Source organism: Paraburkholderia franconis (genome assembly GCF_009362735.1).
Taxonomy (GTDB): domain Bacteria; phylum Pseudomonadota; class Gammaproteobacteria; order Burkholderiales; family Burkholderiaceae; genus Paraburkholderia; species Paraburkholderia franconis.
Window position 1 is genome coordinate 171,367 of the sequence record NZ_WHNP01000003.1, and the last position, 57,671, is coordinate 229,037.

Genomic DNA, 57,671 nt, shown 5'->3' on the forward strand with positions numbered 1-57,671 from the left:
TCGCGCATGCGCCAGTTGCCGCGCCTGTCGAGCAGCAGCCAGCCGGTGCAATGCGGCACGTTCGGCCATTTGGCGAGAGCCTGCCTGACGATGTCATCCATGGTGCGTGAACGGATCGAAGTAGCCGAAGACGCGGCGCGAAAGCCAGTCGATACGGCCGGGGAATGGGCCCGTCATGAAGCCGACGTGTCCGCCGTGCTCCGGTTGATCGAGTTGCACCGCCGATGATACCTCGCTGCGTGACGGCAGCACGGCGCCGGGCAGGAAAGGGTCGTTGCGGGCATTCAGCACGAGCGTCGGCACTGTGATTTCCGGCAGCAGCGGGCGGGTGGTCGCGCGGGTCCAATAGTCGTCGGCATTGCGGAAGCCGTGCAAGGGCGCCGTCACGACGTCGTCGAACTCATACATCGTGCGGCTCGCGAGTACATCGTCGAGATCGAACAGGCCCGGGTACTGCGCGAGCTTTTGCTGCGCCTTCTGCTTGAGCGTCTTCAGGAAGCTGCGCGTATAGATCATGCCCAAGCCCTGCGACAGCGCGCGGCCTCCGGCGTGCACGTCGAGCGGCGCGGAGATCGCCGCGGCCGCCGCGATGATCGACGCGTCCTCGCGGCGCTCGCCGAGCCAGCGCAGCAGCACGTTGCCGCCCAGCGACACGCCCGCCGCCACGATCGGCCCCGCGTGCATCTCGCGCAGACGGCGCAACACCCAGTCGACTTCGTTGCTGTCGGCGAGATGATAGAAGCGCGGCAACAGGTTCATCGACCCGCTGCAACTGCGAAAGTGCGGCACGACGCCAAGCCAGCCACGCGCGTAGGCGGCCGCCATCAGCGTGCGCGCGTAATGCGAATCCGAGCTGCCTTCGAGTCCGTGAAACAGCACGAAAAGCGGCGCGTCAGGGCACGCGCGATAGCCGGTGAGAGGATCGGGTGCGAGCCAGTCGAGATCGATGAAATCGCCGTCGGGCGTATCCCAGCGCTCGCGCCGGTAGGCCACCACAGGACGGCGGCCAAACAGGGCGGGGACGATCGTCTGGATATGGCTGTTGGGCAGCCAGAGCGGGGCGCGGTAGAGCAGGTCGACGGTCGCCTCGACGGGCGCTCCCATCACAGCCTCCAGGGCCACCGCTGCTGCATCGAGGGCCGGTCTGGAGGAGGCTTTCTTGTCGTGGGTCGTGCTCATGCCAACACCGGTATTCAGGCGAAGCCCCGAGGCGAGGCTTCGGCAAAGCAGGTCTCGCGGGGCGCTTCAGTGCAGAGCGCCCTGACCATGTCTCATTTTGGCAGCAAACTGCGTGGCCGTTTCGTTCGGCATCGCACTCGCGTGGATATGCGCGATCTTCCACTCGCCGCGCTCATGGACCATCACATAGGTCGTGAAGATCATCGACGGAATGGCCGCCGGGTCCGCCGGACGATGCGCTTCGGCAATCGCGTAAACGACCGTGCCCAGGCTGTCGTAGACGCGGATGTCGAGCGGTTCGATCGACACCGGCTGCGCTTCGAGCTGAAGCGTGAGGCCAGCGCGGATCGCGTCGAGGCCGTGCAGATGCGAGCCATCGGCGCAGATGCAACTGACGAATTCCTCGTCGATCCACAGGCCCATCAAGCTGTCGATATTGACCTCCGCGACCGCCTGATAGTAGGCGTTCAACGTGTCCGCAGCGGCTTCGAAGATGTGGGCAAAACGTGGCATGGCTCGTCAGTCTCTTGCGCGCAAGGCGCGCGGTTGCGGGTCAGTGGTCGGCGTCTCGCGCCGTCGGCGGCACAGTTCGCGCAGGCTGGCTCGTGGCACGAATGCACAGGCTTTTTCCACGCCTTTTCCCGAACAGTTCCGGGCCGATTTCAGATCGATTCCAAGTCAACTCTCCGGCCTGTTTTCAGGCGATTTTCAGGGCCCTTCCCAACGCGCCTGCAAGGCCATCCGCCAGCATGCCCGCGCTGCAAGACGCGAGCATGACGCATCGAGCGGACGCGGCGCGCTTCGCGCACGAGACGCGACCGATGGCGGCCGACCTGCCCGCGACGCGTTCCGGCCAACGCACTGCAGGCGATTATCGACAGGCGGCGCGACCCGAATGCTCAGCGTTGCGCGAGCAGCATGCCGCGCAGATCGTCGAACACCTGTTCGGCGCTCAGTTGCCGCAGGCAGTTCAGATGACCCAGCGGGCACTCGCGCTGGAAGCACGGACTGCACTCGAGATGCAGCCATTGTACCTTTGCGAGGTCCGACAAGGGCGGCGTGTGGCGCGGATCGGTCGATCCGTACACGGCGACAAGCGGACGGCGCAGCGCCGCTGCGACGTGCATCAGCCCGGAGTCGTTGGTCACGACGGCGCTCGCCCGCGAGATCAGCGCGCTCGCTTCGCCGAGCGCCGTCTGGCCGCACAGGTTGCGCACGTTCGGCGCGCGGTCGGCGATCGCCTGCGCGATGGGCGCGTCTTTCGGCGAGCCGAGCGCGACGATCTTCGTGTACGGGAACGACTGGCCGACCATCTGCGCGAGCGCCGCGAAATGCTCGGGCGGCCAGCGCTTTGCGGGGCCGTACTCGGCGCCGGGACAGAACACCAGCAGCGGCACACGCGTGTCTAGGTTGAAGCGGGTCGAGGCGCGCGCGGCCTCGTTCAGGTCGGCGTCGAGCCGGGGCTGCGTCAGATCGTCGGGCACCTTCGCGCCGGGCGCGTAGGCGAGCGCAGCGTAATGGCCGACCATCGGCGGACGCTCGTCCTTTCGCGGGTTTCCGTGCCGCACATTCAGCAGACCGTAGCGGCTTTCGCCCGTATAGCCGATGCGCAGCGGAATGCCCGCCATCCACGGAATCAGCGCGGACTTCAGCGAATTCGGCAGCACGTACGCAGCGTCATAGCCGACGTCGCGCAGATCGCTCGCCAGTTGCCAGCGGCGCAGCATCTGCAGCTTGCCGTGCGCGAGATCGGTCGCGTAGACATCGCGAATTTCAGGCATCCGTTCGAGGATGGGCGCGACCCAGCTCGGCGCGACCGCGTCGATTGCGATACGCGGATGCAATTTCACGAGGCGCGCAAGCAGAGGCTGCGCCATCAATGCGTCACCGATCCAGTTCGGTGCGATAACCAACGCGCGACGCATCAGGGGGAGTTTCCGATGTCGAAAATAAAGCGCCGCGCGCACGAAGCGCGCGGGGCCGGGGTTGTCAGGAACAGTGGGCTGCAGCTCAGGCTATCTCGGCGTGCGCTGCGCGAGAAGTTCGACTTCCCGTGCGGTTTGCCGAACGACGCGTGGCGCCGCAGCCCTTGCCGCAGACTATGTGGCGCTCGGATCAGTGACCCTTGATCACTTCGCCGTCGCGCAGCTTGTAGCGCGTGCTGCAGTAAGGGCAGCGCGCTTCGCCGTGCGTCACGTCGATAAAGACGCGCGGATGGTTGCTCCAGCGCGGCATCGACGGATTCGGGCAGTACGCAGGAAGATCCTTCGCCGACAGTTCGACCAGCGGCATTTCCTTGATTTCACTCATAGGGACTTTCTCGTTGTATGCAAAAAGCAGGCGCGGCTGGCGTTTGCCTTCACGTGTGGCCGCCGCCGCGCCCGCGGAATTCAGATCTTCGCGAGCCAGTGCGCGTACTTCTCGCTCTTGCCGTTCACGATGTCGAAGAACGCCGATTGCAGCTTTTCCGTGATCGGGCCGCGCGTGCCCGAGCCGATCGTGCGGTTGTCGAGTTCGCGGATGGGCGTGACTTCGGCGGCCGTGCCGGTGAAGAACGCTTCGTCGGACGTATAGACTTCGTCGCGCGTGATGCGCTTTTCGATCACCTCGATGCCCGCGTCCTTCGCCAGCGTGATGACGGTGTCGCGCGTGATGCCGTCGAGGCACGACGACAGGTCGGGCGTGTACAGCTTGCCGTTGTTCACGAGGAAGAAGTTCTCGCCCGAGCCTTCCGACACATAGCCGTCGACGTCGAGCAGCAGCGCTTCGTCGTAGCCGTCGGCGGTGGCTTCCTGGTTCGCGAGGATGGAGTTGACGTACCAGCCCGACGCTTTCGCGCGGACCATCGACACGTTCACGTGATGGCGCGTGAACGACGACGTCTTCACGCGGATGCCCTTCTTGATGCCGTCTTCACCCAGATACGCGCCCCACGGCCATGCGGCGATCGCGACGTGAATGGTATTGCCTTTCGCCGACACGCCCAGCTTTTCCGAGCCGACCCAGATGATCGGGCGCAGATAGCACGACTCCAGCTTGTTCTCGCGCACGACTTCGCGCTGCGCGGCGGCGAGCGTTTCGTGGTCGAACGGCACGTCCATCTGGAAGATCTTGGCCGAGTTGAGCAGGCGCTTCGTGTGCTCCTTCAGACGGAAGATCGACGTGCCGCCGTCGACCGTCTTGTACGCGCGCACGCCCTCGAAAACGCCCATCCCATAGTGCAGCGTATGGGTGAGGACGTGAATCTTGGCGTCGCGCCATTCGATGAGCTTGCCATCCATCCAGATCTTGCCGTCGCGGTCGGCCATTGACATACGGTTCTCCAGGCAGTGCGGGTTCGGGTTCTAACGTTCCAACGTGTACGGACTTGTTGTGACGCGCGATGCGCGTGGCGCGCCGACTACACAATGCGCCGGGGACACGCGGCAAACGCGATATTTTACCGTCATTTGCACAAGCAACGGGCATTCGCGGGCACCCCGGACGCTATAATCCGGCGGTCGCTGAAAAGAAAACCGCATGCGCCAGCGGCTGCCTCACGATCTGGCGCTGACCTCCAGCCGTCGCGGTATCCCTCGCGCCGCATTGCCTTCGCCTCATGCTCGCTCGCCTGTCCGATCTCGATCGCCGTGCCTTCCGTGATGGCATGCACGCCTACTCGCCGACCTTGATGGCGATCTTCTCCTGGGGCCTCGTGACGGGCATCGCGATGAGCAAATCGGTGATGACGGTGCCGCAATCGCTCGGCATGTCGCTGCTGGTCTATGCGGGCTCGTCGCAACTGGCCGTGCTGCCGCTGATGCTCGCGAAGCTGCCCGTCTGGACCATTCTGCTGACGGCCGCGATGGTCAACACGCGTTTCATTATCTTCAGCGCGGGTCTCGCGCCGCATTTTTCGTATCTGCCACTGCACCGGCGGTTGCTCGTCGGCTATTTCAACGGCGATGTCATCTATCTGCTGTTCCAGAAGAAGGCCTTCCAGACCGGCTATGTGCCCGGCAAGGAAGCGTATTTCTGGGGCATGGCCGTCTCCAGCTGGCTGTCGTGGCAGGTGTCGTCGATCGTCGGCATTCTGCTCGCGAGCCTCTTTCCCGATAACTGGGGCCTTTCGCTCGCGGGCACGCTCGCGCTGATCCCTGTGATGGTGTCGGCGATCTCGTCGCGCTCGACGCTCGCAGCCGTCAGCGTCGCGGGCATAGTCGCGTTGCTCGCGTTCGATCTGCCGTACCGGCTCGCGCTGCCGCTCGCCGTCGTGACGGCGATCGTCGCCGGCAGCGCCGCCGATGCGCTGGTCGAGCGCGCCGACTTGCGCCGCATCCGCAACAGCACGGAGAACACGCGATGACCACGCTGCAGATCTGGCTCGCGATCATCGGCATGACGTTTGTCACAGCGCTGACACGCGCGCTGTTTCTGATCGGGGGTGAGCGCACGGTATTGCCCGAGCGCGCACAACGGATGCTTCGCTACGCGCCCGCGGCGGCGCTCGCGGCCGTCGTCGTGCCGGACGTGCTCGTGACGGACAGCGGCGTCTCCGTCGCGCTGTCGAATCACGAGCTGTACGGCACGCTCGCGGGCCTCGCGTGGTTCCTCTGGCGGCGCACGATGCTGGGTACGATCGTCGTCGGGATGCTGGTGTTCACGGCGTTGCGGCTGATCTTCTGACACGGCGTGCGGATGTTGCGGTGCAATAACCTGTCGGGCCCCACTGGCGCCGCCAAATACCGGGATTCTCGCGCCACGGGTTAGATCGGTCTGTCGATCGGTTAAAATAGCCGTCTCCCGGAACACGCGCGAAGCCGCCGGCACCGTTCGCGAGAGGCCGTTCGCGCAGCGTCCGCACCGCCTTCCAATCAACTCGCATACGAATCATGAAACAGGTATTGCGTCTCTCCGATCTGATCGCCGAAGGCAAGCTATCCGGCAAACGCGTCTTCATCCGCGCCGACCTGAACGTGCCACAGGACGACGCCGGCAACATCACCGAAGACACCCGCATCCGCGCTTCCGTGCCCGCCATCAAGTCCGCGCTGGACGCCGGCGCGGCCGTGATGGTCACGTCGCACCTGGGCCGCCCGACGGAAGGCGACTTCAAGCCCGAAGACTCGCTCGCGCCCGTTGCGAAGCGCCTGTCCGAACTGCTCGGCCGCGATGTGCCGCTCGTGTCGCAGTGGGTCGAGAACGGCGTGAACGTCGCGCCGGGCCAGGTCGTGCTGCTCGAGAACTGCCGCGTGAACAAGGGCGAAAAGAAGGATTCCGACGAGCTCGCGCAGAAAATGGCGAAGCTCTGCGACGTCTACGTGAACGACGCGTTCGGCACCGCGCATCGCGCCGAAGCGACGACGCACGGCATCGCGAAGTACGCGCCCGTCGCATGCGCGGGCCCGCTGCTCGCCGCCGAACTCGAAGCGCTCGGCAAGGCGCTCGGCTCGCCGAAGCGTCCGCTCGTCGCTATCGTCGCCGGCTCGAAGGTGTCGACCAAGCTGACCATCCTGAAATCGCTGGCCGACAAGGTCGACCAGTTGATCGTCGGCGGCGGCATTGCGAACACGTTCATGCTCGCGGCGGGTCTTAAGATCGGCAAGTCGCTCGCCGAAGCGGATCTCGTCGACGAAGCGAAGGCGATCATCGAATCGGCGAAGGCGCGTGGCGCGTCGGTGCCGATTCCGAGCGACGTGGTCACGGCCAAAGAGTTTTCGCCGACGGCCAAGGCCGAAATCAAGAAGGTCGCCGACGTGCAGGACGACGACATGATCCTCGACATCGGGCCGGAAACGGCAAAGGCGCTCGCGTCGCAGCTGGAGAAGGCGGGCACGGTCGTCTGGAACGGCCCTGTCGGCGTGTTCGAGTTCGACCAGTTCGGCAACGGCACGAAGACGCTCGCTGACGCGATCGCGAAGTCGTCGGCGTATTCGATCGCGGGCGGCGGCGACACGCTCGCGGCCATCGCCAGGTACGGCATCCACGACAAGGTCAGCTATATATCGACGGGCGGCGGCGCATTCCTCGAGTTTCTCGAGGGCAAGAAGCTGCCGGCAGTCGCTGTGCTGGAATCGCGGGCCTGATAATGGCGACGCGCTCCCCCAACAAGCCTCAGAAGACGCGCAACGCGTCGCGCACGGCAGCGGCAGGGGAGCGCGCAGCGCGCTCCGCAAAAGCGCTGCAACCCGAGGCCGCCGCGCAGGCGGCTTCGCAACCTTCCGGCAACGCGCCAGCGGCACAGACCGCAGCCGTTGCCGCAGACCGCTCGGATCGCTCGGATCGCTCGGATCGAGCAGAACAGAATACGGAACTGGCCACCGAAGCCGTCGCCGCAAACGCCGCGACAGACGCGCAGGCAGAGGCCGGTTCGAGTGCAACGGTGTCTCCTGCCTCGCACACCGAAGCCGATGATGAGTCTTTGCCCGCGGCCGATCAGCCGTCGCCGCGGATTTATGCGCAGTTTCATGCGCAGCTTCATGATTTCGCAGCAGTCCCCCACGATACGACGCCGGGCCTTCAAGGTTCGAAGGGAACGAACGGCGCACTACCCCATGTAGCACCTGTCGTTGCGCAGCCTCCGCATCCGACTCCTGACGTTCATCCCAGCGATCTCATCCAAACGAGGAGACTCATGCATCGCGCCACCAAGATTGTCGCAACCATCGGGCCGGCTTCCAGCACGCAGGAAATCCTGCAGCAAATGATCGAAGCGGGCGCCGACGTGGTGCGCCTCAACTTTTCTCACGGCACCGCCGACGATCACCGTCAGCGCGCGGAGTTCGTGCGTGCAGCGGCCCGGCAGGCAGGCCATGAAGTCGGCATCATGGCCGACCTGCAAGGTCCGAAAATCCGCGTCGGCAAATTCGAAAACGGCAAGACGACGCTGATTGCCGGCAACACCTTCATCCTCGACGCCGACTGCGAGCTCGGCAACGAAGAGCGCGTTGGCCTCGACTACAAGGACCTGCCGCGCGACCTGAAGGCCGGCGACACGCTGCTGCTGAACGACGGCCTGATCGTGCTGAGCGTTCAGCGCGTGATCGGCAACGAGATTCACACCGTCGTGAAGATCGGCGGCGACCTGTCGAACAACAAGGGCATCAACCGCCAGGGCGGCGGCCTGACGGCGCCCGCGCTGACCGCGAAGGACATGGAGGATATCCGCACGGCGATGTCGCTGGGCGCGGACTACGTCGCCGTGTCGTTCCCGAAGAACGCGACGGACATGGAAATGGCGCGCCAGCTCGCGAACATCGCGGGCGCGCCGTACGGCATCAAGCCGAAGATGATCGCGAAGATCGAGCGCGCCGAGGCGATTCCGGCGCTGCAAGGCATTCTCGAAGCATCGGACGGCATCATGGTCGCGCGTGGCGATCTGGCCGTCGAAGTCGGCAACGCGGCCGTGCCGGCGCTGCAAAAACGCATGATCAAGATGGCGCGCGAGGCGAACAAGTTCGTCATCACGGCCACGCAGATGATGGAATCGATGATCAATGCGCCCGTGCCGACGCGCGCCGAAGTCTCCGACGTCGCGAACGCGGTGCTGGACGGCACGGACGCCGTGATGCTGTCGGCGGAATCGGCGGCGGGCAAGTATCCGGTGCAGACGATCGAAACGATGGCCGCGATCTGCGTCGAAGCCGAAAAGTCCGAGCACGTCGAACTGGACAAAGACTTCCTCGACCGAACCTTCACGCGCATCGACCAGTCGATTGCAATGGGCGCGCTCTTCACCGCGTATCACCTGGGCGCGAAGGCGATCGTCGCGCTGACGGAGTCGGGCTCGACGGCGCTGTGGATGTCGCGTCACTGGACGCACGTTCCCATCTTCGCGCTCACGCCGCGCGAGGGCAGCGAGCGCGCGATGCAGATCTACCGCAACGTGAACCCGCTGCATCTCGACACCAGCAGTGACCGCGACATCGCGCTCCAGCAGGCGCTCGAAGTGGTCGTCGGCAAGGGCTATGCGGCGCGCGGCGACATGGTCGTGCTGACGGTCGGCGAGCCGATGGGCCAGGCGGGCGGCACGAACACGCTGAAGATCGTGCGCGTCGGCGAGCCGGTCTGATTTCTACCGGCGCTCGATCGATCGCCGTAAGAGAGAAGAAACACGAGCCGTAGCGGAACCATAACGGAACCGCTACGGCGAGCCGAACGGCGCGCGTGAAGCAGAGCGCCGTGTCCCCGAAAGAGAGGCGGCGCACGCAGTTTGGGAAGGGTGCGCTCGGGACACAGTCTGCTTCACGATAAAATTGCATGAAATTGCATAACTAGATGCCGTCGGCACAGGATTCGTTTCAATCTAAGGAGTACATCAATGCCTCTCGTATCAATGCGTCAACTGCTGGACCATGCCGCCGAACACGGTTATGGCCTTCCGGCATTCAACGTAAACAACCTGGAGCAGGTGCAGGCGATCATGGCGGCGGCCGATCAGGTCAACGCGCCCGTGATCATGCAGGCATCGGCAGGCGCGCGTAAGTACGCCGGCGAGCCGTTCCTGCGCCATCTGATCGAAGCGGCCATCGAATCGTATCCGCACATTCCCGTCGTGATGCACCAGGACCACGGCCAGTCGCCGGCAGTCTGCATGGCCGCGATCCGCAGCGGCTTCACGAGCGTGATGATGGACGGCTCGCTCGAAGCCGACGGCAAGACGGTGGCGTCGTACGAGTACAACGTCGACGTGTCGCGCAAGGTCGTCGAAGCGGCGCACTCGATCGGCGTGACGGTGGAAGCGGAACTGGGCGTGCTCGGTTCGCTGGAAACAATGAAGGGTGACAAGGAAGACGGCCACGGCGCGGAAGGCACGATGACGCGCGAACAGCTTCTGACCGACGTCGAGCAGGCGGCGGACTTTGTGAAGCTCACGCAGTGCGACGCACTGGCGATCGCGATCGGCACGTCGCACGGCGCGTACAAGTTCTCGAAGAAGCCGACGGGCGATATCCTGTCGATTCAGCGCATCAAGGAAATTCACCAGCGCATTCCGAACACGCACCTGGTGATGCATGGTTCGTCGTCGGTGCCGCAGGAGCTGCTTGCGGAAATCCGCGAATTCGGCGGCGACATGAAGGAAACCTACGGCGTGCCCGTCGAGGAAATCCAGGAAGGCATCAAGAATGGCGTGCGCAAGGTCAACATCGACACCGACCTGCGTCTTGCGATCACGGGCGCGATCCGCCGCTACATGGCGGAAAACCGTTCGAAGTTCGATCCGCGCGATTACCTGAAGCCGGCTCGCGAAGCTGCGAAGAAGGTCTGCGTGGACCGTTATCTGGCGTTCGGCTGCGAAGGCCAGGCGTCGAAGATCAAGCCCATCTCGCTGGACAAGATGGCCGAGAAGTACAAGGCGGGCGAGCTCGCGCAAGTCGTCCGCTAAGCGGCAGACGGGCGGGGTTCGCCCCGCTCGCGCGCTGCACGAGCATCAGGCGCCTGGCCATCTGGCCAGGTTGTCGTCCGATCGCCGTTCCCGCATCATCCGGGGAACGGCGTTTCCCTTTTGTTCCGGGCCGTTTTTTAGCCCCATTTTAGTGAATCACGACGATGTCTACCCTTTACGAATCCACGCTCCGCTCGCTGCAGCTGCTCGGCCGCGGCAAAGTCCGCGACAACTACGCGGTGGGCAACGACCAGTTGCTGATTGTCACGACGGACCGGCTGTCCGCGTTCGACGTGGTCATGGGCGAGCCGATTCCGGGCAAGGGGCGCGTGCTGAACCAGATGGCCAACTTCTGGTTCGACAAGCTCAAGCACGTCGTGCCGAATCACCTGACGGGCGTCGCGCCGGAAACCGTCGTCGCGCCCGACGAAGTCGAGCAGGTGAAGGGCCGTGCGGTTGTCGTGAAGCGCCTCGAGCCGATTCTCGTCGAAGCCGTGGTGCGCGGCTATCTGGCCGGGAGCGGCTGGAAGGACTATCAGGCGACGGGCGCCGTGTGCGGCGTGAAGCTGCCCGACGGCCTGCAAAACGCGCAGAAGCTGCCCGAGCCGATCTTCACGCCGGCCGCGAAGGCCGAGATGGGCCACCACGACGAAAACATCACGTACGAAGAGATGGAGCGCCGCATCGGCACTGAACTGTCGGCGACGATCCGCGACATCTCGATCCGCCTGTACAAGGAAGCCGCCGATTACGCGGCAACGCGCGGCATCATCATCGCGGACACGAAGTTCGAATTCGGTCTCGACGACAAGGGCCAGCTCTATCTGATGGACGAAGCGCTGACGGCCGATTCGTCGCGCTTCTGGCCGGCCGATCAATACCAGGTCGGCACGAACCCGCCGTCGTTCGACAAGCAGTTCGTGCGCGACTGGCTCGAAACGCAGCCGTGGAAAAAGGAGCCGCCCGCGCCGAAGCTGCCGGACGAAGTCGTCGCGAAGACGGCACAGAAGTATCAGGAAGCGCTCGAGCGCCTGACGGGCCAGAAGCTCGCCTGAGCGCCACGCACAGGGAACAAGCAACATCATGAGTGAAGTTCAGACAGCACATACCCATGACGCGCCGCTCGTCGGCGTGCTGATGGGTTCCAGTTCCGACTGGGAAGTCATGAAAAACGCGATCGCCGTCCTGCAGGAATTCGGCGTGCCCTACGAAGCGAAGGTCGTTTCCGCCCACCGCATGCCGGACGAAATGTTCGCCTATGCTGAAAGCGCGCGCGAACGCGGCGTGCGTGCGATCATCGCGGGCGCCGGCGGCGCGGCGCATCTGCCGGGCATGCTGGCCGCGAAGACGACGGTGCCCGTGCTCGGCGTGCCTGTGGCCAGCAAGTATCTGAAGGGCGTCGATTCGCTGCACTCGATCGTGCAGATGCCCAAAGGCGTGCCCGTCGCGACGTTCGCGATCGGCGAAGCAGGCGCGGCGAATGCGGCACTGTTCGCGGTGTCGATGCTGAGCGGCACGTCGCCGGAATATGCGGAGAAGCTCGCCGCCTTCCGCGTGCGCCAGAACGAAGCGGCTCACGCGATGACGCTGCCGCCGCTGTAAGCGCTTCAGATGCGCAGCGGGTAGCACCCGAAGAAGTCCAACGCAGTCCAACGCTTTGACCGGCCGATTCCCACATCGGCCGCGACCGACCACCAAGATGAATCCAGACAACACTCCGGTATCACCGATTATGCCCGGCGCATGGCTCGGCATGGTCGGTGGCGGCCAGCTCGGCCGCATGTTCTGCTTTGCCGCACAGGCGATGGGCTATCGCATCGCGGTCCTTGATCCGGATGAAAACAGTCCGGCGGGCGCCGTCGCGGATCGTCACCTGCGCGCGGCCTATGACGACGAAGCGGCCCTCACCGAACTCGCGCGGCTGTGCGCGGCGGTGTCGACCGAGTTCGAGAACGTGCCGGCGGCGAGTCTCGATTTCCTCGCGCGCACGACGTTCGTGAGCCCGGCAGGGCGCTGCGTCGCCGTCGCGCAGGACCGCATCGCAGAGAAGCGCTTTATCGCGTCGTCGGGCGTGCCCGTCGCGCCGCATGTCGTGATCGAATCGTCGGATGCGCTCGCGGCGCTCGACGATGCCGCGCTCGAAGCGGTGCTGCCAGGCATCCTGAAGACGGCAAGGCTCGGCTATGACGGCAAAGGCCAGGTGCGAGTCGGCAACGCAGCGGAAGTGCGCGCGGCGCATGCGTCGCTGGGCGGCGTCGCTTGCGTGCTCGAAAAGCGCTTGCCGTTGAAGTTCGAAGTGTCGGCGCTGATCTCGCGCGGCACGAACGGCTCGTCGGCCGTCTATCCGCTCGCGCAGAACACGCATCGCCATGGCGTGCTGTCGCATACCATCGTGCCCGCGCCCGACGCCAACGCGACGCTCGTCGAACAGGCGCAGCTGGCCGCGCTGCAGATCGCTGACAAGCTCGGTTATGTCGGTGTGCTGTGCGTCGAGTTCTTCATTCTCGAAGACGGCACGCTGGTCGCGAACGAAATGGCGCCGCGTCCGCACAACTCCGGCCACTACACGGTGGACGCCTGCGCGACAAGCCAGTTCGAACAGCAGGTGCGCGCGATGACGGGCATGCCGCTCGGCGACACGCGCCAGCATTCGCCCGCCGTCATGTTGAACATCCTTGGTGACGTGTGGTTCCCCGTCAACGCGAAGGGCGAAAGGCCGAGCGCCGCCGTCACGCCGCCGTGGCACGAAGTCGCCGCGATGCCGGAAGCGCGTCTGCATCTGTACGGCAAGGAAGAGGCGCGTCCCGGCCGCAAGATGGGGCACGTGAACTTCACGGCCGCGACGCTCGAACATGCACGCACGGCGGCCCGCGACTGCGCGCGCCTGCTGCATATTCCGACTAGCTGAGCGGTAGCCGTCATGCCGGATCAAACGAAACCTGCCGATGTAGCGTCGCACGTCGGCGCCGATGAGATCGCGTACTCAGCGGCGCTGCTCGATGCGGGACAACTCGTAGCGTTTCCTACGGAGACGGTCTATGGGCTGGGCGGCGATGCGGAAAGTCCCGAGGCCATCGCGCGCATCTACGCGGCGAAGGGCAGGCCCGCGAATCATCCCGTCATCGTGCATCTCGCGCCGAACGGTGATCCGAATTATTGGGTCGAGCAACTGCCGTCCGAAGCGCAACGTCTGATCGACGCGTTCTGGCCGGGTCCGCTTACGCTGATTCTCAAGCGCGCCGCACATATTCCGGCTGCTGTGAGCGGCGGTCAGGATTCGGTCGGGCTGCGCTGTCCGTCGCATCCTGTCGCACAGGCGTTGCTCGAAGCATTCAGCGCGTTGCGCGACGGGCATGGCGGCGTGGCCGCGCCGTCTGCGAACCGTTTCGGGCATGTCAGCCCGACCACGGCGCAGCATGTGCGCGACGAGTTCGGCGATACCATTCACGTGCTTGATGGCGGGTCGTCGGATGTGGGTATCGAATCGACGATCATCGATCTGTCGCGCGGTTTTCCCGCGCTGCTGCGCCCGGGTCACGTGACGCCGCAAGACATCGCCGATGTGCTCGGCGAAATGCCGCGTTTGCCGGATGGAACGGATGTGAGCGCGCCGCGCGCGTCCGGCACGCTGAAGGCGCACTATGCGCCGCGTACGCCGCTCGCATTGCTGCCGTTCGACGTGCTTGAACCGATGCTCGCCGCGCGCGCGCCCGACGAGCGCGTCGCGCTGGTCGCGCGTGTCTCGCGCGCGGGACGCTGGGCGGAGGCCGATGGTGTGCATTTCGTCGCCGCGCCGGAAGATCCGCATCTCTATGCGCGCGATCTGTACGGCTTGCTGCGTGCGCTGGATCGCGCGAACGTGTCGCGCATCCTGATCGAGAAGTTGCCCGATACGATCGAGTGGATCGCCGTCAACGACCGGCTCGGCAGAGCGGCGGCCGCGTTCGAGGCGCACGAGTCCTGACGGCTCGACGCTTCGTTTCCGACGCTTTGCGCGCAATGTCCGGAGCGAACGCGCAAACAAAATCAACGCGCAAAAACAAAAAGCCCGACTCGCAAAGAGCCGGGCTTTTTTCGTATCGAACTAAACGGGAGGAGGTCAGCGCGAGGCGTGCTCCCGCCAGGCGTCGGATGTCCGCTTACTTGCCCAGACCCGTCGCGGCGATCTGTTGTTCGACAAACGTGGCGAACGCAGCATACGCGTGCGTCGTCGGATGGAGCGTGTCCGCGAAGACGTACGACTGGTCCGCGCCCGCGACGGTCAGCGTCTGCGGCGAGCAGAACAGCGACGAGCCGAATTGCTGGCCGTACTGCTGCGCCGTCATGCCGCCGACCAGTACCGATGGGTTCGCCGTCGCATAAGCCGTTGCGTTCTGTTCCATCTGCGTGATGTTGCAGGCCGTGCCTGTCGCGTTGGTGAATCCTTGCGACTGGTAGCTGCCGAGCAACTGATGCAGCCAGGTGAACGAACTGACCTTGATCACCTTCGTGTCGATCCCGGCCGTCGTCAGGCCATTTGCAACCAGCGCGTTGTATGCGGACACGATGCCCGTGATCAGCGCCGGCAGTTGCGGCGCGTTGTTCGCTGCGGCTTCGCCCGTCGCAAGCGGCGTCAGGCCGATGTCCGGCACATCGATCACGACGACGTGCGTCGCACCGTTCGACAGCGTGGTGCCGACGAGGCCCACGAAGCTCGCGATCGCCGTCTGAAGCTGCGTTCCAACCGCCGTCGCGATGATCAGTTGCTGTTGCTGTACGGTGGTGGCCGTCGCGAGCTGGGTCTGGAGGTTGGTCATGAACTGCGTGTTCTGCAGCAGCTGCAAGATGTCGTTTGCGCCGCCGTTGATCAGCACGAGCTGATTCGAGTTGAAGCTGCCGTGATCCGTCAGGTACTGCTTGACCTGCGACGTGACGGGCACGGTCGTGGCCGCCATGTTGTTGGGTGCGAAACCGATGCCGACCGGGTTCGCCACATCGGAGCCCCCTTGCGCGTAACCGAAGCCGCCGTTGGCCTTCAGCGGCACGCCGAAGCCGCCGACGTAGGCGGGCGTCAACGTATCGCCGTAATACTCGGCGACCTTTTGCGTCCACACTTCACCGGGGTTCGTCGTGAAGCGCCCGCCGCCGAAGTTTGCGGCGATCACGGGCGTGTACGTACCGGCGTCCGACAGACTGTCCCCGAACGACACCACCTGCAGCTTGACCCCGCCCGCCGGCGTGCTGCTCGCGTTGTTATTGTTGTTGTCACTGCCGCCGCACGCGACGAGCGTCGCGAATGCTGCGCACGCGACCGCGATCCGTGCCAGGCGCACGATGCCGGCGTTGTTCGATGCTTGCTTCATAAGGTCTTTATCTCCTCGTATGTATTTGGCCTCGAGCGATCCGTCTCTTGAGCCATCTGATGCAGGCAGTGACCACGTCGTGTGGACGCGGCGACGCTTTGCAAAAACTTTCCCTTGTTATTCGATTCGCGGCGGCTAGACGGCCGCGTTGTTGTTCCGCTGCGTGTGTGCGGCCGATTCAAAAGCGTTCTTTGCGTCGCGAAGACTCGCGTGATACTGCGCGGCCCACGCAGGCGGCGCGAACAGCGCGTTCAACCGGTTGCGCCAGCCGCTCACGCGCACGACATCGCGCGCCATCGACGCCCATTCATGAAACGTCGCCTTCAACGGGTTATAGGTGTGCAGCGGCTCGACGATACCGTACACGGGCGCCTCATTCGCGTCTTCGTCGACGTAGCTGCCGAACAGACGGTCCCAGGTCACGAGGACGCCCGCGTAGTTGCGATCGATGTAGCGATCGTTGCGCGCGTGATGGACGCGATGGATCGACGGCGTATTGAGCACGTATTCGAGCCAGCCGAGCTTGACGATGGCCTGCGTATGCACGAAGAACTGAAACGCCAGATTGATCAGCACGATGCCGACGATCTGCTGCGGCGGAAAGCCGAGCAACGCGAGCGGAATCCAGAAGGCCCACATGCCCGCGACGGGATACATGAGGCTCTGCCGGAACGCCGTCGAGAAGTTCATCCGTTCCGACGAGTGATGCACGACATGCGCGGCCCATAGCCAGCGCACGCGATGACTGCAGCGATGGAACACGTAGTAGAGCAGGTCCTGCGCGACGAACAGCACGGCGAACGACAACCAGCCCGCGCGCCAGTCGAAGAGACGGTAATGCTCGTAGCACCACGCGTACACGGGAATGACCAACAGCCAGGCGAGCTTGTCGGCGCCTTGGTGCATCAGCGCGAGCGCCGTGTTGCACAGCGTGTCGCGCCAGCTGTAGATGCGCGCTTCGGGATGCGTGCGCCGCACGTGCCACGCTTCCCAGCCGATGCAGGCGAGAAAGACCGGCGCCATGGCGAGCAGGAGCAATTCGGCATCGAATTGCATTGACGTCTCCCTCCGAGGGTCCCTGCGGCCTCCTTCAGGAGGCCGGCATTGTCTTTATTGTTTGAATGCGGCGTCGTTCGAACGAGCGGCGCGCATCGTGTGCGGCTTGCTCGATGATGCCTGCTTGTGCCTGTTTGCCGACGCCATTTTCATACTGCCCGACAGCGTACAACGCCTCGCGACGCGTCGCGCAGCGCTTCGCTAGAAGGAATCCTCAGTGCGCGCCGCGCCGCTGAGGGTTTGTCCTGGTCTTGCGGTGCGGCGCTGCGCTGCGTTCGGCAGGGGCCGGCGCGGCCGTCTCCGCCAGCATCGCCGAAGGCCCCTGGTACACCCATTCGAGCAGTTCGTCATGCACGGCGCGCGCCGCTTCCGCATGCGGATCGTTGATCAGGCTGACGACCACGTAGCTCTCACCATCGGCGGATGCAACGTAGCCCGCGATCGCGCGCACGTCGCGCAGCGTGCCCGTCTTGATGTGCGCATTGCCGTTGACGGGCTTCGACGTCAGACGGTTGCGCATCGTGCCGTCCACGCCGACCACGGGCAGCGAATCGACGAATACCTGAGCGACGGGACTCGCGTTCGCGCTTTGCAGCAGATCGGCAAGCGCGAGCGCCGTGACGTGCTCGTTGCGCGACAGGCCCGAGCCGTTGTCGAGCGACAGGTATTCCATCGGCATCGCGCTGCGATGCAGGAACGATTCGATGGCCGCCGCCGACTTCGCGGGCGTCGCGGGCGGCTTGCTCGTGACCGCGCCGATCGTCAGGAACAGATTGCGCGCCATCGTGTTGTTGCTGAACTTGTTGATGTCGTGAACGATGTCCGACAGCACCGGGCCCTGGTGCGTCGCGACGAGCTTCGCATCGATAGGCACGGCGCCTTCGCGCGTCGTGCCATTGAACGTGCCGCCCGTCTGCTGCCACAGTGCGAGGAAGCCGCCCGCGAAGAACGTCGTGTGATCGAGCACGGCCACGTTGACGGTGCGCTCGCCACAGCGCAAAGGATAGTCGCCGACGAACGACGCATTGACGACGCCATTCGAAGCAGGCGTGACGGCCGGCGTCACGAGTTCGCCGCGGCATGGACCGCGCGTCGCGTGCAGTTCGTTGTCGATCTGCAATTGCGCGAGCGCGGGCAGCACGTCGATCTGCACCCTGCCGTCGTCGTTCGGCGACATCGTGAACGACAGCGACTTGAACGCATACAGCAGCGGATCGGGGCCGACGTTGTACGGTGCGTTCACGTCGTCGTCGAAGGCGGGCAGGTCGCGCGTCGACGGATCGAAGAAGCGCTTGTCGAGCACGAGCGCGCCGTCGATGCCCATGATGCCCGCCTTGTGGATCTTCTGGACGAGATCGATCAGCTCTTCGGGCACGAGCTTCGGATCGCCCGTGCCCTGGATGTACAGATTGCCGTGCAGCACACCGTTGCCGTCGACGTCGCCTTGCGCATAGGCCGTAGTTTTCCAGCGGTAGTCCGGGCCGAGCATCGACAGGCCCGCGTAGGTCGTGACGAGCTTCATCGTCGACGCGGGCATCATCGGCAGGCCGGCGTTCAGCGCGAGGACGGGCGTGCGGTCGCCGACCTTCTCGACGACGACGCTGATCGCCGACAGCGGCACATGCGCGCGCTGCAAGCTCGCCATGACGGGCGCGGGCAATACCGTGCTGACGTTGACCGAAGGGTGCTGCGCTTTCTTGCGCGCTTGCGCGGGCGCGGCGACGGCGAGCGCGGAACAGGCGAACAGCACGACGGCGGCGCGCGAGACCGTCAACGATCTGAAGCGGCGCCCGAGCGAACGGGCATACGACGAAGCGGGCGAAACGAAGGCGAGCGGCATGTAGAAGGAATTCGGCGAATGATCAGCAGCGCACGTCGGGTGTCGAGGCGCACCGGCGGCGGATGACGCGAAAGCAGCGCGGCAAGCACCATGACAGGCAGCCTGGAACGAACGGCCTGGAAAGGCAAATGCAAGCACCGGCAAGGCGAAAGAGACCGCACGCGCGATGCAAAAGCGCTCATTGTAGAGAGTTGCCGTGACGCCGAGAACAAAATGATGAGGCGCGCGCAGTGCGGCGTTTAGCGCGCGCGACGCCGTGTCCGGCGGCGCATCGAGAGGACATGCGGCGTGCATGCATCGGGTATGCGCGCAGCGCTCGGGCGCTAGAATGCTGGCATCGGAAAACCATCCCGGAATGCAACGGCCGGAACAGCCGGAACGGATACAAAGCGATGCGCATACTTCTCGTTGAAGACGACCGGATGATCGCCGAAGGCGTCCGCAAGGCGCTGCGCGGCGAAGGCTTCGCGGTCGACTGGGTGCAGGACGGCGAGTCCGCGTTGAGCGCGGCAGCGGGCGAGCCCTACGATCTCGTGCTGCTCGACCTCGGCTTGCCCAAGCGCGACGGCCTCGACGTGTTGCGCACGCTGCGTTCGCGCGGCCATCAGCTGCCCGTGCTGATCGTCACTGCGCGCGATGCCGTCGCGGACCGTGTGAAGGGACTCGACGCGGGCGCCGACGACTACCTTGTCAAGCCGTTCGATCTCGACGAACTCGGCGCACGGATGCGCGCGCTGATCCGCCGCCAGTCGGGACGCAGCGAATCGACGATCCGCCACGGCAATCTGACGCTCGATCCCGCGTCGCATCAGGTGACGCTCGATGGCGCGCCCGTCGCGCTGTCCGCGCGCGAGTTCGCGCTGCTGGCGGCGTTGCTCGCGCGGCCGGGCGCCGTGCTGTCGAAGAGCCAGCTCGAAGAGAAGATGTACGGCTGGGGCGAAGAGATCGGCAGCAATACCGTCGAGGTCTATATCCACGCGCTGCGCAAGAAGCTCGGCGCGGAACTGATACGCAACGTGCGCGGTCTCGGCTACATGATCGCGAAGGAAGCCTGACACGATGCGTTCGATTCGCCGTCAATTGCTGTTCTGGCTGCTCGCTATCGTGTTGCTCGGCGTCGGCATTGCAGGCTGGCTGATCTACCGTCAGGCGCTCGCCGAAGCCAACGAACTGTTCGATTACCAGTTGCAGGAAATCGCCGCCGCGCTGCCGGCCGAGCCGTTTTCGCAAGTGCTCAGCTCGCGCGATACCGGCGACGAAGGCATCGTGCTGCAAATCTGGAATCGCAACGGCGTGCTCATGTATTACTCGCATCCGCGCGCGCCGCTCGCGCCGCGCGCCGAGCTCGGCTTTTCGACGGAGCGCACCGATCGCGGCGACTGGCGCGTGTATGGCGCAATCGTCGGCGATAACGTCGTGCAGCTCGCGCAGCCGGTGTCGGTGCGCAACCGGCTCGCGGCGAACGTCGCGCTGCGCACGCTGTGGCCGCTGATCGTTCTGCTGCCGCTGTTAGGCGTGGCCGTGTGGGGCGTCGTCGGACGCGGGCTCGCGCCTTTGCGGCGCGTCACGGGCGCGCTCGATGCGCGCCACCCGGAAGCGCTCGACCCGCTGCCGGACTCTCGTCTGCCGCTCGAAGTGCAGCCGCTCGTGCGCGCATTGAACGGCCTGCTCGAACGACTGGCGGGCGCGCTGGATACACAAAAGGCCTTCGTCGCCGATGCCGCGCACGAGTTGCGCACGCCGCTCGCCGCCGTGCAGATTCAGGCGCAACTGGTGGCGCGCGCGCACGACGAAACGGAGCGCCGCGAAGCGCTCGACGATCTGCAGGCGGGCGTCACGCGCGCGACGCGTCTTGCCGAGCAACTGCTCGCGCTCGCGCGCTCCGAGCCGGACGGACACGCGGCAACGGCCGCCGTCGATCTCGACGCGCTGGTTCACGAATGCGTGACGGCCTATCTGCCGCTCGCGCAGGAGCGCCGCGTCGATCTCGGCATCGAGGCGAGCGAGCCGGCCACCGTCCCCGGCGATACCGAAGCGCTGCGCGTGATGCTCAACAACCTGATCGACAACTCAACCAAATACACGCCGTGCGGCGGGCGCGTCGATGTGTGCCTGCGCGTCGAAAACGGCAGGCCCGTCGTGCAGATCGCCGATAGCGGTCCCGGCATTCCGCGCGACGAGCGGGAGCGCGTGTTCGACCGTTTCTATCGCGTCGGCGCGGGCGTGAATCGCGCGCGCACGGATGTGTCGGGCAGCGGTCTCGGGCTCGCGATCGTGCGGCGCATCGCGCTTCAGCATCACGCGACCGTCACGCTCGACGATGCGCCCGCCGGTGGTTTGCAAGTCACCATTCGCTTTTGAATTTGCCGCACGCGCGGGGCTTTCATCCCGTTAGCGTTGTTTAAGATTGATTTAAGCGACGCCACGTACTCTTTGAGACATCAGAGTCCAATCTCTCCCAGTCAGGAGTACGCGATGAAAGCAAGAATGCTGACCCGTAGCGCCGTTGCAGCGGCCGTCGTTATCGCCTTGTCGGCGGGCTACGTGGCGGGCCACCGCGACGTGCCCGCTCCGCAGGTGATCTCGCCCGCGCAGGCCGCCGCGATGATGCCCGCCGAGGCCGCGGCCAAAACGGGCATTCCCGATTTTTCGGGCCTCGTCGAAACGTATGGTCCCGCCGTCGTCAACATCAGCGCGAAGCACGTCGTGAAGCAGGCGTCGATGCGCGGCAATGGCAACGGCCAGTTGCCCATCGATCCGAGCGACCCGTTCTATCAGTTCTACCGCCACTTTTTCGGCCAGATGCCAGGCATGCAAGGCCCGAATGGCGGCGGCGACGACGGCGGCGATCAGCCGAGCGCGAGCCTCGGTTCCGGCTTTATCGTCAGCGGCGACGGGTACATCCTGACGAATGCGCACGTCGTCGACGGCGCGAACGTCGTCACCGTGAAGCTCACCGACAAGCGCGAGTTCAAGGCGAAGGTGGTCGGCTCGGACAAGCAGTCGGATGTCGCTGTCCTGAAGATCGACGCGAAGGGTCTGCCGACCGTGAAGATCGGCGATCCGCGCGCAAGCAAGGTCGGCCAGTGGGTCGTCGCGATCGGTTCGCCGTATGGCTTCGACAACACGGTGACGTCGGGCATCATCAGCGCGAAGTCGCGCTCGCTGCCGAACGAGAACTACACGCCGTTCATCCAGACCGACGTGCCCGTGAATCCCGGTAACTCGGGCGGGCCGCTCTTCAATCTGCAAGGCGAAGTGATCGGCATCAACTCGATGATCTATTCGCAGACGGGCGGCTTCCAGGGCCTTTCGTTCGCTATCCCGATCAACGAGGCGATCAAGGTCAAGGACGATCTCGTGAAGACGGGTCATGTGAGCCGGGGACGTCTCGGCGTCGCCGTGCAGAGCATGAATCAGACGCTCGCCGATTCGTTCGGGATGAAGAAGCCGCAAGGCGCGCTCGTCAGCTCGGTCGATCCGGGCGGTCCTGCCGCGAAGGCGGGCTTGCAGCCGGGCGACGTGATCCTGTCGGTGAACGGCACGGACGTGACCGATTCGTCGGATCTGCCGTCGCAGATCGCAGGCCTCAAGCCTGGCACGCAAGCCGATGTCCAGGTGTGGCGCGACAAGTCGACGAAGGACGTGAAGGTGACGATCGGCTCGCTGTCGGATGCGAAGGTCGCGTCGAACGACGAAAACGGCCCCGCGCAGATGCAAGGGCGCCTGGGCGTCGCCGTGCGTCCGCTGACGCCGCAGGAGAAGAGCAGCGCGTCTGTATCGCACGGTCTGCTGGTGCAGGATGCGGGCGGCGCGGCGGCCAGCGCGGGCATCCAGCCGGGCGACGTGATTCTGGCCGTCAACGGACGCCCCGTGTCGAACGTCGATCAGCTGAAGCAGGCGGTGACTGCGGCGGGCAACAGCCTCGCGCTGCTGATCCAGCGCGACAACGCGCAGATCTTCGTGCCCGTCGATCTCGGCTGATGGTCGACTGACGATCGGCTGTGACCGGTAAAAGCTGCCGCTCCTGGAAAAAGGGCGGCAGCTTTTTTCATGGGCGCGCGCATCGCGTGCCCGCCGTACGGGGTCCGATTACGGCGCTGCAAGGAGTGGCGGGAATGGCGGGAATGGCGGGAATGGCGGGAATGGCGGGAATGGCGAACGAGCTGGCATGCAGATTGCGTCGGTACTCTCGCCGGGACTGTTTTGGGATCGCCCAAAAAGGAGCCACGCAATGATTCATCGTCGTATCGTCGCACGCGCCATGACGGCTGCGGCCGCGACAGTTCTCACGCTCGGTTTCGCAGGCGGCGCCTTTGCGCAGCAGGCGAGCGAAACCACGGGCGGCAGCACCACGGATAACACGAGCGCGGGCAACGTCAACGGCGGCGGCCTGCCGCAGGTGCAGCAGCAGGGCGACGTGTCGTACACATCGGGCGGTGTCGGTCTCGACGAATCGAAGGCGCTGCTTGCGGCGCAAAGCCAGTGGCCGTTGTCGCTGCGCTTCACGGGCCCCGGCTCCGACTACCTCGCGGACGTCAAGGTGAAGATCGTCGATGCGCATAGCGCCGACGTGCTCGAGGCGACTTCGCGCGGACCGTACATGCTGGTCCGGCTGCGTCCCGGCCGCTATACCGTGCACGCTTCGTACAAGGACCGTGACCAGTCGAAGGCCGTCACGGTGCCGGCGAGCGGCACGGCCAAGACGGGGTTCTACTTCGCCACGCAGTAAGCGGGCTGAAATCTCCCGCGAAGCTCGTCGGGAACGACGGCGGGCGGGCTGCGAGGCTTTGCAATGCGCGGCCCGACGCATGCCGGAAGGCTTGCCAGAGCCCTCGCCGAACGCCCCTTCCGCGCGCGGCGTGGGCGCGGCGCAACACGTATGCGTCTGCAATCGGTAGAGACCCCATCCCGCCTACGAAGGTCGCGCAATCCCGCTGCGTTTGGTCAATAATGAAGCCACGAACACGCTCGTGGCTTCGTCGAATCGAAGTTCGCCATATGAAGCCGGCGCTGCGTGGCCGAGGGAGACGCGCCCCACAGAATCACAACGAGGCGGCGCGTGCCGGGCTGACCCTACAGCCGGGCGGCCAGTCGGACAGGACAAGTACGTGCCATCAGCGGAGCGGACGACATGAACGATGCCCCAGCTAGCGGAAGCGCCGACGGTGCGGACGGCGCCGATGCCGCACGAGGCGGCCGCCCCGGTGATGCATCCGGTGGTGCGCCAGCGCACGGCGGGCATGGGCAGGCACCCCATACGATCCGTATTACGACCAACCGGCATCGGGTGCGCGTGATCCATCAGGGCGTGACGTTCGCCGATACGTTCGGCGCGCTCACGCTGAGCGAAACCGGCTATCCCGACGTGTTTTATTTTCCCCGCGCCGACGTGAACATGGCGCGGCTCGAACGATCGACTCATACGTCGCGCTGCCCGTTCAAGGGCGAAGCGGCGTACTTTCATCTTCGTACCGAAGACGAGGTCATCGAGAACGCAGTCTGGAGTTATGAAAACCCGTTAGAAGAGGTCAGGCAGATCGCGGGTTATCTGGCGTTTTACGCATCGCGCGTCGACCGCATCGATCAGACGTCCTGATCCCGCAGTCGCGCGTATTTCGGGGAGGCTGCCATGGAATTGAACGACGCGTTGAGAGTGCCGCTCGCGCCGTCCGAAGTCTGGGACGCGCTGCAGGATCTCGCGTTGTTGCGCGCGAGTCTCGACAACTGCGAGTCGCTGCGCCGGCTCCAGGGCGGCGAATATCTGCTGACGATGACCGTGCCGCTCGGACCGTTGCGCGCGCATTACCAGATTCGCGCGCATGTCGCGAGCGAGGACGGCCCGGATAGCGACAAGCCGCATCGCACGCTGAATTTCAAGGCGCGGGCGGAGGGCGTCGGTTCGCTGCGCGGGCAGATCGACGTATCGCTGCGCACCGACGATGCGCTTCATTTGCCGGGTCGCGGCCCGAGCACGCGCATCGACTATTCGGTGTGGGCGACCGCGACCGGGCCGCTTTCGGAACTGCCCGCACGCCAGATCGAAAATGCGCTGCACGAACTCGCCGACGATTTTTTCACCGAGTTCTGCGCGGTCGTTCAGGCGAAGCACGGCAAGGGGCCGAATCGCGCGACGGCCACGCAGGGGCGCCGCCAGCATGTGTTTCTGCGGCCGATCAGCCTGAGCGGCGTCGCACGCCGCGCGCGGCTGCACGACCAGCAGCACGGCGGCACGCTGACGGGCCGCGCCGCGCATTCGCTGCTGCACGGCCTGCATCACGAGCATGATCCGCATGTGTTGCCCAACTGGGCATGGGCCGCGATGATTTTCTTCGTCGCGCTGCTGCTCTACATCGCGCGGTACTTCACTCAAGGCTGACGGCCTTCGTAGCTGTCGGCCCGGCCAATCGCGGGCCGGGTCCGCCGCGCGTCACACGCCGCGAAACTCTCGCCGCCATGCGGACGGCGATGTCCTGAACGCGTCGGCGAAATGCTGACGCAGCGAAGCCGTCGAACCGAATCCCGCCATCCCCGCAATCGATTCGATCGACTCGTCGGTGCTCTCGAGCAGTTGCTGCGCGCGGGCGAGCCGTTGCGCCAGCAGCCACGCGCCGACGGTCGTGCCCGTCGCGGCCTTGAAGTGACGCGTGAACGTGCGGCGGCTCATCACCGCGCGGCCGGCGAGCGAATCCAGCGTATGCGGCGCGTCGAGCGTGCCGTTCACCCAGTCGAGCAGCGCGGCGAGACGATTGCCGCGCATGTCGTGCGGCACCGGCTGTTGCACGTATTGCGCCTGTCCGCCCTGACGATGCGGCGGCACGACGAGGCGCCGCGCGACATAGTTCGCGCTTTGCGCGCCGCACAGCTTGCGCACGACATGCAGGCAGCAGTCGAGCCCCGCCGCCGTGCCCGCCGACGTGAGGACATCGCCGTCGTCGACATACAGGACTTGCGGATCGACTTTCACCTTTGGGAAGCGGCGCGCGAAGTCGCCGGCCCACGCCCAGTGCGTCGTCGCGGGACGTCCGTCGAGCACGCCCGCGGCGGCGAGCACGAACGCGCCGAGGCACAGGCCGACCAGTTGCGCGCCGCGCGCGTGAGCGGCGCGCAATGCGTCGAGCAGCGCTTCCGGCGGATCTTCGTGCGGATCGCGCCACGTGGGCACGATGATGGTGTCGGCATCGGCGAGCGCTTCGAGACCATGCGTCGCGGCGATCGAGAAACCGGCTGTCGTCGACAGTGGGCCAGGCTCGATCGAGCAGACGCGAAAATCGAACACGGGCACGCCGCCGTCGCTGCGATCCTCGCCGAACACGACGCAAGGCACGGACAGATGAAACGGGCTGATGCCGTCAAAGGCGATCGCCGCGATCACATGCGTGCGCGGCTTTTTCGCAGTGGCGTTGCGAGTGGCGGTCTTGACGCGTCGAGGCACTCGGACGGTAGCGTGGGGAACAATGGAACGGGAAGCGTGGCGGGCGATTCGCGGCCTCCGGAGCGGAAATGCGAATGGCCCAATCCTAGCGAAAATTGTCATTCGGGTCACTGTCGCGCGGCGGCCGGAAAGCGAAGAATGCGGGCATCGCGGCTGCAACCGCCAGCCGCTCAACGCCACATCGAGGAGACCTGCCATGCCGATGCCCCGTCGCGCCCTGATCGTCATCGACGTCCAGAACGAATACGTCACGGGCGACCTGCCGATCGAATACCCCGACGTGCAGACGTCGCTCGCGAACATCGGCCGCGCAATCGACGCGGCGCGCGCCGCGCGCATTCCCGTTGTCGTCGTTCAGAACCTGACGCCGCCCGGCGCGCCGATCTTCGAGCGCGGCAGCGACGGCGCGGCGCTGCATCCCGTGGTGGCGTCGCGGGAGCGTGATCACTTCATCGAGAAAGCGCTGCCGAGCGCGTTCACGAATACGGACCTCGCGGACTGGTTGACCGCGCATGACATCGACACGTTGACGGTGGTCGGCTACATGACGCACAACTGCGACGCATCGACGATCAATCACGCGTTGCACATGGGACTGGCCGTCGAGTTTCTGCACGACGCAACGGGCTCGGTGCCGTACGAGAACAGCGCGGGCTTTGCGAGTGCCGAGGAGATTCATCGCGTGTTCAGCGTCGTGTTGCAGTCTCGCTTCGCGGCGGTGGCGAGCACGCAGCAGTGGATTGCGGCCGTGGAGTCGGGCGGCCAGCTCGAGCGCGGTTCGATCTATGCGTCGAATCAGAAGGCGCGCGCGAGGACGGCGGTCTGAACGAAGTCGCAGTGAGCATGAGCCGGCAGCGCGTGAGCCGGCTTTTTTCGCGGCCGATCAGGGGCGGTTCCAGCCGCCTGCACGAATAGCCTGTTGACAGCGCCTGTCTTCAGGCGCCCAGCCGCAACGCCGGACTGCGCAGCCCGTCGATCATGCTTTCGACCATCTGCCGCGCGTAATGCCCGAAGTCCAGCGCTTCGGGCACGAACAGCATGTCGCGCAGCGAGCCGCTGATGAACGCATGCACCATCGACGCGGCGACGGGCACGTTCATGTCCGCGGGCAGCTGTCCTTTGGAGATCGCGTTGCGCATCGCCACCTGCATGTTGGCGAGACCCTCGCGCATGTTGTTCTGATAGCGCGCCATCACCGGGCCCATTTCCTCGACGAACTCGCACTTGTGAAACAGGATTTCGAACACGCGGCGGCGGTGCGGGTCGTTGGCCGTGTCGCGCAGACACACGGTGCAGATGTCGATCAGGCGGCCGAGCGGATCGGCCTCGTTCGGGTCCACCGAGGCCGCCTTCAGTTCGACGAGCGGCAGCAGCACGCGGTCGAACATTTCCGTGAAGAGTTCGCCCTTGTTGGCGAAGTGCCAGTAGATCGCCCCGCGCGTGACACCGGCCGTTTGCGCGATGTCGGCCAGCGAAGTGCGCGACACGCCTTTCTCAAAAAAGACCTTTTCTGCGGCATCGAGGATGCGGTTGCGCGTCTCCTGCGCTTCTTCCTTGGTTCGACGGACCATTCGTGTGACCTGCGGTAATTACGGGGTTTCCCTGACGTTTTTAAACGCGCCTGATAAAGATCATTTCACATGCCGGTTATTGCATGGTCGATCTTTCGGGAGAACGCCTTCTTTCGGGCTGAACACTCTTTTACGTGCATTCATGAATGTATATATAATAGCACCCCATCGATCGGATAGCTCATGTTGGAGTGAACGGTTAATATCCGTCACTGTTGCCTTTTACAGGTGCCTTGCGCTGTCTCAATTATTGGGCGGCGTGGTGCTGCATTTCCCGGCTTCGCGCATTTCGCAATGGGTGCACCGGCAGGAAACGCATTCGTGAGCGTCCGGTCATGGCGTCGTCGTCGAGACGCCGATGTGCGCAGCCTTCTCCGGAGAGAGATGCACGCACTTTTTCCTTCTCAGTCTTTGACAGAGGTCGCTCCATGCGCGTCGAACGGGTTTCATTCCGCTTACTCACTGCCGCGACGGCTGCCGTAATGCTGGCAGCGTGCGGGCAAAAACAATCAGCACCTCCGCCACAAACTCCTGAAGTCGGTGTCGTCACGGTTCAGCCGCAGTCCGTGCCCGTCGTCACCGAGCTGCCGGGCCGCACCAGCGCATTCCTCGTCGCGCAGGTGCGCGCGCGGGTCGACGGCATCGTGCTGCGCCGCGAATTCACGGAAGGCACGCAGGTCAAGGCCGGCCAGCGTCTCTACAAGATCGATCCGGCGCCGTTCATCGCGTCGCTGAACAACGCGAAGGCGTCGCTCGCGAAGGCACAGGCGAATCTCGCGTCGACGACCGCGCAGGCGAACCGCTACAAGGTGCTCGTCGCGGCGAACGCCGTGTCGAAGCAGGACTACGACAACGCCGTGGCCGCCGAAGGCCAGGCCGCCGCCGACGTCGCGGCAGGCAAGGCCGCCGTCGACACCGCGCAGATCAACCTCGGCTATACGGACGTCGTTTCGCCAGTGACGGGTCAGGTCGGCATCTCGCAGGTGACGCCGGGCGCGTACGTGCAGGCAAGCCAGGCGACGCTGATGTCGACGGTTCAGCAACTGGACCCCGTCTACGTCGACGTCACGCAGTCGAGCCTCGCGGGCCTCAAGCTGCGCCGCGAAATCCAGCAGGGCCGTCTGAAGACCAGCGGTCCGAACGCCGCCAAGGTCGAACTGATTCTCGAAGACGGCCGTGTGTATTCGGAGAAGGGCAAGCTGCAGTTCACCGACGTGACCGTCGATCAGACCACCGGTTCCGTGACGATCCGCGCGATCTTCCCGAACAAGGATCACGTGCTGCTGCCGGGCATGTTCGTGCGCGCGCGTATCGAAGAGGGCATGAACGACAACGCGCTGCTTGTCCCGCAAGTGGGCGTCACGCACGACCAGAAGGGCCAGCCGACGGCGCTCGTGCTCGACAAGGACGACAAGGTCCAGTTGCGCGTGCTGCAGACGTCGGCGACGTATGGCCAGTACTGGGTGGTCGACGGTGGCCTGAATGCGGGCGACCGCGTGATCGTGCAAGGCACCGACAAGGTCCGTCCGGGCGCGCAGGCGAAGGGCGTGCCGGCGCAACTGCCGCCCGCACCTGCCGCGTCGGACGCCGCAGCCGCGGGCCCGCAGAGCTCGCCGGCCGCAGGCGGCGCGCAGCCAGCCAGTGGCGCGGCCGCGGCCTCCGCGGCATCGGGCGCGTAATCAAAGGGAGCCTGCTTCATGGCAAAGTTTTTTATCGATCGCCCGATCTTTGCATGGGTGATCGCCATCATTCTGATGCTGGCGGGTCTGGCGTCGATCTTCACGCTGCCGGTCGCGCAATACCCGACGATTGCGCCGCCTGCCGTGCAGGTCAGCGCGACGTATCCGGGCGCATCGGCAAAAACGGTTGAAAACACCGTCACGCAGGTGATCGAGCAGCAGATGAGCGGCCTCGACCACCTTCTGTACCTGTCGTCGACTTCGGACGATTCGGGTACGGCGACCATCACGCTGACGTTCGCGCCCGGCACGAACCCGGACATCGCGCAGGTGCAGGTGCAGAACAAGCTGCAGCTCGCGACGCCGCTCCTGCCGCAAGTCGTGCAGCAGCTCGGCACGAAGGTGACGAAGTCGAGCAGCAGCTTCCTGCTGGTGCTGGCGTTCGTGTCGACGGACGGCAGCATGAGCAAGTACGACCTCGCGAACTACGTCGCGTCGAACGTGCAGGACCCGGTGAGCCGTATCGACGGCGTGGGTACTGTCACGCTGTTCGGCTCGCAGTACGCGATGCGGATCTGGCTCGACGCGCACAAGCTGACCAACTACGGGCTCACGCCCGTGGATGTCGAAACCGCGCTGCAGGCGCAGAACGTCCAGGTGGCGGGCGGCTCGCTCGGCGGCACGCCGTCGATTCCGGGCCAGCTGTTGCAGGCGACGATCACGGAAGCGACGCTGCTGAACACGCCCGAGCAGTTCGGCAACGTACTGCTGAAGGTGAACCAGGACGGCTCGCAGGTCCGCATCAAGGACGTCGCGCGCATCGAACTGGGCGGCGAAAACTACAACTTCGACACCAAATACAACGGCCAGCCGACGGCGGGCTTCGGTATCCAGCTGGCGACGGGCGCGAACGCGCTGGCGACGGCGAAAGCCGTGCGCGACAAGATCGACCAGCTGTCGAAGTACTTCCCGCACGGTCTCGTCGTGAAGTACCCGTACGACACGACGCCGTTCGTGCGCCTGTCGATCGAGGAAGTGGTCAAGACGCTGCTCGAGGGCATCGTGCTGGTGTTCCTCGTGATGTACCTGTTCCTGCAGAACCTGCGCGCGACGCTGATCCCGACGATCGCGGTGCCTGTCGTTCTGCTGGGTACGTTCGCGATCATGAGCGCGGTGGGCTTCTCGATCAACGTGCTGTCGATGTTCGGTCTCGTGCTCGCAATCGGTCTGCTGGTGGACGATGCGATCGTGGTCGTGGAGAACGTCGAGCGGGTGATGTCGGAGGAAGGCCTGTCGCCGCGCGACGCAACCCGCAAGGCGATGGGCCAGATCACGGGCGCGCTGGTCGGCGTGGCGCTCGTGCTGTCCGCCGTGTTCGTGCCCGTCGCGTTCTCGGGCGGCTCGGTCGGCGCGATCTACCGGCAGTTCTCGCTGACCATCGTCGCGGCGATGGTGCTGTCCGTGCTGGTCGCGCTCATTCTCACGCCTGCGCTGTGCGCGACGATCCTCAAGCCGATTCCGCAGGGCCATCACGAAGAGAAGAAGGGCTTCTTCGGCTGGTTCAACCGCACCTTCGACAAGAGCCGCGACAAGTACCACACGGGCGTTCACCACGTGATCAAGCGCTCGGGCCGCTGGCTCATCATCTATCTGGTGGTGATCGTCGCGGTGGGTCTGCTGTTCGTGCGTCTGCCGAAGTCGTTCCTGCCGGACGAAGACCAGGGCACGATGTTCGTGCTGGTGCAGACGCCGTCGGGCTCGACGCAGGAAACCACGGCGCGCGCGCTGAAGGACATCTCCGACTATCTGCTGAACGACGAGAAGTCGATCGTCGAATCGACGTTCACGGTGAACGGCTTCAGCTTCGCGGGCCGTGGCCAGAACTCCGGCCTCGTGTTCGTGCGGATGAAGGATTATTCGGAGCGTCAACACGCGGATCAGAAGGTGCAGGCGCTGGTCGGCCGGATGTTCATGCACTTCTCGACGTACAAGAACGCGACCGTGTACCCGGTGAATCCGCCGTCGATTCCCGAACTCGGCACGGCGTCGGGCTTCGACTTCGAACTGCAGGATCGCGCGGGTCTCGGTCACGAAAAGCTGATGGCGGCGCGCAACCAGCTGCTCGGCATGGCCTCGAAGGACCCGACACTCGCGCAGGTGCGTCCGAACGGCCTGAACGATACGCCGCAGTTCAAGGTGTCGATCGATCATGAGAAGGCGGCGGCGCTGGGCGTAAGTCTTTCGACGATCGACCAGACGTTCTCGATCGCATGGGCATCGCAGTTCGTCAACAACTTCCTAGATACGGACAGCCGGATCAAGAAGGTGTATCTGCAAGCCGACGCGCCGTTCCGCATGACGCCGGAGAACCTGAACGACTGGTACGTGCGCAACACGGCGGGTGGCATAGTGCCGTTCACGGCGTTCGCAAGCGGCCAGTGGGCCTACGGTTCGCCGAAGCTCGAGCGCTATAACGGTATTTCGGCGGTGGAAATCCAGGGCCAGGCGTCGCCGGGCAAGTCGACGGGCCAGGCAATGACGGCGATGGAAGCGCTGGCGGCGAAGCTGCCGTCGGGTATCGGCTACGAGTGGACGGGTCTGTCGTTCCAGGAACGTCAGTCCGGCTCGCAGGCGCCGATCCTGTACGGCATCTCGATCCTCGTCGTGTTCCTGTGTCTCGCGGCGCTGTATGAAAGCTGGTCGATTCCGTTCTCGGTGATCATGGTCGTGCCGCTCGGCGTGCTGGGCGCGCTGCTGGCTGCAACGCTGCGCGGACTGGAGAACGACGTGTTCTTCCAGGTCGGTCTGCTGACGACGGTGGGCCTGTCCGCGAAAAACGCGATTCTGATCGTGGAATTCGCACGCGAACTACAGCAGGGCGAAGGCATGGGCCCAATCGAAGCGGCGCTCGAAGCGGCGCGTCTGCGGCTGCGTCCGATTCTGATGACGTCGCTCGCGTTCATTCTCGGCGTGCTGCCGCTTGCGATCAGTAATGGCGCGGGCTCGGCGAGCCAGCACGCGATCGGTACGGGCGTGATAGGCGGGATGCTGACGGCGACCTTCCTCGCGATTTTCATGATCCCGATGTTCTTCGTCGTGATTCGCGCGAAGTTCACCGGCGAGAAGGAAGACCCCGACGAAGCGCTGAAACACTACAACGAGCACCATCCGCATGACCCGCAGGGTGGCAGCGGCCCGGGCAACGCCAGCTGAGGACATTGAGATGCATAAATATTCTTTGATGGCAGTGGCCGTCGCGCTCTTCGCCACCGGCTGCACGATGGAGCCGAAGTATGAGCGGCCCGCCGCACCTGTGTCGGGCGCGTTCCCAAGCGACGGTGTCTATGCGACGCAGCCGGGGTCCGGCGCGGGCGCGCGTTCGGCGAACGGCCAAGCGGCCGTCGAAATCGGCTGGCGCGATTTCTTCGTCGATCAGCGGCTGCAACGGCTGATCGATATCGCGCTGAAGAACAACCGCGATCTGCGTGTGTCGGTGCTGAACATCGAGGCTTCGCGCGCGCAGTATCAGATCGCGCGCGCGGCGCTGATGCCGACGATCGACGCCGTCGCGTCGCAGACGAAGCAGCGCACGCCGAAAGACCTGTCGTTCTTCGGCAAGACGATTTCCAACGAGTACTCGGTTGGTCTGGACGCATCGTGGGAAATCGACTTCTTCGGACGTATCCGCAGCCTGAAGGACCAGGCGCTCGCGCAATATCTGGCGACGGCGCAGGCGCGCAAGGCCGCGGAGATCGCGCTGGTTGCTTCCGTCGCGGATCAGTATCTGACGGTGCTCGCCTTTGACGATTCGTTGAAGGTCACGCAGGACACGCTCAAGACCGCGCAAGAGTCGTATCGCATCACGAAGCTGCAGTACGACACGGGCACGGGTTCTGAACTCGATCTGCGTCAGGCTGAGACGGTTGTCGAACAGGCGAATGCGAATCTGCAGTCACAAGCGCGTCTGCGGGCACAGGCTGAGAATGCGCTCGTGCTGCTGATCGGCGAACCGTTGCCGACTGATATGCCGGGCGGACTTGCGCTCAACGACCAGGACTTGCTGACCGACATTCCAGCCGGTCTGCCGTCGGATCTGCTCACGCGTCGTCCCGACATCATGGAGGCCGAACAGAATCTGCTGGCGGCCAACGCGAACATCGGCGCGGCGCGCGCGGCATTCTTCCCGCGCGTTTCGCTGACGGGCAACTTCGGCACGTTGAGCCCGACGCTCGGCGGGCTGTTCAAGCCGGGTTCGGCGGCGTGGAGTTTCGCGCCGCAGATCACGCTGCCGATTTTCGAAGGCGGCCAGAATCGCGCGAACCTCGATCTCGCGAACGTCGAGAAGAACATCCAGATCGCGCAGTACGAGAAGGCGATCCAGACGGCGTTCCGAGAAGTGGCCGACGGGCTCGCCGCGCGCGGCACGTACGATCAGCAGATCAAGGCGCTCGAGCGCAACACGTTCGCGGAACAGCGCCGTCTCGATCTGTCGGACCTGCGTTACAGGAATGGCGTCGACAGCTATCTGGCCGTGCTGACCGCGCAGACCGATCTGTACACCTCGCAGCAGTCGCTGATCACGGCGCGCATGCAGCGTCTGACGAACCTTGTCGATCTGTACAAGGCGCTCGGCGGCGGATGGATCGAGCACGCGGGCGAGCAGCCGCGTCCCGCCGACGCACCCGTCGACTACGGCGCGGCCAGTGCGCCCGTTGCGGCATCGGCTGCGACGTCGGGCTGAGTCCCTCGCTGCATCGGCAGCAGTTTTTCCTTTCTCTGGCCAAAACGCCACGGCATGCCGTGGCGTTTTTTATTGTCGTCCTACAAACCTCGTCCGGATGGCTAATTCAGTTATCCAGATCGTTCATGTGCATCGCGAACCGCTAGTATCGGCACCTGATGGACGGAAGCTGATGGTCCATTTTCAGGGTTGTCAATTGACAACCATACGGCAGACGCTATAGACTGGAGTCGTTCATGAATCGTCGAACTCATTCGAAGAAGGAAGTCGAGTCGGCACTCGGCTATGCGGAAGAACACGGCTGGCGCGTGGTGCCCGGCACGGGCTGCGGGCATGCGTGGGGGCGAATGTATTGCCCCTTCAACGACAGCGATTGCCGATGTGGCGAGTTTTGCATCACCAGCATCTGGTGCACGCCGCGCAATGCAGTCAGTCACGCCAGAACGTTGCGCCGCATCGTGGAGAATTGCGCGCCGCATCGGCACAAGATCGTTTCTCTGCGCGTGATCGCCGAAGCGAAAAGGCGCGCGCGGGCGCAACAGCAGCACGGGCAGCAACAAGAGCAACAAGACCCGCAGGAGCAGCAACCAGGGAAGGACAAGGAGCAAACATGGAATACACCTTCACACTGAAGTACCGTCTGAGCGCGGAAGACTGCGACCATGACGACATCGTCGAGCGTCTCGCGGCGCAAGGCTGCGACGATGCAACCGTCGGTCTCGGTCAGCCGGGGCGTCTCGCGCTCGCATTTGCGCGCGAGGCAAAAAGCGCGACACATGCGCTAGTCAGCGCGCTGAAGGACGTGCGCCGCGCGGTGCCAACGGCGCAACTGGTCGAAGCCGCGCCGGATTTCGTCGGGCTGACGGATGTTGCGGAAGTGGCGGGCGTGTCGCGCCAGAACATGCGCAAGCTGATGCAGTCGCATGCCACGGAATTTCCCGCGCCCGTTCACGAGGGCAGCACGTCGTTGTGGCATCTGTCGGACGTGCTCGAATGGATGCACGATCGCGGCGGCTATGACATCGCGCCCGAGGTCTTCGAAGTGGCGAGATCGGCGAAGCAGATCAATCTGATGAAGGAGGCCCGTGATCTTGAGCCGAAGGTGACGCGACACTTCAACAACCTGGTTGCTTGAAGCGGGACGAAGGCGCCTGTTCTGCCGTTTGCGTGCGCACGACCGTAGTCATGCGCACGCGCGAGGCGTTAGTTGCGCCTGGCGCCTGGCGCAGCGTTTGGCGCAAGGCTTAGTGCATGTCGGCAGCGCGCAGCAATTCGTCGCCAGCGATGGTGTCGTCGTTGCCACCGCGTCCGTCGAAGTCATGACCGGCGCGGTGAATATCACGCTTCGCTGCGCGTTCGCCCTTCACGCCGTTGAAGATCAGGTTCAGCACGACAGCCGAAACCGATGCCAGAAGAATCCCGCTGTGCAGCAGCGGCGAGAGTGCGGGCGGCAGCTTCGAGAAGAAGTTCGGCGAGACCACGGGCACGAGGCCAAGGCCGATGCTCACGGCGATGATAAATAGGTTGTGATGGTTCTTCACGAAGTCCACTTTCGACAGCACCTTGATGCCGTTTGCCGCCACCATGCCGAACATCACGATGCCCGCACCGCCCAGCACGAAGGCCGGTACCGATGCGACCAACTGCGCCATCTTCGGGAACAGGCCGAGCAGCACGAGGATCACGCCGCCCATCGCGCACACGAAGCGGCTTTTGACGCCCGTCACGCCGATCAGGCCGACATTCTGCGAGAACGACGTATGAGGGAAGGAGTTGAAGATACCGCCGATCAGCGTGCCGAGACCGTCCACACGCAGACCCCGCACGAGTGTCTTCTGATCGACGGGTCGGTCCACCATGTCGCCAACGGCGAGGAACATCCCCGTCGATTCGATAAACGTCACGAACATCACCGTGACCATCGTCGCGATGGAGAGCGGATCGAAGTGCGGCAGACCGAAATGGAACGGCATCACGAAGCCGACCCATGGCGCGTTCGTCACGCCATCCATGTTCACGCGACCGAGCAGCGCAGCAATGATGAAGCCCGCCACGATGCCGAGCAGCACCGAAATATTCGCGATGAACCCTTTGCCGAACTTGTTGATCAGAAGGATGAGCGTGAGCACGACGAGCGACAGACCGAGGTAGACCGGATTGCCGTAATCCGGATTGCCGACTCCGCCTGCTGTCCAGTTGATGCCCACTTCCATCAGCGAAAGACCGATCACCGAGATCACCACGCCGACCACGACGGGAGGGAAAAAGCGCAGCAGCTTGCCGATCATCGGCGCGACGACGATGCCGATCACGCCGGCCGCGATCGTCGAGCCGAAGATGTCGAGAATGCCCAGGTTCGGGTTCGTGCCGATCGCGACCATCGGGCCGACTGCGGCGAACGTGCAGCCCATGATGACGGGCAGCCGGATGCCGAAGATCCACAGGCCGAGCGTCTGAATCAGTGTGGCGATGCCGCACGAAAAGAGGTCGGCGCTGATGAGGAAGGCGATTTGCTCTTTCGGCAGCTTGAGTGCACTGCCGATGATCAGCGGCACGGCGACGGCGCCTGCGTACATCACCAGCACGTGCTGGATGCCGAGCGTCAGCAACTGGCCGAAGGGCAGTCGCTCGTCGCACGGATGAACCGTGTTCGAGTGCATCTTGTCTCTCTCCACATCTGGTTTGGGGATGACTCCAAGGTATGCGGGACGAAAAAACGCGACAAGACCACGTCGTTCTATTTCAACCTTTGCCGCGACGATATGCATGAACCGGATTTGGAACCCACGTCCTATGCGGAATCGGAAGAATCCGCCCGCATCCCTTGTGGCGTGGTGGGGTGCGGGATTTTCATCAAAGGGGCGCTCAATGGTGACGTATCGGCAGCCATATGATGTGTATTGCGGTTCGCACATAATGCGTTTTCGGGCCGCGTCCGGTCGGGCGCGGGTTAACCCGCGCGGGTGGCCGTCGTGCACGGAATGGCCGTTCGCAACCTGTCCCGTTTCGACGCAAGCTGTCCCATCTCGACGGAGCGCAGCGTGCTTGGGAAGCGCGCAGTTCAACACCTACTTTCAAACCGCATTTAACCCATCGCATTCATGTCCTTTCTCGGCATCGATCTCGGCACAGGTTCACTGAAACTCGCAATCATCGACGACGAAGGCCGTGAGCAATGCGCGGCGAGCGTCGCGTATTCGATCGACACGCCGCAGCCGGGATGGGCGGAAATCGATCCGGAGGTCTGGTGGCGCGCGCTGCGCGAGGCGGCTTCGCGCTTGCCGCGGGCCCAACGCAGCGCCGTTCGGGCGATTGGTTTTTCCGGTCAGATGCACGGCGTCGTGTTGAGTGATGCACAAGGCAATGCAGTGCGGCCCGCGATGCTCTGGCCCGATACGCGCGCGCTGCCATTGCTCGACGCATGGCCCGCGCCGCAGCCGAACCCCGTCGCGCCGGGCATGGCAGGCCCACTGCTGCTATGGATCGCGCTGCACGAGCCGCAGTCCATGCAAGCGGCTCGCTGGGCCTTGCAACCGAAAGACTGGTTGCGCTTCAAGCTGGGTGGCGCGATCGCGACCGATCCTTCCGACGCCTGCGCGACCGCGCTCGCTGATCCATCCGGCATATGGGATCGCGCCTTGCTTGAACGTCTCGGGTTGCCGCTCGACCGGTTTGCACCGCTCGCCGCGTCGTATGCGGCGAGTGGCTCGCTGTCCGACCACGCGGCGCACGTGCTCGGTTTGCGCGCTGGCATCATGCTTGCCACAGGTGCAGGCGACACGCCCTGCGCCGCGCTGGGCAGTGGCCTCGCGGACGACGGCGACGCGCTGCTCACCACAGGCACGGGCGGACAGATTCTCGTGCTCGCGACACAACAGCCGAACGAGGCACAGGGCCTGCATCGCTACCGTGCCGCGACCGACCACTGGTATCGGATGGCCGCGATGCAGAACGTCGGCGTCGCGCTCGAAGCGGTACGGGGTTGGCTGTCTTACGAATGGTTTGATGCATATCGCGATGCGTTCGAATCCGATCCAGCGTCAGGCCTGACGTTCTTGCCTTATCTGACGGGCGAGCGCACGCCTTGGCTCAATCCCTCGGCGCGCGGTGGCTGGCTCGGGCTCGCGCTGGGCACATCGCGTGGCGCGATGATGCGGGCTGCATTCGAAGGCGTCGCGTTTTCGTTGCGCGCGGGGCTCGACGCGATCAGGCAAAGCGGCGCGCAAGTGTCGGCGCTGCGTCTCGCGGGCGGCGGTTCGGTCGATGCGCGCTGGCGCCAGTTGCTCGCCGACGCACTCGAAGTGGAACTGCATGCCGTCGATTGTCCCAACGCGGCGGCGCGCGGCGCGGCGATGCTCGGCGCAATCGCGTGCGGTCATTGGCATGCAAGCGATCTCGCTGCGCTCGCGCCCGCAGCGACACGCGTCGCGGGACCGCAAAACGATACGGCGCTTGCCGCGCGATACGCGCGCTTTGTTGATCTGTATGGCCGCGTCGAAGGCTGGTTCGTGCGCCCATCCGCCTGAGGCGCGCGCCGCGCGTCGCATGACGACAATCGCGCGACGCGGCATGCCACGGACGCGTCGCGATTGTCGGCGATGATGTCCGAAGCGCGGCGCGCGAACATGCGAGACAATCCGGGCCGCAATCGTTCACGGCAGTGAGGAACAGATTCAGATTCAAACTTAAATGGAACAGCCTTGGCGAACCACAGGAGAGCATTCACGATGAAGACGAAAGCAGCAATCGCATGGAAGGCCGGCGCACCGTTGACGATCGAAGAAGTCGACCTTGAAGGGCCGCGTGCCGGTGAAGTGCTGATCGAAGTGAAGGCGACGGGCATCTGCCACACGGACTACTACACGCTGTCGGGCGCCGATCCCGAGGGTCTCTTCCCGGCCATTCTCGGTCACGAAGGCGCGGGCGTCGTCGTCGATGTGGGGCCGGGCGTCGGCACGCTGAAGAAGGGCGATCATGTGATCCCTCTCTACACGCCCGAGTGCCGCCAGTGCAAGTTCTGCCTGTCGCGCAAGACGAATCTGTGTCAGGCGATCCGCTCGACGCAGGGCAGGGGCCTGATGCCCGATGCGACGTCGCGCTTTTCGCTCGACGGCAAGCCGCTCTTTCACTACATGGGCACATCGACGTTCTCGAACTACATCGTCGTGCCGGAGATCGCCGTCGCGAAGATCCGCGAGGACGCGCCGTTCGATAAGGTCTGCTATATCGGCTGCGGCGTGACGACGGGCGTCGGCGCTGTGGTCTATTCGGCGAAGGTCGAGGCGGGCGCGAATGTGGTCGTGTTCGGTCTGGGCGGCATCGGCCTCAATGTGATCCAGGGCGCGAAGATGGTCGGCGCTGACAAGATCATCGGCGTCGACATCAACCCGGGCCGCGTCGAACTGGCGAAGAAGTTCGGCATGACGCACTTCATCAACCCGAAGGAAGTCGAGAACGTCGTCGACCATATCGTGCAGCTCACCGACGGCGGCGCCGACTATTCGTTCGAATGCGTCGGCAATACGACGCTGATGCGCCAGGCACTCGAATGCACGCACAAGGGCTGGGGCCAGTCGTTCATCATCGGCGTGGCGGCGGCGGGCGAGGAGATCAGCACGCGGCCGTTCCAGCTGGTGACGGGTCGTCAATGGAAGGGCTCGGCGTTCGGCGGCGCGCGCGGCCGCACCGACGTGCCGAAGATCGTCGACTGGTACATGGAAGGCAAGATCAACATCGACGATCTGATCACGCATCACCTGAAGCTCGACCAGATCAACGAAGGCTTCGACCTGATGAAGAAGGGCGAGTCGATCCGATCGGTGGTCATCTACTAAAGGAGCGCGCGATGCTCGAACTGATCGAATCGCATGCGTCGTTCGGCGGGACGCAGCGTATCTACAGGCACGAGTCGAAGGCGATCGGGCTGCCGATGCGCTTCTCGGTCTTCATGCCGAAAGAGGCGTCGCAGCGGAAGGTGCCGGCGCTGTTCTACCTTGCAGGCCTGACCTGTACCGAAGAGACGTTCCCGATCAAAGCGGGCGCGCAGCGCTTCGCCGCGCAGCACGGCATCGCGTTGATCGCGCCCGATACGAGTCCGCGTGGCGCGGGCGTGCCGGGCGAGAGCGCGTCGTGGGACTTCGGCGTCGGCGCGGGCTTCTACGTCGATGCGACGCAGGAGCCCTGGTCGAAACATTACCGGATGTACTCGTACGTGCGGGACGAACTGCGCGAAACGGTCGTGAACGAACTGCCGGTCGATGGTGAAAGACTCGGCATCTTCGGTCACTCAATGGGCGGGCACGGCGCGCTGATGCTCGCGCTGCGCAATCCGGACATCTATCGGTCGGTGTCCGCGTTCGCGCCGATTGCCGCGCCGATGCGCTGTCCGTGGGGCGAGAAGGCGTTTAGCGGCTATCTCGGCGCTGATCGCGAGGCATGGAAGCAGTACGACGCGAGCGAACTGGTCGGCAAGGCGACACGAAAGTTCGCGGCAGGTATCCTGGTCGATCAGGGCCTCGCCGATCAGTTTCTCGCCGAGCAGCTCAACCCCGACGTGTTCGAAGCCGCCTGCAACGCAGCGGGGCAGCCGCTCACCCTGCGTCGGCATGAAGGCTACGACCACGGCTATTTCTTCATCTCGACGTTCATCGAGGATCATCTCGCGCATCACGCGAAGGTGTTGCTCGGCTGATCTTCACCGGCGATAGCATGAAAAGCAAAACGGGGTGGCTCGCAAGCCACCCCGTTCTTTATCTGCGCATGTGCTGCGCCATCAGGCTCGCGCCATAGACCAGCGCCGCGAGCAACGTGATCCAGAAGCTCGTCGGCCAGTCGGTATAGAAAGCGAGCGTCACGCCGATCCACGCCTGCGCGAGCGCGAGCAGCGCGGCGACCACGAGGCCGACGGAAAGACGCGTCGACAGGTTTTGCGCCGCCGCCGCCGGCCCGACCATCAGCGTGAACACGAGCAGCACGCCGACGATCTGCGTGCACGCAGCCACCGCGAGCGCGGCAATCGCCAGAAACAGCACCGACACGAGTCGCAGCGACACGCCTTTCGCTTCCGCCAGTTCCGGCTGCAACGATGCGAACAGCAAAGGCCGCATGATTGCCGCCAACGCCAGCAGGCTGACGACGCCGAGCGCGGCGAGCACCGCGAGCGTTGCCGAACTGACGCCGAGCACATTGCCGAACAGCAAGGCCGTGACCTGCGTCGCGTATGCGGTGAAGAAGTGCAGGAACAGCAAGCCGAAGCCCAGCGCAAGCGACAGGACCACGCCGATCGCCACATCGCGTCCCGCGAGCTTTTCGCCGAGCGCGCCCATGCCCACGCCCGCCGCGAGCGTGAAGCCGATCATCCCCCAGATCGGCGAAATGCCGATCAGCACGGCGCCCGTCGCGCCCGTGAAGCCGACGTGCGACAGCGCGTGTCCCGCGAAGGTCTGCCCGCGCATCACGAGGAAGTAGCCGACGATGCCCGACAGCACCGCGACAATCCCCGACGCCGCGAAGGCGTTCACCATGAAATCGTATTCAAACATCGTGCGTGTGTCCGTCGCGTGAGGCGTGATGGTGCGCATGTCCGTGGCCGTGCGCGTGGTCATGCGCATGCCCGTGGCTATGCGGCTCGCCATGCTGATGGTCGTCTTCGTGCTCGTGATCGTGCTTCTCGACTTCGACGTCGCCCGACATCACGAAGATGCGGCCGTTCACGCGCATCACTTCGATGGTCGAGCCATAGAGGCGCGAAAGCACCGGCTTCGTGATCACTTCATCGACGGTGCCGAGCGCGGCGACGCCATTGCCCAGATACAGCACACGATCGAGCGCATGCAGCAGCGGGTTGAGCTCGTGCGCGGAGAACAGCACGGCGATGCCGAGCTCCTGCTGCACGCGCTTCACCAGCTCGACGACCGCCTTCTGGTGATGCGGATCGAGGCTGATCAGCGGCTCGTCGAGCAGCAGCAGGCGCGGATTGCCGAGCAGACATTGCGCGAGCAGCAGCCGTTGACGCTCGCCGCCCGACAGCTCGGACAACGGCCTTGCAGCCAGCGCACTGCCGCCGACCAGCTCCAGCACGCGATCGACATCGGCACATGTTTTGGCATCGGCATGCGGCAGACCCCAACGATGCCCGTCGGCCGCCATTGCGACGAAATCGCGTCCGCGCACGCGCCGGCCGGCGAGCGCGCTGCGCGTCTGCGGCATGTAGCCTATCGACGGATTGCCGCGCACCACGGGCTCGCCGAGCACGCGCACCGTGCCGCGTGCAGCGGGGACGAGCCCGAGCACCGAGCGCATCAGCGTCGTTTTACCCGCGCCGTTTGGCCCGAGCACGCCGATGAACTCGCCCTGGTTGATCGTGAAGCTGGTGTCGCGCAGGATCTCGCGGTCGCCGAGTTCGAGCGTCACGCGATCCAGTTCGAGCACGGGCGCGTTGCCAGGCGATGCGGCGCGGCGAGGCATGTTCATGGGGTCTTTCCTTGGTTCGCACCGCCGCCGTTGCCTGCGGCCAGCGCGTTTCCGAGCGCGTCGAGCTGCGCCAGCATCCATTGCTGGAACGTCTTGCCGGCGGGTTGCGTCTCCGTCACGCTGACCGTCGGCACGCGCGATTGCTGCGCGAGTTTCAGCATGCGTTTCGTGAGGGCTTCCGTTGCCTGGCTGTTGTAGATCAGAACGCGCACGCGTCGCTCGCGAAGATCGCGCTCGAATGCAGCGATATCCGATGCACTCGCTTCCGTGTCGTTCATCGCGGCGAGCTGAAAGCGCTGGTTACGCATATCGAGTCCGATCGCATCGGACATGTAGCCGAACACCGGCTCGGTCGCCGTCACGCTCACATGCGCGTACTGGCTGCGCAGCGCGGCGATCTTGTCGTTCAGCGGCTTGAGCGAATCGAGAAACTTCGCGAGGTTCGCATCGTACACGGCCTTGTGCGACGGATCGGCTGCTGTCAGCGCCGCGCTCACCGCGCGGGCGACGGCGGGCATCGTCGACGGCTCGTACCACAGATGCGGATTGTCGCCGCTCTTCTTGCCGACGAGATCGGCCGCGACGATCATCTTGCGCTTGTCGCTCTTCGACGCATTCAGCAGCTTCGCCATCCACGGATCGTAATCGGCGCCGTTGTAGACGACAAGGCTCGCGCGCTGCAACGCGCGCGCCGTCTTCGGGCTCGCTTCGAACAGATGCGGGTCCTGGTCGGGATTGCTCAGGATGCTGGTCACGTCGACGCGGTCGCCTCCCAGTTGCTGCACGACGTCGCCATAAAAGTTTTCTGCGGCGACGACGGGAATTTTCGCATCCTGCGCATGCGCCGCCTGAGTAAATGCGACGGCCATCAGCGTCGAAGCGGCGGCTCGCGTCAGAAACTTCCACATCGAGTTGTTCTTCTTCATATCGGATTGACCTGTGGTTTGAGATGCGTCGGGTTGAACGAAAGGGGCGCGGCGTTACGGGTGAGCGTGCTTGCACGCCGCGCACAGCCCGCTCAGTTCGACGACCTGGTGATGCACTTCGAAACCGGGTGCGCTATGCGACAACTGCGCGGCCACTCCATCGCCGGGAATCTCGACCGTTTCGCCGCACGCTTCGCACATCAGGAACTGGCTCTGATGCGGTTCGCCCACCTGGCAACACGCGAAAAACGCATTCTTCGATTCGATCCGATGCACGAAGCCATGCTCGACGAGAAACTCGAGCACACGGTAGACCGTGGTCGGCGGCACGCGGCCGCGCTGCGGTTCGAGCGCCGCGAGCAGGTCATACGCACCGACGGGGCGCTCGCTCTGCGCGATCAGCGTATAGACCTGGCGGCGCAGCGTCGTCAGCGCGAGACCGCGTTCGGCCGCGAGCGCATCGGCGCGGGCCAGCTTGCGCGCGAGCTTGTTTGCGGACGGCGCGGCCGGATCGCCGGGACGGGCGGCGTCATGAAAAGCGTGAGCATCGGATGAACGGGCCATGTCACGACCTCCGGGCAGCGTCGGAATGAACGAAGACGCAATGATATAACGTATCTCGAAAAATTGTCATTGCCCGTTGCAAAGTCATCGCCGATTCTTAGAAAGAAGCGCTGTATCGCGAGCCCTTTGACGCTGCCGCGCTGCACCATCGAAATTGCGCGACGCGCCTTGACATGACCGGACGCGTATCCGATCATTCGATCACAGCGAGAGCAATTGCTCGGAAAACGAGCGTTCGCTCATGCTGATTCGAAGAATCAAACGAACCGGAGACAGGTTGTGACAGCCCGACTGCAAGGCAAGGTGGCGATTCTGACGGGCGCAGCGAGCGGTATCGGCGAGGCGGTGGCCCGCCGCTATCTCGAGGAGGGAGCGCGCTGCGTGCTGGTCGACGTGAAGCCGGCTGGCGAGTTCGCGCACGCACTGCGCGAAACGGAAGGCGACCGCGTGCTGACGATCAGCGCGGACGTGACGCGCCGCGAAGAGATCGCGCGCATCGTCGACGAGACGGTGCAGCGCTTCGGTCAGATCGACATTCTTTTCAACAACGCGGCGCTGTTCGACATGCGCCCGCTGCTCGACGAATCCTGGGATATTTTCGACAAGCTCTTCGCGGTCAACGTGAAGGGTATGTTCTTCCTGATGCAGGCCGTCGCGCAGCGCATGGTCGAGCAGGGACACGGCGGCAAGATCATCAACATGTCGTCGCAGGCGGGCCGCCGCGGCGAAGCGCTCGTGTCGCACTACTGCGCGACCAAGGCGGCCGTGCTGAGCTATACGCAATCGGCCGCGCTGGCGCTCGCGCCTCACGGGATCAACGTGAACGGCATCGCCCCGGGCGTCGTCGATACGCCGATGTGGGATCAGGTCGATGCCCTTTTCGCGCGTTACGAGAACCGGCCGCTCGGCGAGAAGAAGCGTCTCGTCGGTGAAGCGGTGCCGCTGGGCAGGATGGGGCTGCCCGCGGATCTGACGGGGGCGGCGCTGTTCCTCGCGTCTTCGGATGCGGATTACATCACCGCGCAAACCCTGAACGTCGACGGCGGCAACTGGATGAGCTGACCGTCATTCATTCACCGGCATCCAATTCCGGCGTTCTGCGCGCACCCGCCGGTCACGTACCAAAACGCAAGTACGAATAAAGGAGACAAACGATGAAGCCCACCTTCAAACCCGCGCTCAATGTATTCGGCGCTGCGGCGCTCGCGTGCGCCGCGTTCAGCGCGAACGCGGCGACCGTGACGATCGCGACGTTGAACAATCCGGACATGATCGAGCTGAAGAAGCTGTCGCCGGCATTCGAGAAAGCGAATCCCGACATCAAGCTGAACTGGGTGATCCTGGAAGAAAACGTGCTGCGTCAGCGCGCGACGACCGACATCACGACGGGCAGCGGCCAGTTCGACGTGATGACGATCGGCGCCTATGAAACGCCGCAATGGGGCAAGCGCGGCTGGCTCGCGCCGCTCACGGGCCTGCCCGCCGATTACGACCTGAACGACGTCGTGAAGACGGCGCGGGACGGTCTTTCGTACAACGGCACGCTGTTCGCGCTGCCGTTCTATGTAGAAAGCTCGATGACGTACTACCGCAAGGATCTGTTCGCGGCGAAGGGCCTGAAGATGCCCGACGCGCCGACGTATGACCAGATCGCCCAGTTCGCCGACAAACTCACCGACAAATCGGCGGGCATGTACGGCATCTGCTTGCGCGGCAAGGCCGGCTGGGGCGAGAACATGGCCTACGTGACGACGCTCGTGAATACGTTCGGCGGCCGCTGGTTCGACGAAAAGTGGAATGCGCAGCTGACGACGCCCGAATGGAAAAAGGCCGTTTCGTTCTATACGGACCTGCTGAAGAAGGACGGCCCTCCGGGAGCGAGCTCGAACGGCTTCAACGAGAACCTCACGCTGATGTCGTCGGGCAAGTGCGCGATGTGGATCGACGCGACGGTCGCGGCGGGCATGCTCTACAACAAGCAGCAATCGCAGATCTCGGACAAGGTCGGCTTCGCGGCCGCGCCGACCCAGGCGACGCCGAACGGCTCGCACTGGCTGTGGGCATGGGCGCTGGCGATTCCGAAGTCGTCGAAGCAGGCCGATGCCGCGAAGAAGTTCATTACCTGGGCGACGTCGAAGCAGTACATCGAGCTCGTCGCGAAGGATGAAGGCTGGGCCTCGGTGCCGCCGGGCACGCGCCAGTCGACGTATGCGCGCCCTGAGTACAAGCAGGCCGCGCCGTTCGCGGACTTCGTGCTGAAGGCGATCGAGACGGCTGACCCGAACCATCCGACGGCCAAGCCGGTGCCGTACACGGGCGTGCAGTTCGTCGGCATCCCCGAGTTCCAGTCGTTCGGCACGGTGGTCGGCCAGAGCATCTCGGGCGCCGTCGCGGGCCAGATGTCTGTCGATCAGGCGCTCGCAGCCGGCAACGCGACAGCCGACCGCGCCGTCAAGCAGGCCGGCTACCAGAAATAACGATGAAGTGAAAATGGGCACGTCGTTTGCGTTTCCCCTGGCGCAAGCGACGTACCCAGCCCGTAGCCTCGAAACCAGGCCGTAACGATGTAACGCGCCGGCTGACAGCACACCGTCAGCCGGACCCTGGCAGCACAGCGAGCCGCAAGCCCCGCGACCCGCGCACTACCGAAGAGGTGGTCCATCATGCGTCTTCATTTGCGTCTACCCCTCATGCACGCACAACCTCAGCCCAAAACAGAACACGAGCGAGAAGAGCGCAAGGCCGCGCACGCGCGCTGGCTCGTTTCGCCATCCGTAGGCCTCCTCGTTCTGTGGATGACGATACCGCTCGCGATGACGATCTGGTTTTCGTTCTCGCGCTACAACCTGCTGAATCCGGATGAAAAGGGGTTCGCGGGTATCGACAACTACAAGTTCCTCGCCGGCGATCCTGCATTCGGTCCGTCGATCCTGCACACGCTGCAACTGATCGTCGCCGTGCTGGTCATCACGGTGGTGGGCGGCGTGCTGATGGCGGTGCTGTTCGACCGCAAGTTCTATGGGCAGGGCATCGCGAGGCTGCTCGCGATCGCGCCGTTCTTCGTGATGCCGACGGTGAGCGCGCTGATCTGGAAGAACATGATCCTGCACCCGGTGTACGGGCTCGTCGCGCAGGGCATGCGCGCGATCGGCCTGACGCCGATCGACTGGTTCGCCGACTATCCGTTGACGGCCGTGATCATCATCGTCGCGTGGCAGTGGCTGCCGTTCGCGTTCCTCATTCTGTTCACGGCGATCCAGTCGCTCGACCAGGAGCAGAAGGAAGCGGCGAAGATCGACGGTGCCGGTCCGTTTTCGATGTTCTTCTTCATCACGCTGCCGCACCTGAGGCGGGCGATCGCCGTGGTCGTGATGATGGAAACCATTTTCCTGCTGTCGATCTTCGCCGAAATCTACACGACGACGGGCGGCGGTCCGGGCAACGCGACGACCAACCTGTCGTACCTGATCTACGCGCTTGGCCTGCAACAGTTCGACGTCGGCCTTGCATCGGCAGGGGGGATTCTCGCCGTGGTGCTCGCGAATATCGTGTCGTTCTTCCTCGTGCGCATGCTCGCGAAGAACCTGAAAGGGGAGTACGAAAAATGAGCCAGGTTGCTGCTACACCCGTTACGACGACCCAGTCGTCGGCCGCTTCGCCGCTCGCCGTCATCCGGCGCAGCATTCCCGGCATCATCGCGTGGCTGCTCGCGTTGCTGCTGTTCTTCCCGATCTTCTGGATGACAATCACGGCATTCAAGACCGAGCAGCAGGCGTACGCGTCTTCGCTCTTCTTCATGCCGACGCTCGACAGCTTCCGCGAGGTTTTTGCGCGCAGCAATTACTTCGGCTTCGCGTGGAACTCGATCCTGATCTCGGTCGGCGTGACGCTGCTGTGCCTGATTCTCGCCGTGCCGTGCGCGTACGCGATGGCGTTCTTCCCGACCGGCCGCACGCAGAAAGTGCTGCTGTGGATGCTGTCGACGAAGATGATGCCGTCAGTCGGCGTGCTGGTGCCGATCTATCTGCTGTGGAAGAACAGCGGACTGCTCGATACCGTCACGGGCCTCGTCATCGTCTACACGCTGATCAATCTGCCGATCGCCGTATGGATGGCGTTCACGTACTTCGCCGAAATTCCGCGCGACATTCTCGAAGCGGGCCGCATCGACGGCGCCGCGACGTGGCAGGAGATCGTCTATCTGCTGATGCCGATGGCGCTGCCGGGGCTCGCATCGACGGCGCTCTTGCTCGTGATCCTGTCGTGGAACGAGGCGTTCTGGAGCATCAACCTGTCGAGTTCGAACGCTGCGCCGCTCACTGTCTTCATCGCGTCGTATTCGAGCCCTGAAGGCCTGTTCTGGGCGAAGCTGTCGGCGGCGTCGCTGCTGGCCGTCGCTCCGATCCTGATTGTCGGTTGGGTTTCGCAGAAACAGCTGGTGCGTGGCCTTACGTTCGGGGCGGTCAAGTGACGGACACGAGAACGGAAGCCAGGCCCGGACAAAGCGTCGCGCTCATCTGCGATTGCGACGGCGTGCTGATCGACAGCGAAGCCGTCGCGGCTGCGATGCTCGTGCACGAGCTCGAAGCGCGCTGGCCCGATGCCGACGTCGCGCCCGTCGTGATGCCGTTGCTGGGCTTGCGCATCGAGAGCGTGCTGCAAGGCACGGCGACGCAGCTCGGCAAGACGTTGACGCCCGCGGAAATCGCCGCGATTCGCAGCACGGTCGAAGCCGCGGCCGTGCAGGCGCCGATGGTCGACGGCATCGAGGCGGCGCTCGCGAGCATTCCGCTCACGAAGGCCTGCGCGAGCAACAGCTTTCGCGCGTACGTCGAAGCGGCACTGGCGCGCACGGGCCTCGTCCGGCATTTCGGCAACCGGTTGTTTTGCGCGGATGCCGTCGCGCAGCCGAAGCCCGCGCCCGACGTCTATCTCGCCGCCGCGCGCGGACTGGGCGTGAGCGCCGATGCGTGCCTCGTCATCGAAGACAGCGTGACGGGCGTGACGGCGGCGACGGCGGCGGGCATGACGGTGTATGGATTCATCGGCGGCGGCCATGCGAGCGACGAGCAGATCGGCGCGTTGCACCGCGTGGGCGCGCAACAGGTATTCGACGACATGATGCAATTGCCGGGACTGGTCGCGGACTGGATGCAGCGCATAGCGGTCGCGTGATGGTCGGACGGGCATCGCACGAAGCCCTCTATCCGGCAAAGCGATTGAACGTAGTAGAGAAGCAGCAACTATTTTGCATGGGACGGAAGTAGACGTTAAAGCGCCAACTCCCGTCGACAATGGAGACACATCATGGCAAGCGTAACTCTGCGCAACATCAGGAAAGCCTACGACGACAACGAGGTGATGCGCGACATCAACCTCGACATTCAGGACGGCGAGTTCGTGGTGTTCGTCGGGCCGAGCGGCTGCGGCAAGTCCACGCTGATGCGGATGATCGCCGGCCTCGAAGACATCACGGGCGGCGATCTGCAGATCGACGGCACGCGCATGAACGACGTGCCGCCCGCCAAGCGCGGCATTGCGATGGTGTTCCAGTCGTACGCGCTGTATCCGCACATGACGCTGTACGACAACATGGCGTTCGGCCTCAAGCTCGCGGGCACGAAGAAGCCGGAGATCGACGCCGCCGTGCGCAATGCCGCGAAGATCCTGCACATCGACCATCTGCTCGAACGCAAGCCGAAGCAGCTGTCGGGCGGCCAGCGGCAGCGCGTCGCAATCGGCCGCGCGATCACGCGCAAGCCGAAGGTGTTCCTGTTCGACGAACCGCTGTCGAACCTCGATGCCGCGCTGCGCGTGAAGATGCGCCTCGAATTCGCGCGTCTACATGACGAGCTCAAGACAACGATGATCTACGTCACGCACGATCAGGTCGAAGCGATGACGCTCGCGGACAAGATCGTCGTGCTGTCGGCGGGCAATCTGGAACAGGTGGGCAGCCCGAACATGCTGTATCACGCGCCCGCGAACCGCTTTGTCGCCGGCTTCATCGGCTCGCCGAAGATGAACTTCCTCGAAGGCGTCGTGCAGTCGGTGTCGGCGAACGGCGTGCTCGTGAAGTACGAAACGGGCGAGACGCAGCTCGTGCTGGTCGAACCCGGCCGCGCGAAAGAGGGTGACAAGGTGACGGTCGGCATCCGGCCCGAGCATCTGCATATCGACGTGGCGGACTATGGCGTGTCGGCGCGCATCATGGCAGTCGAATCTCTCGGCGATGCGGCGTACCTGTACGCCGAAAGCAGCGTCGCGCCCGATGGCCTGATCGCGCGCATTCCGCCGCTTGAACGGCACGAGAAAGGCACGACGATCCGGCTCGGCGCAACGCCCGATCATTGCCATCTGTTCGACAGCGACGGGCAGGCATTCCAGCGGAAGATCGTCGAGGTGCTTGCGGCGTGATCGAGCGATAAGAAAGCGCTGAACGAGGGCGTGTTCGAGCGCGCAGATACGGGCGCCGTTGTTCCGCCGTTGCCGCAAAGGTGACGGCGGAACAACGGCGCCTTGCTTTTGCAGACTCGGACTTATCCGATATTTCCGCGACCTATCCCATATCAAAATTGTGCATCGTCTGACGGGATGCCTGAGGCCAAACGGCCCGGCGCGTTCTGTCGATTGCCCGTCCATCCCCGTCGAATACGCCGTCAACGCGATTGCAGTCTGAATCGCGTGCATGCGCGTGCCGCCGACGACCCAAGACGCCACATGCACAACATCCCCGCCTCCCCGCAACAAGAAACCGTCACGACATCGACTGTCGAAAACCCGGCCGACAACCCGATCGAGAATGCGCTTGCGCTTCATCGCGCGGGCCGGCTCGATCGCGCCGAGCACGCGTATCGCGCGATTCTGGACGCGCAGCCGTGCGATGCGAGCACGCTCTACATGCTGGGCGTGCTGTACCTGCAGCGCCAGGACATCGAGCGCGCGATCGAACGTTTCGATGCGGCGCTCGCGCTGGAGCCGCATGACGCGGATTGCCTGATCGATCGCGGCATCGCGGCCCTCGCGCGCGGTGACGATGAAGGCGCGGAGCGATTCTTCAGCCAGGCCGTCGAGCACGCGCCGCAGCATGCGCTGGCGCACAGCAATCTCGGCAAGGTGCGACGGCGCATGGGCAAGCGTGAAGAGGCGCTGGCCAGTTTCCAGCAGGCCGTTGAACTGGAGCGCGATCTCTTCGAAGCGGCGCTCGGCCGTGCTGACCTGCTCGAAGAGCTTTCGCGTCCGCATGAGGCGGTTGCCGCCTATCAGTACGCGGAGCAATTGGCGCCGCAGGACACGCGGGTGCTGCGCGGCCTGGGCGTGACGTTGAACGCGGTGCGCCGGCATACGGAGGCCGCCGAGGTTTTTCAACGCGCATTGCAGCAGGACCCGCACGACATCCACGCGCTGTTCGGCCTTGCATTCGCAACAGATGCGCAACTGAAATTCGACGATGCGCTTGCGATCTACGCGCGCGCGCTGGAGATCGCGCCAGACTCGCCGACGCTGCACAACAACGTCGCGTTCACGCTGACGTGCCTGTCGCGCTACGACGAAGCCGACGATCATCTGCGACGTGCAATCGAACTCAGCCCTGATCTATCCAATGCCTACAAGCTGCTCGGCATGTCGGAATTGCGGCGCGGGAATTTCCGCCACGGCTGGACGTATTACGAGCATCGCAAGACCACGCCGAGCGGCCTGCTCGGCTACCCAAAGCTCGGCATGCCCGAATGGCAGGGCGAGCCGGTCGGCGGCAAGCGCTTTTTGCTCGCGCGCGAGCAGGGCGCCGGCGATCAGTTGCAGTTCATCCGCTATGCCGATGTGCTGCGCGATCTCGGCGCCACCGTCGACGTGTGGACCAGCAACGAACTGGCGCCCATCTTTTCCCGCATGCCCGGTGTGAACCGCGTGCTGACGAACCAGCCCGACGGCGGCTACGACTACTCCTGCCGCATGATGAGCGTGCCCGCATGGCTTTGCGACGATGCGATCCCGAACGCAGTGCCATATCTGTCGGCGGATGCGGCGCAGGTCGCTGGCTGGCGCGAGCGGCTCGCGCAGGCCGCGGGCGAGTGCAAGAAGATCGGGCTCGTGTGGGCGGGCAATCCGCAGCACTATCTCGACGTGTATCGCTCGGCGCCTCTTTCGGCGCTCGAACCGCTCGCGTCGGTGCGCGGCCTCGCATGGTTCGCATTGCAGAAGGGCGCGGCGGAGGCGCAACTCGACGGGCTCGCGCATCGCTGGCCGATCTGCGCGCTCGGTCAGCTGCTGAACGACTTCGACGCGACGGCGGCCGTCATCGAGTGTCTGGATATCGTGATTACCGTCGATACGTCCGTTGCGCATCTGGCGGGCGCGCTCGGCAAGCCCGTGTGGGTGATGCTGCCGAAGCAGGCCGACTGGCGCTGGATGATGTCGGGCGAGGACAACCCGTGGTATCCGACTGCGCGTCTTTTCAGGCAGCAGGTGCTCGGCGAATGGACGCCTGTGATCGATGCGTTGCGTAGCGCGCTCGAAGCGCTTTGAGTGCTTGAGGCGCTTCGAGCCGCGCTAGCGTTCTTCCCTCACGCGGGTGACGCAACAGACACACCCTCGCCGTGATTCAGCGCGGCGCGCGCGCACAGTTCGTCGGTGACGAGTCCCGATAGCCAGCCGCCCTTGAGCGCGGCAATCACCGCACCGCGTTTCCGCTCGCCGCCCGCGAAGCCGATTACGGGACGCTTCGGCGGCGAATCGAGCCGCAAGCTCGTCACGCGGCGGCCCGTCGGCGATTCGACGCGCGCGCCGTCGGCATCGATCGGCAGGCCGAGCAGTTCGGCGACGGCGCCCAGCGACACCAGTTCCTCCACCTCATCCGACGTGATGAAGCCGTCCTCATGCAGCGGACAATGCAAGCCGATGTTGCCGATGCCGACGAACGCCACATCGGCCTCGCCCGACAGCGACTCGACGATCCGGTACAGACGGTGATTGCACCACTGCGCGCGTTCCGCTTCGCTGTCTGCGATCAGCGGCGCGGGCAGCAGGAAGTGCTTGCCGCCCGTCTTCTCGGAGATGTGCAGCGCGACGTCGTAGCGGTTCGACGAGCCGTCCTGCGCAATTGCGCCGACCATCGACACGAGCCGATGCTGCGGCCGCTCCAGTTGCGCGACCTGATCGACGACGGCCTTCAGCGTACGCCCGCTGCTCACGGCGACGACCATCGGCCGTTCTTCGCCGAGATAACGCTCCATCACCTGCGCGCCCGCGACGGCGAGCTTGCGGTCGATCTCTTCGGGGTTGTCGTTGTCGACGGGCACGACTTCGCACATCGACAGCCCGTAGCGCTTCGACAACTGAGCAGCGAGCGACAGACAGTCCGCGAGCTGATGATCGACGCGCACGCGGATCAGGTTCTTCTCGACGGCGAACGCGACCAGCCGCTGCGCGACGGGCCGCGACACCTGCAGTTTTTCGGCGATCTCGTTCTGCGTATTGCCGGCAACGTAGTAGAGCCAGGCGGCGCGCGTCGCGAGATCGAGCTTTTCAGTGGACTTGGGCACGATGGGTTCGCTCAGGAATGCGCCGAAGCGCGTAACACCAGGCAGCCCGTATCGGACGTTCTGGTGTGCTGCATGCCGTACGCATTCGTCGTAGTGCGCATCACGGGCTCACACTACTACGCTGCGTTCGCATCGCGCGCGGGCGCGAACATCGGCTTCACATGCCGATACAGCGCGCGATAGCTGGCGAGCCGCTCGCGCAGCACGGCATGACGCCGCGCGTTCGGCGTGAATTCGATTTCGACGGGCGGTTTGGTCAGCACCGTCGACGGATCGCCGCCCGCCGCGAGCCAGCCCAGACGCGCCGCGCCGAGCGCCGCGCCCGTTTCGCCGCCGCCGTGCTTGCGCGTCGCCGTGTTCAGCGAATCCGCGAGCAGTTGCGCCCAGTAGTTGCTGCGCGCGCCGCCGCCGAGGAGCGAGAGCGCGCTTACTTCGGTGCCCGCCGCGCGCAACGCGTCGAGGCCGTCCGTCAGCGCGAGCGTCACGCCTTCTAGCACCGCATAGCCGAGCAGCGCGCGATCGGTCGCGTGCGTCATGCCGAAGAACACGCCTTGCGAATATGGATCGTTGTGCGGCGTGCGCTCGCCGGACAGATACGGCAGGAAGAGCGGCGCAGTCGCGAGCGCGTCGTCGGGCAGCTGTTCGACTTCGGCGAGCAGCGTCGGCTCGTCGGTGGACGTCAGCTTGCAGACCCAGCGCAAGCAGCTCGCCGCCGACAGCACCACGCTCATCTGATGCCAGCGGTCGGGAATCGCATGGCAGAACGCGTGCACGGCCGACTCCGGATTCGGCCGGAAGCTGTCGCCGATCACGCACAACACGCCCGACGTGCCGAGCGACACGAAGCCGTCTCCCGGCTGCGTCGCGCCGATGCCGATCGCGCTCGTCGCGTTGTCGCCGCCGCCCGCCGCGACCACGATGGGCTCGCGCAAGCCCAGCTCGCGCGCGAGTTCGGGACGCAGCATGCCCGACGGCGCGCTGCCCTCCGCGAGACGCGGCATATGCGAGCGGTTCAGATCGCAGGCCGCGAGCAGCGTATCGGACCAGTCGCGCTGCGCGACGTCGAGCCATAGCGTGCCCGCTGCATCGGATGGATCGGAGACCTTGTCGCCCGTCAGTTGAAGGCGCAAATAGTCCTTCGGCAGAAGCACGCAGGCCGTCTGCCGAAAGATTTCCGGCTCGTGCCGCGCGACCCACAGAAGCTTCGGCGCGGTGAAACCGGGCATCGCCAGATTGCCAGCGATGCGATGCAGGTCCGGCGCGCGCCGGTACAGCTCATCGCATTCCTCGACGGCGCGCATGTCGTTCCACAGAATCGCGGGACGCAGCACGCGGTCTTCGTCGTCGAGCAGCACTGCGCCATGCATCTGTCCCGACAGCCCGATGCCGCGAATCTGCGCGAACTGTTCCGGGTAACGGTCGCGTAACGCGAAGAGCGCGCTGCGCGTGCCTTGCCACCAGTCGGACGGGTTCTGCTCCGACCAGCGCTGATGCGGACGCGAAACGGTGAACGGAGAACCTGCCGTGCCGATCACGCGTCCGTCGGACGCGAGCAGCAGAACTTTCACTTCGGACGTGCCGAGGTCGATGCCGAGATACATGGGCGCGAAACCTTCGTCGGTAGGAGATGCGCTACTTTAGCCGCATGCCGCTGGCGATGCCATGCGCAATAGACCTGACGCATGGCAGTCGTCGAATGCGGCGATCAATGGGAGCGGCCGCGCGTGGAAGCTGCGTGGATGCATTCACACGCGCGGCGGTGCTGTTGTGTGTCGAGCAAGGCGATGTCGACGGCTTCAGCCGGTTTCAGTCGGCCGGGTTCATTCAGTCAACTCAGTCGGCCGAGTTCAGTCAGCCGAGTTTGGCCAACTTCACGCACCGCGCTTCGCGAGCCACGCATCGACGCGTTCGAGCGCCGGGCGCACCACTTTCTCGAGCGAAGCCGTGCCCGCCATGCTGCCCCAGAGCAGACGGTCCGCGCAGTAAGCCTGCACCGGATCGGGTGCCTTGAAGAAGCCGCGCGCAATGCCTTCGTCCATCACGCCGTCCTGATACGCGTACGGCAACTGGCCGCGCTGCCACCTGTCGAGAAAGCGGAAGAAGAGCGCGGGCAGCATCGCGGTCGCATTCGGCTCGACCTTGCGCTCGAAGCACTCGGACAGCGTCGGCGCGATGAAGCCGGGAATCTTTGAGAAGCCATCGGCGGCGACGCGTTGATTAGTGTCCTGGATATAAGGATTGCCAAAGCGTTCGAGCACGACATCGCGGTACTTCGCGAGATCGAGCGGACTCGGCGTGAGGCAGGGGATCACGTCCTGCGTCACGTAGTCATGGGCGAACTGGCGAATTTCCGGATCGTGCGTGCCTTCGTGGATATACGAGAGGCCCACCAGCGTGCCCGCCCACGCGATGCAACTGTGCGTCGCGTTCAGAATGCGGATCTTTGCCTCTTCATACGGCAGCACCGAATCGACCAGCTCCGCGCCGACCCGGTCCCACGCCGGCCGCCCGGCGACGAAGTGATCCTCGATCACCCACTGGATGAACGATTCGCCCATCACGGGGCACGCGTCGTCGATGCCTGTCGCCGTCTTCACGCGCTCGCGCACGTCGGGTGTCGGGCGCGGCGTGATCCGGTCGACCATCGAGTTCGGGCATGCCGTGTTCGCATCGAACCATTGACGCAGCGCGCTCGCGCCGCGCCGCTCCAGAAACTCGGTCATGCCCGCGCGGAAGCGTTCGCCATTGCTGCGCAGGTTGTCGCAGGTCTGCAGCGTGACGGGGCCGGCGTTGCGCTGCATGCGCGCTTCGAGAATCGCGGCGAGCGCGCCGTAGATCGTGGTGCGCGCGCCGTTCAGATCGGCGGACAGATCGGGATTCGCCGTATCGAGCTTGTCGTGTTCGTCGAGGTAGTAGCCGCCTTCCGTCACGGTGAACGCGATGATCTTGCACGCGGGGTCGGCGCCCGCTTCGACGAGCCCATCGAGATTCGCCGACCACGGCACCACGCGTTTGATCGAGCGGATCGTTTCATAGTCGCGCTTGCCTTGCGGCGTGACGGTTTCGAGCGTGTAGACGCCGTTTTGCGCGGCCAGCGCATCGGCGACGGCATTCATGTCGCTGCGGATGTTGCCGACGGTGAGCGACCACTGCGTATCGCCGGGCTGACTCGCTTCGTTGAGCCGGTGCAGGTACCACGCCTGATGTGCGCGATGGAACGATCCCGCGCCGATGTGCAGGATCACCTGCGTGCTTGCGCCGCTGTCCTGGCCGCTGTTCATGTGTGTCTCCTGTATCGACCCGAATTGGCGCGTCGGCGGGAGCTGGCGCTTGGCGCTGACTCCCGTTTTATGCGTTGCTCGGGTCACATGCTAGTGAAGTCTTATGCGCACGGTCTTTCGCGTGCGTTGTTACTTGGGATAAGTCTAGAAGCTGTCTCGGCGACATGAGCCGACGACTCGAAAACGAAGAGCATTTGCTCTCAACGTGAACTAATGATCGTATTCGGCCGATCGAAAGTCAAGGCGAAGGGCGGCGCTTTTTCACGGCGGATCGTTGCGCAGCGCGGCGGGACGAGTTTTTCAACGGCTCATGCGCTGCCCGCGAGGTGCTTGCCAAAGGTCGATCGGCTAGCTGTTGCATTGCATCAAATTTGACAGCCGGAAGGCCAGGACTAACCCGAATGCAAAAAAGTATCAATCGACGGTCTCATTTCTAGTGGCCTCGATTGCGCTCGGGGTCTAACTTTCGCTACACAAAAGCAATGAACCCGATGGCGCTCGCAAGACGTGAAACGCAAGGTGCCGGACGAAGGAACAGGAGGAGGACCGACGTGCAACCCGATCTCGAACTGGTGAGCGTACGCCGCGACGAGTCGTTCAAGGTGTGGTATCACGGCTTTCCGTACCGCACCGTGCGCTGGCATTTCCATCCGGAATTCGAAATCCATCTGATCGTCGC

At 64.5% G+C, this 57,671-nt stretch carries 50 protein-coding genes and 1 pseudogene (2 of these 51 only partly in view); 32 read left to right on the forward strand and 19 right to left on the reverse strand.

What is annotated here, in order from left to right; all coding sequences use genetic code 11:
- The 6 genes from GCT13_RS04220 to GCT13_RS04245 form a co-directional block, all read right to left on the reverse strand.
- Positions 1 to 101, reverse strand: partial view of a DUF2946 family protein gene (locus tag GCT13_RS04220; RefSeq protein WP_152755500.1) — the 5' portion only. The gene continues 514 nt to the left of window position 1, outside the view; the window shows 101 of its 615 coding nt (coding positions 1-101); its start codon is at positions 99 to 101; the stop codon falls past the left edge of the window.
- Positions 94 to 1,179 (reverse strand): hydrolase, encoded by a 1,086-nt coding sequence (locus tag GCT13_RS04225; protein WP_407670743.1) that lies wholly within the window; start codon positions 1,177 to 1,179, stop codon positions 94 to 96. Before GCT13_RS04225 ends, GCT13_RS04220 begins: the two co-directional genes overlap by 8 nt.
- Before the next feature lie 66 nt (positions 1,180 to 1,245).
- Entirely contained in the window at positions 1,246 to 1,692 is a 447-nt protein-coding gene (locus tag GCT13_RS04230) for a nuclear transport factor 2 family protein (protein ID WP_090865533.1), read from the reverse strand.
- Between the two features lie 386 nt (positions 1,693 to 2,078).
- The gene (gene waaF, locus GCT13_RS04235; RefSeq protein WP_152755501.1) at positions 2,079 to 3,104 is read right to left on the reverse strand and encodes a lipopolysaccharide heptosyltransferase II; all 1,026 of its coding nucleotides are present in this window, start codon (positions 3,102 to 3,104) and stop codon (positions 2,079 to 2,081) included.
- A gap of 190 nt (positions 3,105 to 3,294) precedes the next feature.
- Positions 3,295 to 3,489, reverse strand: coding sequence for a zinc-finger domain-containing protein (locus GCT13_RS04240; RefSeq protein ID WP_007590092.1), 195 nt, complete (start codon positions 3,487 to 3,489; stop codon positions 3,295 to 3,297).
- A gap of 80 nt (positions 3,490 to 3,569) precedes the next feature.
- Positions 3,570 to 4,493, reverse strand: coding sequence for a branched-chain amino acid transaminase (locus GCT13_RS04245; protein WP_152755502.1), 924 nt, complete (start codon positions 4,491 to 4,493; stop codon positions 3,570 to 3,572).
- Between the two features lie 284 nt (positions 4,494 to 4,777).
- Between GCT13_RS04245 and GCT13_RS04250 the strand changes: the two genes are divergently transcribed.
- From GCT13_RS04250 to GCT13_RS04290, 9 genes are all read left to right on the forward strand, one after another.
- A complete protein-coding gene (locus tag GCT13_RS04250; protein WP_152755503.1) occupies positions 4,778 to 5,524 on the forward strand; it encodes an AzlC family ABC transporter permease in 747 nt (248 codons plus the stop codon).
- Positions 5,521 to 5,844: an AzlD domain-containing protein gene (locus tag GCT13_RS04255; protein ID WP_087738778.1), complete on the forward strand. Its 324-nt coding sequence runs from the start codon at positions 5,521 to 5,523 to the stop codon at positions 5,842 to 5,844. The genes GCT13_RS04250 and GCT13_RS04255 overlap by 4 nt, the downstream gene beginning before the upstream one ends.
- 206 nt (positions 5,845 to 6,050) lie before the next feature.
- Positions 6,051 to 7,244 carry a phosphoglycerate kinase gene (locus tag GCT13_RS04260; protein WP_152755504.1) on the forward strand — a complete coding sequence of 398 codons (1,194 nt, stop codon included), beginning with the start codon at positions 6,051 to 6,053 and terminating at the stop codon, positions 7,242 to 7,244.
- A gap of 548 nt (positions 7,245 to 7,792) precedes the next feature.
- Positions 7,793 to 9,229, forward strand: coding sequence for a pyruvate kinase (gene pyk / locus GCT13_RS04265; RefSeq protein ID WP_152755505.1), 1,437 nt, complete (start codon positions 7,793 to 7,795; stop codon positions 9,227 to 9,229).
- A 249-nt stretch (positions 9,230 to 9,478) separates the two neighbouring features.
- A complete protein-coding gene (fba, locus tag GCT13_RS04270; RefSeq protein ID WP_152755506.1) occupies positions 9,479 to 10,543 on the forward strand; it encodes a class II fructose-bisphosphate aldolase in 1,065 nt (354 codons plus the stop codon).
- A 164-nt stretch (positions 10,544 to 10,707) separates the two neighbouring features.
- Positions 10,708 to 11,598: a phosphoribosylaminoimidazolesuccinocarboxamide synthase gene (locus GCT13_RS04275; protein ID WP_152755507.1), complete on the forward strand. Its 891-nt coding sequence runs from the start codon at positions 10,708 to 10,710 to the stop codon at positions 11,596 to 11,598.
- Positions 11,599 to 11,626: 28 nt separating this feature from the next.
- Entirely contained in the window at positions 11,627 to 12,145 is a 519-nt protein-coding gene (gene purE / locus GCT13_RS04280) for a 5-(carboxyamino)imidazole ribonucleotide mutase (RefSeq protein WP_152755508.1), read from the forward strand.
- Positions 12,146 to 12,242: 97 nt separating this feature from the next.
- Positions 12,243 to 13,451, forward strand: coding sequence for a 5-(carboxyamino)imidazole ribonucleotide synthase (locus GCT13_RS04285; RefSeq protein WP_152755509.1), 1,209 nt, complete (start codon positions 12,243 to 12,245; stop codon positions 13,449 to 13,451).
- A 12-nt stretch (positions 13,452 to 13,463) separates the two neighbouring features.
- Complete coding sequence (locus tag GCT13_RS04290; protein ID WP_152755510.1) at positions 13,464 to 14,507, forward strand: L-threonylcarbamoyladenylate synthase; 1,044 nt, start codon at positions 13,464 to 13,466, stop codon at positions 14,505 to 14,507.
- Positions 14,508 to 14,682: 175 nt separating this feature from the next.
- Here GCT13_RS04290 and GCT13_RS04295 read toward each other — a convergent pair whose 3' ends face one another.
- The 3 genes from GCT13_RS04295 to dacB all read right to left on the reverse strand — a co-directional run bounded on the left by GCT13_RS04295 (position 14,683) and on the right by dacB (position 18,781).
- Entirely contained in the window at positions 14,683 to 15,885 is a 1,203-nt protein-coding gene (locus GCT13_RS04295) for an SGNH/GDSL hydrolase family protein (RefSeq protein WP_152755511.1), read from the reverse strand.
- A gap of 135 nt (positions 15,886 to 16,020) precedes the next feature.
- On the reverse strand, positions 16,021 to 16,941 hold the full coding sequence (locus GCT13_RS04300) for a sterol desaturase family protein (RefSeq protein WP_152755512.1): 921 nt from the start codon (positions 16,939 to 16,941) through the stop codon (positions 16,021 to 16,023).
- A gap of 214 nt (positions 16,942 to 17,155) precedes the next feature.
- Complete coding sequence (gene dacB / locus GCT13_RS04305; protein WP_152755513.1) at positions 17,156 to 18,781, reverse strand: D-alanyl-D-alanine carboxypeptidase/D-alanyl-D-alanine endopeptidase; 1,626 nt, start codon at positions 18,779 to 18,781, stop codon at positions 17,156 to 17,158.
- Positions 18,782 to 19,173: 392 nt separating this feature from the next.
- On the opposite strand from dacB, the gene GCT13_RS04310 reads away from it, so the two are divergent.
- The 6 genes from GCT13_RS04310 (at position 19,174) to GCT13_RS04340 (ending at position 25,160) form a co-directional block, all read left to right on the forward strand.
- Positions 19,174 to 19,836, forward strand: coding sequence for a response regulator (locus GCT13_RS04310; RefSeq protein ID WP_152755514.1), 663 nt, complete (start codon positions 19,174 to 19,176; stop codon positions 19,834 to 19,836).
- 4 nt (positions 19,837 to 19,840) lie between these two features.
- Entirely contained in the window at positions 19,841 to 21,142 is a 1,302-nt protein-coding gene (locus GCT13_RS04315) for an ATP-binding protein (protein ID WP_152755515.1), read from the forward strand.
- A 114-nt stretch (positions 21,143 to 21,256) separates the two neighbouring features.
- Positions 21,257 to 22,765, forward strand: a complete 1,509-nt coding sequence (locus GCT13_RS04320) for a DegQ family serine endoprotease (RefSeq protein WP_152755516.1) — start codon at positions 21,257 to 21,259, stop codon at positions 22,763 to 22,765.
- 250 nt (positions 22,766 to 23,015) lie between these two features.
- Positions 23,016 to 23,513, forward strand: coding sequence for a carboxypeptidase regulatory-like domain-containing protein (locus GCT13_RS04325; RefSeq protein WP_152755517.1), 498 nt, complete (start codon positions 23,016 to 23,018; stop codon positions 23,511 to 23,513).
- 402 nt (positions 23,514 to 23,915) lie between these two features.
- Positions 23,916 to 24,380, forward strand: coding sequence for a DUF427 domain-containing protein (locus GCT13_RS04335; protein ID WP_152755518.1), 465 nt, complete (start codon positions 23,916 to 23,918; stop codon positions 24,378 to 24,380).
- Between the two features lie 33 nt (positions 24,381 to 24,413).
- Entirely contained in the window at positions 24,414 to 25,160 is a 747-nt protein-coding gene (locus GCT13_RS04340; protein ID WP_090865552.1) for a CoxG family protein, read from the forward strand.
- A gap of 51 nt (positions 25,161 to 25,211) precedes the next feature.
- Here GCT13_RS04340 and GCT13_RS04345 read toward each other — a convergent pair whose 3' ends face one another.
- Positions 25,212 to 26,156, reverse strand: coding sequence for a helix-turn-helix domain-containing protein (locus tag GCT13_RS04345; protein WP_407670746.1), 945 nt, complete (start codon positions 26,154 to 26,156; stop codon positions 25,212 to 25,214).
- 256 nt (positions 26,157 to 26,412) lie between these two features.
- Here GCT13_RS04345 and GCT13_RS04350 point away from each other — a divergent pair, with 256 nt between their 5' ends.
- Positions 26,413 to 27,042: a cysteine hydrolase family protein gene (locus tag GCT13_RS04350; protein WP_152755519.1), complete on the forward strand. Its 630-nt coding sequence runs from the start codon at positions 26,413 to 26,415 to the stop codon at positions 27,040 to 27,042.
- A 109-nt stretch (positions 27,043 to 27,151) separates the two neighbouring features.
- Here the strand turns inward: GCT13_RS04350 and GCT13_RS04355 are convergent, their stop codons facing one another.
- A complete protein-coding gene (locus GCT13_RS04355) occupies positions 27,152 to 27,787 on the reverse strand; it encodes a TetR family transcriptional regulator (RefSeq protein WP_152755520.1) in 636 nt (211 codons plus the stop codon).
- Between the two features lie 428 nt (positions 27,788 to 28,215).
- Here GCT13_RS04355 and GCT13_RS04360 point away from each other — a divergent pair, with 428 nt between their 5' ends.
- The 5 genes and pseudogenes from GCT13_RS04360 (at position 28,216) to GCT13_RS04380 (ending at position 35,342) form a co-directional block, all read left to right on the forward strand.
- Complete coding sequence (locus GCT13_RS04360; RefSeq protein WP_152755521.1) at positions 28,216 to 29,466, forward strand: efflux RND transporter periplasmic adaptor subunit; 1,251 nt, start codon at positions 28,216 to 28,218, stop codon at positions 29,464 to 29,466.
- Between the two features lie 18 nt (positions 29,467 to 29,484).
- Positions 29,485 to 32,679: an efflux RND transporter permease subunit gene (locus tag GCT13_RS04365; RefSeq protein ID WP_152755522.1), complete on the forward strand. Its 3,195-nt coding sequence runs from the start codon at positions 29,485 to 29,487 to the stop codon at positions 32,677 to 32,679.
- Between the two features lie 10 nt (positions 32,680 to 32,689).
- Positions 32,690 to 34,207, forward strand: a complete 1,518-nt coding sequence (locus GCT13_RS04370; protein ID WP_152755523.1) for an efflux transporter outer membrane subunit — start codon at positions 32,690 to 32,692, stop codon at positions 34,205 to 34,207.
- A 236-nt stretch (positions 34,208 to 34,443) separates the two neighbouring features.
- Positions 34,444 to 34,689: pseudogene (locus GCT13_RS51610) on the forward strand (hypothetical protein); the annotation flags it as partial.
- Between the two features lie 128 nt (positions 34,690 to 34,817).
- Complete coding sequence (locus tag GCT13_RS04380) at positions 34,818 to 35,342, forward strand: helix-turn-helix transcriptional regulator (protein ID WP_152755525.1); 525 nt, start codon at positions 34,818 to 34,820, stop codon at positions 35,340 to 35,342.
- A gap of 109 nt (positions 35,343 to 35,451) precedes the next feature.
- Here the strand turns inward: GCT13_RS04380 and GCT13_RS04385 are convergent, their stop codons facing one another.
- Entirely contained in the window at positions 35,452 to 36,867 is a 1,416-nt protein-coding gene (locus tag GCT13_RS04385) for a nucleobase:cation symporter-2 family protein (RefSeq protein WP_152755526.1), read from the reverse strand.
- 441 nt (positions 36,868 to 37,308) lie between these two features.
- Between GCT13_RS04385 and GCT13_RS04390 the strand changes: the two genes are divergently transcribed.
- From GCT13_RS04390 to fghA, 3 genes are all read left to right on the forward strand, one after another.
- Positions 37,309 to 38,733, forward strand: coding sequence for a xylulokinase (locus tag GCT13_RS04390; RefSeq protein WP_152755527.1), 1,425 nt, complete (start codon positions 37,309 to 37,311; stop codon positions 38,731 to 38,733).
- A 201-nt stretch (positions 38,734 to 38,934) separates the two neighbouring features.
- Positions 38,935 to 40,041, forward strand: coding sequence for an S-(hydroxymethyl)glutathione dehydrogenase/class III alcohol dehydrogenase (locus tag GCT13_RS04395; protein ID WP_152755528.1), 1,107 nt, complete (start codon positions 38,935 to 38,937; stop codon positions 40,039 to 40,041).
- 11 nt (positions 40,042 to 40,052) lie between these two features.
- Positions 40,053 to 40,898, forward strand: coding sequence for an S-formylglutathione hydrolase (gene fghA / locus GCT13_RS04400; protein ID WP_152755529.1), 846 nt, complete (start codon positions 40,053 to 40,055; stop codon positions 40,896 to 40,898).
- A gap of 58 nt (positions 40,899 to 40,956) precedes the next feature.
- On the opposite strand, the gene GCT13_RS04405 is transcribed toward fghA, so the two are convergent.
- From GCT13_RS04405 to GCT13_RS04420, 4 genes are read right to left on the reverse strand one after another with little or no spacing between them, the layout of a single operon-like run.
- A complete protein-coding gene (locus GCT13_RS04405) occupies positions 40,957 to 41,748 on the reverse strand; it encodes a metal ABC transporter permease (protein WP_152755647.1) in 792 nt (263 codons plus the stop codon).
- Positions 41,741 to 42,679, reverse strand: a complete 939-nt coding sequence (locus GCT13_RS04410) for an ABC transporter ATP-binding protein (protein WP_152755530.1) — start codon at positions 42,677 to 42,679, stop codon at positions 41,741 to 41,743. The genes GCT13_RS04405 and GCT13_RS04410 overlap by 8 nt, the downstream gene beginning before the upstream one ends.
- The gene (locus GCT13_RS04415) at positions 42,676 to 43,605 is read right to left on the reverse strand and encodes a metal ABC transporter solute-binding protein (protein WP_152755531.1); all 930 of its coding nucleotides are present in this window, start codon (positions 43,603 to 43,605) and stop codon (positions 42,676 to 42,678) included. Before GCT13_RS04415 ends, GCT13_RS04410 begins: the two co-directional genes overlap by 4 nt.
- A 54-nt stretch (positions 43,606 to 43,659) precedes the next feature.
- On the reverse strand, positions 43,660 to 44,169 hold the full coding sequence (locus tag GCT13_RS04420) for a Fur family transcriptional regulator (protein ID WP_152755532.1): 510 nt from the start codon (positions 44,167 to 44,169) through the stop codon (positions 43,660 to 43,662).
- Positions 44,170 to 44,448: 279 nt separating this feature from the next.
- Here GCT13_RS04420 and GCT13_RS04425 point away from each other — a divergent pair, with 279 nt between their 5' ends.
- The 7 genes from GCT13_RS04425 (at position 44,449) to GCT13_RS04455 (ending at position 52,695) form a co-directional block, all read left to right on the forward strand.
- Entirely contained in the window at positions 44,449 to 45,231 is a 783-nt protein-coding gene (locus GCT13_RS04425; protein WP_321574181.1) for an L-iditol 2-dehydrogenase, read from the forward strand.
- A 92-nt stretch (positions 45,232 to 45,323) separates the two neighbouring features.
- Complete coding sequence (locus tag GCT13_RS04430) at positions 45,324 to 46,646, forward strand: ABC transporter substrate-binding protein (RefSeq protein WP_152755533.1); 1,323 nt, start codon at positions 45,324 to 45,326, stop codon at positions 46,644 to 46,646.
- A gap of 186 nt (positions 46,647 to 46,832) precedes the next feature.
- The gene (locus tag GCT13_RS04435; RefSeq protein ID WP_152755534.1) at positions 46,833 to 47,777 is read left to right on the forward strand and encodes a carbohydrate ABC transporter permease; all 945 of its coding nucleotides are present in this window, start codon (positions 46,833 to 46,835) and stop codon (positions 47,775 to 47,777) included.
- Complete coding sequence (locus GCT13_RS04440; protein WP_152755535.1) at positions 47,774 to 48,640, forward strand: carbohydrate ABC transporter permease; 867 nt, start codon at positions 47,774 to 47,776, stop codon at positions 48,638 to 48,640. Before GCT13_RS04435 ends, GCT13_RS04440 begins: the two co-directional genes overlap by 4 nt.
- Complete coding sequence (locus tag GCT13_RS04445; protein ID WP_321574182.1) at positions 48,637 to 49,344, forward strand: HAD family hydrolase; 708 nt, start codon at positions 48,637 to 48,639, stop codon at positions 49,342 to 49,344. The genes GCT13_RS04440 and GCT13_RS04445 overlap by 4 nt, the downstream gene beginning before the upstream one ends.
- Before the next feature lie 132 nt (positions 49,345 to 49,476).
- Positions 49,477 to 50,586 (forward strand): ABC transporter ATP-binding protein, encoded by a 1,110-nt coding sequence (locus GCT13_RS04450; RefSeq protein ID WP_152755537.1) that lies wholly within the window; start codon positions 49,477 to 49,479, stop codon positions 50,584 to 50,586.
- A 303-nt stretch (positions 50,587 to 50,889) separates the two neighbouring features.
- Positions 50,890 to 52,695 carry a tetratricopeptide repeat protein gene (locus GCT13_RS04455; protein ID WP_227746718.1) on the forward strand — a complete coding sequence of 602 codons (1,806 nt, stop codon included), beginning with the start codon at positions 50,890 to 50,892 and terminating at the stop codon, positions 52,693 to 52,695.
- Positions 52,696 to 52,733: 38 nt separating this feature from the next.
- On the opposite strand, the gene GCT13_RS04460 is transcribed toward GCT13_RS04455, so the two are convergent.
- The 3 genes from GCT13_RS04460 to dalD all read right to left on the reverse strand — a co-directional run bounded on the left by GCT13_RS04460 (position 52,734) and on the right by dalD (position 56,992).
- Entirely contained in the window at positions 52,734 to 53,711 is a 978-nt protein-coding gene (locus tag GCT13_RS04460; protein ID WP_321574183.1) for a sugar-binding transcriptional regulator, read from the reverse strand.
- 116 nt (positions 53,712 to 53,827) lie between these two features.
- Positions 53,828 to 55,312 (reverse strand): xylulokinase, encoded by a 1,485-nt coding sequence (gene xylB, locus GCT13_RS04465; protein ID WP_152755539.1) that lies wholly within the window; start codon positions 55,310 to 55,312, stop codon positions 53,828 to 53,830.
- 270 nt (positions 55,313 to 55,582) lie between these two features.
- Complete coding sequence (dalD, locus tag GCT13_RS04470; RefSeq protein ID WP_152755540.1) at positions 55,583 to 56,992, reverse strand: D-arabinitol 4-dehydrogenase; 1,410 nt, start codon at positions 56,990 to 56,992, stop codon at positions 55,583 to 55,585.
- A gap of 551 nt (positions 56,993 to 57,543) precedes the next feature.
- Here dalD and GCT13_RS04475 point away from each other — a divergent pair.
- On the forward strand, positions 57,544 to 57,671 hold the 5' end (the start) of the coding sequence (locus GCT13_RS04475; protein ID WP_321574184.1) for an AraC family transcriptional regulator. It continues 895 nt past the right edge of the window; the window shows 128 of its 1,023 coding nt (coding positions 1-128); its start codon is at positions 57,544 to 57,546; the stop codon falls past the right edge of the window.

Bases quoted from the DNA above. Each gene is read 5' to 3' on its own strand.
- GCT13_RS04325 (WP_152755517.1), top strand. From the start codon at position 23,016: ATGATTCATCGTCGTATCGTCGCACGCGCCATGACGGCTGCGGCCGCG.
- GCT13_RS04275 (WP_152755507.1), top strand. From the start codon at position 10,708: ATGTCTACCCTTTACGAATCCACGCTCCGCTCGCTGCAGCTGCTCGGC.
- GCT13_RS04455 (WP_227746718.1), top strand. From the start codon at position 50,890: ATGCACAACATCCCCGCCTCCCCGCAACAAGAAACCGTCACGACATCG.
- GCT13_RS04390 (WP_152755527.1), top strand. From the start codon at position 37,309: ATGTCCTTTCTCGGCATCGATCTCGGCACAGGTTCACTGAAACTCGCA.
- pyk (WP_152755505.1), top strand. From the start codon at position 7,793: ATGCATCGCGCCACCAAGATTGTCGCAACCATCGGGCCGGCTTCCAGC.
- GCT13_RS04320 (WP_152755516.1), top strand. From the start codon at position 21,257: ATGAAAGCAAGAATGCTGACCCGTAGCGCCGTTGCAGCGGCCGTCGTT.
- GCT13_RS04415 (WP_152755531.1), bottom strand. From the start codon at position 43,605: ATGAAGAAGAACAACTCGATGTGGAAGTTTCTGACGCGAGCCGCCGCT.
- GCT13_RS04285 (WP_152755509.1), top strand. From the start codon at position 12,243: ATGAATCCAGACAACACTCCGGTATCACCGATTATGCCCGGCGCATGG.
- GCT13_RS04450 (WP_152755537.1), top strand. From the start codon at position 49,477: ATGGCAAGCGTAACTCTGCGCAACATCAGGAAAGCCTACGACGACAAC.
- fba (WP_152755506.1), top strand. From the start codon at position 9,479: ATGCCTCTCGTATCAATGCGTCAACTGCTGGACCATGCCGCCGAACAC.
- GCT13_RS04300 (WP_152755512.1), bottom strand. From the start codon at position 16,941: ATGCAATTCGATGCCGAATTGCTCCTGCTCGCCATGGCGCCGGTCTTT.
- GCT13_RS04405 (WP_152755647.1), bottom strand. From the start codon at position 41,748: ATGTTTGAATACGATTTCATGGTGAACGCCTTCGCGGCGTCGGGGATT.
- GCT13_RS04290 (WP_152755510.1), top strand. From the start codon at position 13,464: ATGCCGGATCAAACGAAACCTGCCGATGTAGCGTCGCACGTCGGCGCC.
- GCT13_RS04335 (WP_152755518.1), top strand. From the start codon at position 23,916: ATGAACGATGCCCCAGCTAGCGGAAGCGCCGACGGTGCGGACGGCGCC.
- waaF (WP_152755501.1), bottom strand. From the start codon at position 3,104: ATGCGTCGCGCGTTGGTTATCGCACCGAACTGGATCGGTGACGCATTG.
- GCT13_RS04410 (WP_152755530.1), bottom strand. From the start codon at position 42,679: ATGAACATGCCTCGCCGCGCCGCATCGCCTGGCAACGCGCCCGTGCTC.
- GCT13_RS04255 (WP_087738778.1), top strand. From the start codon at position 5,521: ATGACCACGCTGCAGATCTGGCTCGCGATCATCGGCATGACGTTTGTC.
- GCT13_RS04310 (WP_152755514.1), top strand. From the start codon at position 19,174: ATGCGCATACTTCTCGTTGAAGACGACCGGATGATCGCCGAAGGCGTC.
- purE (WP_152755508.1), top strand. From the start codon at position 11,627: ATGAGTGAAGTTCAGACAGCACATACCCATGACGCGCCGCTCGTCGGC.
- GCT13_RS04240 (WP_007590092.1), bottom strand. From the start codon at position 3,489: ATGAGTGAAATCAAGGAAATGCCGCTGGTCGAACTGTCGGCGAAGGAT.
- GCT13_RS04245 (WP_152755502.1), bottom strand. From the start codon at position 4,493: ATGTCAATGGCCGACCGCGACGGCAAGATCTGGATGGATGGCAAGCTC.
- GCT13_RS04395 (WP_152755528.1), top strand. From the start codon at position 38,935: ATGAAGACGAAAGCAGCAATCGCATGGAAGGCCGGCGCACCGTTGACG.
- dalD (WP_152755540.1), bottom strand. From the start codon at position 56,992: ATGAACAGCGGCCAGGACAGCGGCGCAAGCACGCAGGTGATCCTGCAC.
- GCT13_RS04430 (WP_152755533.1), top strand. From the start codon at position 45,324: ATGAAGCCCACCTTCAAACCCGCGCTCAATGTATTCGGCGCTGCGGCG.
- GCT13_RS04250 (WP_152755503.1), top strand. From the start codon at position 4,778: ATGCTCGCTCGCCTGTCCGATCTCGATCGCCGTGCCTTCCGTGATGGC.
- GCT13_RS04435 (WP_152755534.1), top strand. From the start codon at position 46,833: ATGCGTCTTCATTTGCGTCTACCCCTCATGCACGCACAACCTCAGCCC.
- GCT13_RS04420 (WP_152755532.1), bottom strand. From the start codon at position 44,169: ATGGCCCGTTCATCCGATGCTCACGCTTTTCATGACGCCGCCCGTCCC.
- GCT13_RS04385 (WP_152755526.1), bottom strand. From the start codon at position 36,867: ATGCACTCGAACACGGTTCATCCGTGCGACGAGCGACTGCCCTTCGGC.
- GCT13_RS04295 (WP_152755511.1), bottom strand. From the start codon at position 15,885: ATGAAGCAAGCATCGAACAACGCCGGCATCGTGCGCCTGGCACGGATC.
- GCT13_RS04315 (WP_152755515.1), top strand. From the start codon at position 19,841: ATGCGTTCGATTCGCCGTCAATTGCTGTTCTGGCTGCTCGCTATCGTG.
- GCT13_RS04225 (WP_407670743.1), bottom strand. From the start codon at position 1,179: ATGAGCACGACCCACGACAAGAAAGCCTCCTCCAGACCGGCCCTCGAT.
- GCT13_RS04260 (WP_152755504.1), top strand. From the start codon at position 6,051: ATGAAACAGGTATTGCGTCTCTCCGATCTGATCGCCGAAGGCAAGCTA.
- GCT13_RS04365 (WP_152755522.1), top strand. From the start codon at position 29,485: ATGGCAAAGTTTTTTATCGATCGCCCGATCTTTGCATGGGTGATCGCC.
- GCT13_RS04230 (WP_090865533.1), bottom strand. From the start codon at position 1,692: ATGCCACGTTTTGCCCACATCTTCGAAGCCGCTGCGGACACGTTGAAC.
- GCT13_RS04355 (WP_152755520.1), bottom strand. From the start codon at position 27,787: ATGGTCCGTCGAACCAAGGAAGAAGCGCAGGAGACGCGCAACCGCATC.
- xylB (WP_152755539.1), bottom strand. From the start codon at position 55,312: ATGTATCTCGGCATCGACCTCGGCACGTCCGAAGTGAAAGTTCTGCTG.
- GCT13_RS04360 (WP_152755521.1), top strand. From the start codon at position 28,216: ATGCGCGTCGAACGGGTTTCATTCCGCTTACTCACTGCCGCGACGGCT.
- GCT13_RS04340 (WP_090865552.1), top strand. From the start codon at position 24,414: ATGGAATTGAACGACGCGTTGAGAGTGCCGCTCGCGCCGTCCGAAGTC.
- dacB (WP_152755513.1), bottom strand. From the start codon at position 18,781: ATGCCGCTCGCCTTCGTTTCGCCCGCTTCGTCGTATGCCCGTTCGCTC.
- GCT13_RS04440 (WP_152755535.1), top strand. From the start codon at position 47,774: ATGAGCCAGGTTGCTGCTACACCCGTTACGACGACCCAGTCGTCGGCC.
- GCT13_RS04370 (WP_152755523.1), top strand. From the start codon at position 32,690: ATGCATAAATATTCTTTGATGGCAGTGGCCGTCGCGCTCTTCGCCACC.
- GCT13_RS04380 (WP_152755525.1), top strand. From the start codon at position 34,818: ATGGAATACACCTTCACACTGAAGTACCGTCTGAGCGCGGAAGACTGC.
- GCT13_RS04350 (WP_152755519.1), top strand. From the start codon at position 26,413: ATGCCGATGCCCCGTCGCGCCCTGATCGTCATCGACGTCCAGAACGAA.
- fghA (WP_152755529.1), top strand. From the start codon at position 40,053: ATGCTCGAACTGATCGAATCGCATGCGTCGTTCGGCGGGACGCAGCGT.